The sequence below is a fragment of the Streptomyces arenae genome, from assembly GCF_022343545.1.
GTDB lineage: Bacteria > Actinomycetota > Actinomycetes > Streptomycetales > Streptomycetaceae > Streptomyces > Streptomyces humi.
On sequence record NZ_JAKQYH010000053.1, the window covers coordinates 57,182 to 114,852 of the forward strand.

Below are 57,671 nucleotides of genomic sequence, written 5' to 3' on the forward strand. Positions count from 1 at the left end.
TCGGTTTCCTCGCGCACGGCGCGCTGCCCGGCTCCGGCACGTTCGGGCTGGCCGACCAGCAGGCGGCGCTGCGCTGGGTCCGCGCCGGGATCGGGGCCTTCGGCGGCGACGCGCGCGATGTGACGCTGGCCGGTGAGTCGGCGGGCGGTTACGGCGTCTGCGCCCAGCTCGCCTCACCCGCCGCCGCGGGCCTGTTCGACCGGGCGATCATCGAGAGCGGCCCCTGCACGGGCCGTCCCGACCGGCCGTTCGCGCCCTTCGCCGTCCCACTGGCCACGGCCCGTGCCGCCGGCGCGGACCTGGCGGCGAAGGTCGGCTGCGGCTCCGCCCACGACGTGCCGGCCTGTCTGCGACGGGTGCCGGTCGCCCGGCTGCTCGCCGCCCAGGACACCGGCCAGCAGCCCGCGTACGGCACCCCGCTGCTGCCCCTCGACCCCGCCGCGGCGATCTCCGCCGGCCGTTTCCACCACGTCCCGGTGCTGCTCGGCGCCAACCACGACGAGGGCAACGGCTGGGCCGCCGGGATCATCGCGGCCGGGAACCCGGTGACCCCCGCCACCTGGCCCGACGTCGTGGCCGCGTTCTTCCCGGCGCCGGGGCAGGCGCGGGCGGTCGTCCAGGAGTACCCGGTGCACGCCGACGACGGCGGGCCGGTGTTCGGCGCGGTCGTCGGCGACGCGGACTTCGCCTGCCCGACGGCCGGCACCGGTCGCCTGCTCGCCGCCCGGGTGCCGGTCTGGCGCTACGAGTTCGCCGACGAGCACGCTCCGCCGCTCACCCCGGGCACCCCGCCGTTCCCGCTCGGCGCTCCGCACGCGAGCGAGCTGCCCTACCTGTTCGACCTGGGCGGCCGCCCCCGTGCCCTGACCGCGGCGCAGCACCGCCTGGCCGACACGATGATCGGCTACTGGACGCGCTTCGCCCGCACCGGCGACCCGAACGGCCCGGCGGCACCGCGCTGGCCGCGAGGGGCGGTCCTCTCCCTGGTCCCGGACCGGACCGCCCCGACCGGCACCACCGGAACGCGCCACCACTGCGCCTTCTGGGACGCCCTCGGCCGGCCGTCCGGGGCCGCTCAGTAGGCGACCGGCCAGCCGGTGCTCCAGTTCAGCAGGTTGATGCCGAGCTTGGGTGTGCCGCTGTCGTTGCCGTCGTAGTAGTGGTAGACGATCAGGTCGCCGTCCGTGTCGTTCATGACGGACTCGCCGCCGGGGCCGATGACCGCGCCGTGGGACTCCAGGACGGCCGTGCCGCCGTTGTCGGTCATCGCCACCCCGCTCTTGTCGTAGTAGGGACCGGTGACCGACGTGGCCCGTCCCACCTTCACCTTGTACGTCGAGCTGGTGCCCTGGCAGCACAGGTCGTACGAGGCGAAGAGGTAGTAGTAGCCGTTGCGCTTGACGATGTACGGCGCCTCCACCGCCTTGCTGCCGGTGGGCCGCGCGGCCAGGGAGCGGCGGGTGGTGTCGGCCGCGTACTGCTTGCCGGTCGACGGGTCGATGCGGATCATCTTGATCCCCGTCCACCAGCTCCCGAACGACAGCCACCACTTGCCGTCGTCGTCGACGAAGAGGTTGGGGTCGATGGCGTTGTAGTCGCTGGACGACGTCGAGGTGTAGACGATGCCGTAGTCCGACCAGGAGCCCGGCAGCCCTGTTGTGGAACCGGCCAATCCGATGGCCGAGGTGTTGGAGCCGAAGGTGGAGACGGCGTAGTACATCAGGTACTTGCCGCCGTGGTAGGAGATGTCCGGCGCCCACGCCTCGGTGGCGTACGACGACCACCAGCCCGGTTTGGTGGTGAACGCGTCGGCGCCCGCCGTGAAGACGGTCCGGTCGGTGGACGTCTTGTACGCGAGGCCGCCGCCGGTGGAGTACAGCAGGTAGCGGCCCGCGGAGGTGCGGATCACCGTCGGGTCGTGGACGACCACGTCGCCCGTGACCGTGCCCGGGTCGGGGTACGCCGACGCGGTCGTGGGGACCAGGGCGAGCAGGAGTGCGGCGGGGAGGGCGAGGAGTGCGGTTCGGGTGCGGCTCACGCGAAGCCTCCTTCTTCATTCGTCCGGCTTCTTCGTCCGGAATGTCGAACGGCGATCGCCAATTCGGACGGACCGTAGAATCGAATCGTTTTGCGGTCAACGGTTCGCACAGGGTTCACGTGTCAACCCGGCTGTCTCAACCGACGACTTGACTGTTGCCCACTTTGCAGAACTGACAGCCTGCGAACAGAAACGCTTCCTATGGTGCCGTGTCCATGACAGACACCTCAGATGCCGCCCGCTCCGTCGGGCGCCGTACCGTACTCGTCGCCACCGGGACGACCGCCGCTGCCCTGGCCGTAGGCGCAGCGGTCTCGACCGAGGCCCCCGCGGCAGTCGCCGCCCCCGATCTCAAGCCGGCCGCCGCCGCGGCGGTCTGCTCGCTCACGGAGGAGATGACCGAGGGCCCCTACTACCTCGACGGGGCGCTGGTCCGCAGCAACATCACCGAAGGCAAGCCGGGCATCACACTCGCCCTCGCCCTCACCGTCGTCAACTCCGCCTGCACCGTCATCCCGAACGCGCTGGTCGAGGTCTGGCACGCCGACGCGCTCGGCGAGTACTCGGGCTACGTCGGCGCCAACGGCCACAACGAGACCGACGACGGCACCTTCCTGCGCGGCGGGGTGCTCACCAACTCCAGCGGGGTCGCCAACATCACGACCATCTACCCGGGCTGGTACCGGGGCCGCTGCATCCACATCCACGTGAAGGTGCACACCGGCGTCACCCTGACCTCGGACGGCTCCTTCACCGGCGGCTCCACCGTGCACACCGGCCAGCTCTTCATCAACGAGACCATCACCACCGCGGTCGCCAAGGTCTCGCCGTACTCCACCAACACGGTCACCCGCACCACGCTCGCCCAGGACGGCATCTACGACGACGGAGGCGCCTCCTCGGGCCTCCTGACCGTCACCGGCTCCACCTCCGCCGGCTACACCGGCACGCTCACCCTCGGCGTCTCCAGCTGACGTCCGGGCCCCGGGGGACGACGGGTGCGCCCGTCCCCCGGGGCCCCTCACGCGGACTTCCCGGCCGCGGCCCGGCGCCGCCGCGCCTGCCAGAACCACTCGTTCCGCACGGCCGTGGAGTACCCGATCACCGAGCAGACCAGGGCCTGGACCACGGCCGTCGCGACGGAGACCGCCCACCAGAAACGAGGGGTCGCCGGCCGGGCACCCCGCCGCACCGCGAACCTGCCCTCGGGATCCACGGTCACGGTGAGCCGGTCGCCCACGGCGAGGCTTCCGGCGCCCACGGTCCCGGTCAGCGGACGACCGGACGGATCGGCCAGCCGGGCCACCCGCCCGCCGTCGCTCAGGCCGCCCGCGCCGTCGGCGTGGTACACCGAGGTCACGACCGCCCGCTCGACCCGGCCGCGGTCGTGCAGCGCCTGCTGCTCCAGCGTGTAGGTGAACGTGGCCGTCGTCAGCACGACGCACACCGCGGCCACGACGTCCAGTTTCCCGAACTCCCGGTGCGCGTCGAGGAGAAGACCGACCAGCCCGAGCAGGCAGCCGGTCGCGACGAGGGCGCCGACGAAGAGCAGGACGGTCGGCCACCGGTCGGGGGTGCTGTCCACGCCGTACGCGATACCGAACGAACCGGCCGTCATCAGGGCGCTCGCGGACACGGCCAGTACGGTCCACAGCCCCCGAACGGTCCACTTCCGCAGCCGTGCCGTCCCCCTGGCCTCTTCCATGTCGAGCACCACCCCCGGTCACGGTACCGCGCGGCGGTGCCGCCGGAACGGCAGGTCGACCTCGGCCCGTACGGTCTTGCCCGGCGCGTCGGCGCGGTCCAGCACCTCCCACCGGTCCGCCAGCGCGTCCACGAGCACGAGCCCGCGCCCGCCGTCGTCCAGCGGCCGAGCCGCCCGTACGGCCCCGGGTGCGGGCGGCCGCCGGTCTTCACGGGTGTCGGTCACCTCGACCCGCACGCTTCCCGTCACCCGTGACAGCCGCAACTCGAAGTCCCGGCCGGGCACACGGCCGTGCGTCACGGCGTTCGCGGCCAGTTCCGCGACGATCACGGACACCTTGTCGACGACCTCCTCCGCCGCGAACCCCCCTCCCCACACGTGAAGTTGAGCGACGGCGAGCTGACGGGCCAGACGTGCGCCGCGCGGGGTGGCACTGAGCCGCTGCGCGAGTGTTCGACTCACGGTGACCGTGGTGGGGGGAGCTTCCATGCGCCCAATCTGCCGCCTGGGGCAGGGGGTTCTCCAGGTCGTGCCCACGTACGCGGCGAGGGCGTACGTGGTGACTGACTGGACCGTACCGATCACCAGCTGTGACCATGGGGCCGGGAGGTGGCCTGCGTGGGCGATGGAGCGGAGCCGGAGTCGTCGGACAGTCTGCGGACGTTCGGGGCGGTGGTCCAGGCGTTGCGGGAGCATGCCGGGCTGAGCCGGGAGGGGTTCGCGGAACAGGTCCGGTTCTCGAAGCACACGGTGGCTTCGATCGAGCTGGGCCGCAGGATGCCGGACGAGTCCTTCGTGGAGGCGGCGGAGGGCGCCCTGGGCAACACGGGCGCGTTACGCCGGGCGGCGGCCCATCTGGCCCGCCAGCCGGGCCTGGCGGCCTGGTTCCGGCGGTGGGCGCGAATGGAGGCGACGGCGCTGACGCTGTACACCTACGAATGCCGCCTGATCCCGGGCCTGTTGCAGACGGAGGCGTACGCGCGGACGCTGTTCACCCAGCAGCTGCCGCCGCTGGACGACACGCAGATCGAGGCCCAGTGGACGGCCCGCGCGGAACGGCAACGGTTGCTGCGGGAGCGCCCCAACACGGCGTTCAGCTTCATCCTGGAGGAGGGGGTCTTCCTGCGCCGGACCGGCGGCACGGAGGTCACCCGGGAACTCATCGACCACGTACTCCGCCTCGCCGAGCTACGGAACGTGGAAGTCCAGGTCATGCCCCAGGTGCAGGAGACGCATGCGGGCCTGCACGGGCCAATGCGGCTGCTGGAAACCCCCGAGAACCGCTGCTTCGCCTACTGCGAAGGCCAGGAAAGCGGACAACTGATCGCCGATCCGAAAGTGGTCAGCGTCCTCCAGATGCGGTATGCCAGGATGCGCTCACAGGCTCACACTATGAGGGACTCAGTCGGCCTGTTGCAGCGGATGCGAGGGGACTTATGAGCACCATCAACCTGGCCTGGTTCAAGAGCAGTTACAGCAGCGGCTCGGGGGACGACTGCGTCGAAGTCGCCATGGCCTGGCGCAAGTCCAGCTACAGCAGCGGCGGCGACGGCGACTGCGTAGAAGTCGCCGCCTGCCCCACCACCATCCACGTCCGCGACTCGAAGGACACCACCGGCCCTCAACTCGCCCTCTCCCCCACGGTCTGGGCCGGGTTCCTCGCCTACGCCGGGCGGTGACCGTGGGGGAGGACGGGGATCAGCCGACGCCGATGTGGTAGACGGTGACGGTCACCTCCCCGTCCGGACCGGGGATGGTGTACACGCCGGGGCCGTGGAAGGGCTCGCAGCCCTGCGCGAGGACGTCGTCGGCGTTGATGCCGGTGTCGTCCTCGCCGACGAACGCACACACCTCGGTGATCAGGTGGTCGACGAACCTGTGCGTGGCGCCGGCCTCCGGGTAGCGCGGCAGGGTCGGGGTGTTGATGTCCAGGTCCGGGTGTTCCCACAGCGTGGTGTGCCGGAGGCCGTCGTCCTTCACGAAGACCCGTCCGTAGGGTTCGGGCAGGTCGTTGTCGTCCTTCTCCTGCGGGTTGGAGAACTCGATCGAGTAGGTGACGAGCCCCCCGGGGTACCCGGCGCGGGCAGCGGACTGCGCCTGGGCCGATCCGGCACTCACCACGCCGGCCAGCAGCAGGCCCGTCGAGACGACGGCCGCCACGCGACCCATGGACGTCGGACGCATCCCTGATCTCCTCTCACTCACCGTAGCCATGCGACTACTCTTCGAAGGTAAGTGAGGTCACGGGGCCGATCGCGGGGAGCCGCGGCCAAACCACCCCGCCGGATGGCGCCGACGCTCTCCGGCCGCGGCCGAGTACGCCGGAGTCTCCCCCGGGGCGCCGAGGTCCCACCGTGGATGACGGCCGCTCCGGGCCGCCATCCACGGAACGCGCCCTGCGTCCGGGCTACTTGCCGGGGCAGTGCTTCCAGGCCAGGTGGTAGACGGTGCTGATGTCACCGTCGGTGGAGTCCATGGTCATGAAGCTGACCTTGCCGGGGTTCGCGCTGCCGGCGTTGACCCGCAGCTCCGTGTTGATGTTGAAGTTGCGCTGGACCCCGCAGGGCGCCCAGACCAGCTGCGCCCAGTCGGTGGTGTCGGTGGCCTGCCAGTTGTCGTTGTAGGGGCCGCTGAAGGGATGGCTGGCGGCGGCCGTGTTCGACGAGCCCTGGAAGTAGTACGAGGCCCGCTGGGTGCCGGTGGCGCCCTGCTGGAGGGAGGCGAAACCGCGGTAGTCGGCGCTGGCGATGGCGTAGGTGAAGCCGCCCGGCACGTGGACGACCAGGTTGAGCTGGCAGTTGCGCCGGAAGACGGTGGGGTCGGAGTTGCCGCCCGCCTGCGCGAGGTAGGCGCTGTAGGTGACGGTGAAGGCCTCGTTGTCCTCGGAGACCGCGACGGCGGTGGTGCCCGCCGGACAGCCGGAGCCGTTGACGGTGGCCACGTTGATGACGATCTTGTCCGGCGGCGGGTCGTCGAACACGGGCGACGACGAGGCCTTGGCCTGCGCGGGCAACCCGGCGGTGAGCAGCGCGGCGAGCGCTCCGCCGAGCAGGAGGCGGTGTCTCCTGGTTCCCATGGTTTCTCCAGTCCGGGTGATTCGAGTGGGGGGTTGCACCCGCGGCCTGAGCGGTTCAACTTTGAAGAAACTGTGCGTTTCCTGTGAAGACCGGGGCGCTCGAATCGTAGGAACCATGGCATGAACCGGTCAGGTCGAACTCCGGCCATTCACAACGCCGGATTTCACAGCCCCGCCCGGGACAGACGAGGAGGAGCCGGGGAGGAGCAGCCTCCGTAGCGAAGCACCCGACAGGAGCCCGATGTTCACGTACGCCGCAGCCCTGGTCTTCCTGGTCTTCTGCGTCCGCGTGGTGCTGGACCCGCGCCGCTTCAGCAACGCCGTCCTCCTCGGGATCACCGTCGCCCTGGTGTCGGTCTCCGCGTTCGTACGGCCCGAACGGCCCCCGGTGTCGCTGCGGACGACGGCCCTGGCCGCCTGCGCGCTGCTCGTCCTGGGCGCCCTCGCCCTCGCGTTCGCCCTGTTGGCGAACGGCGTGAAAATGGTCCGCAAGGAGGGCAGACGCCCCGGCAACCTGCTCACGCTGCTCACCGGGCTCGCGATCCTCGGCTTCCTCGCCCTGCTCGGCACGGCCGTCGCCGGCCGCTCCACCACCCTGGTCCGCGTCGCGGCCTTCTCGGCACCCCCGGTCGGCTACGTCTCCTTCCTCTTCCTCTGTTTCCTGGGCTACGCGCTCCTCTACGGCCGGCTGCCGACGCGGCGCAACGTGGACTTCGTCGTCGTCCTCGGCTGCGGACTGGTCGGCGGCTCCCGGGTGGGGCGGCTGCTGGCGAACCGGCTGGACCGGGCCCGGGGGCTGTACGAGGCACAGGCCGCCCGCGGCAACCCGCCGCTGCTGGTCACCTCCGGCGGACAGGGCGGCGACGAGAAGCTGCCCGAGGCCGACGCGATGGCCGCCCACCTGGTCGCCGCCGGAATCCCGGAGGACCGGATCCTTCGCGAGGACCGCTCCCGCAGCACCGAGGAGAACCTGCGATTCAGCAAGGCGATCATGCAGGAGCTGAAACCGGAGTACCGGTGCCTCGTGGTCACCAACAACTTCCACGTCCTGCGGGCCGCGCTCACCGCCCGCCGTACCGGCGTCCGGGGGCAGGTCGTCGGCGCGCCCACCGCCCGGTACTTCTGGCCCGGCGCGACGATCCGCGAGTTCGTCGCGGTCTTCCTGCACTACGCGAAGACCAACCTGGGCATCTGCCTGGTCCTCGGCCTGCTGGGACTGGTCGCCTTCCGGTGACCTGCGGTCACGGGTTCTCCCAGGCCGCCGGTTCCGCCGCCAGCGCCCGTACCGGCTCCGGCAGGGCGTCCGCCGCGATGTCCGCCACCGTCACGCCCTCCAGGATCTTGCGGACGTTGGCGCGCAGCGCGATCCACAGCGGCAGCAGGGGCTCGGCGGTGCCCGTGTACGCGAGGCCCGTCGGGCGCTCCCCGCGCACCGAGACGATCGGGCCGTCCACCGCGCGGATCAGGTCCGCCACGGTGATCGCGGACGCCTCCCTGGCCAGCCGGTAGCCACCGCCCCCGCCGCGCCGGCTGTCGACCACCCCGGCGCGCCGGAGGTCACCGAGGATGCCCTCCAGGAACTTGTGCGGGATGTCCTGCGCGCGGGCGATCTCCTCCGCCTTCACCGGGCCGTCGCCCTGCCGCACGGCGAGCTCCAGAACCGCCCGTACCGCGTAATCCGCCCGTGCCGAGATCCTCATGCGTCCATTGTGGGGCGTGCTCCCGTGCAGAATGGCCGGACCCGCGCCCCGTAAGATCGCCCGGGAGGATCCCTTGGCGCTCAGCAGACGTACCTTCAGTGCACTCGCCGGCTCGGCCGCGCTCGGCTTCGCCCTGGGCGGCAGCGGCGGCCCCGGGGCGCCCTCGGCGTACGCGGCCCGCAGTGTGCCCACCGGCCCGCCGCCGGCCCCGCCCGCGGCCGACGGACAGCCGCACACCATCGGCTACGACCACCACTCCCTGATCGTCGACCGCCGGCGGCTGGTGGTGTGGTCCGGCGAGATGCACCCCTTCCGCCTGCCGAGCCCGTCCCTGTGGCGGGACGTGCTGGAGAAGATGCGGGCGCACGGCTACAACACGGTCAGCATCTACGTGGCGTGGAACTACCACTCCCCCGCGCCCGGCCGGTACGACTTCACCGGCGTACGCGACCTCGACCTGTTCCTGCGCACCGCCGCCGAGACCGGGCTGTACGTCATCCTGCGCCCCGGCCCCTACATCAACGCCGAGGTGGACGCCGGCGGCTTCCCCGGCTGGCTGACCGCCACCGGGGGCACGGCCCGCACCACCGACCCGACCTACCTGGGCCATGTCGACGAGTGGCTGACGGCCGTCAACCGCATCGTGCGCCGCCACCAGTTCACGGACGGCGGCGGGAGCGTCCTGCTCTACCAGATCGAGAACGAGTACGACGGACACGTCACCGACCCGGCCGGCCCCGCCTACATGTCCCACCTGTACCGGAAGGTGCGGGCCGACGGCATCGACGTCCCGCTCTTCCACAACGACAAGGGGCGCAACGGCTACTGGATCCCCGGCTCCTTCGACACCGGCGGCGAGAGCGGGAAGTGGCTGTACGGCTTCGACGGCTACCCCGCCCCCGACCGGACCCCGCCCGACTGGGGGGACTTCGGGATCGGCGGCCTCAAGGGCGGCGCGACCGCCAGCCCCCGCACCCCCGGGTTCGTACCCGAGTTCGGCGGCGGCTGGTTCGACCCGTGGGGCGGGGCCGAGTTCGGCGGGAAGGGCTACGCGGGGTCCCGGGAGACCCGGGACGCGGCCTACGAACGCCGCTTCTACCTCACCAACCTCGCCAACGGCATCACGCTCCACAACGTCTACATGACCTACGGCGGCACCACCTGGGGCTGGCTGCCCGCACCGGTCGTCTACACGTCGTACGACTACGGCGCGGCCATCGACGAGGCCCGCAACGTCACGCCGAAGATCGCCCCGATGCACCAGCTCGGCCATCTCCTGCGCCGGGTTCCGGACTTCGCGAAACTGGAACGCGCGGCGGACGTCCACGTGAAGGGGCTGAGGACGTACCACCTCACCAACCCGGACACCCAGGCGCACGTCTACGTCCTGCGCAACGACGGCACCGACGAGGTGACGTCCACCCTGCGGACGGCCGGCGGCGACGACATCGAGGTCACCGTCCCGGCCCACGACGCCCGGCTCCTCACCACCGGGCTCGCCCTCGGCGAGCGGAAGCTGCGCTACGCCACCGCCCAGCCGATGTTCGTCCTCACCGCGGGCCGCCAGGACATCGCCCTGTTCACCGGCCGCTACGGCGAGATGGCGCACCTGGTCCTGGAGTGCCCGGCCGAGCCGTTCGTGCAGCGCCTCGACCCGGAGGCGGCCTGGGTCTACAACCAGGGCGTCCTGCACGTCACCGTCCCGCTCGGCAAGGGCGGGCTCACCCGGGTGCTGGTCCAGCGCGGCGACACCGACACCCCGCTGCTGCTGCTCTTCGCCGACGACGCCACCTCGGTACGGCTGTTCCCGTACGACACCCCGTCCGGGACCGTGCTGGTCTACGGCCCGGCGCTGCTGCGCCACGTGAAACTGGACGGGGAGACCGCACGGCTCACCGGCGACACGGTCGAGGAGACCGGCCTCGAGGTCTGGGGTCCCCGCGGGATCACCGCGGTCACCTGGAACGGACGGCCGGTGCCGAACCGGGTGGGCCTGTCGGGGAGCCTGGTCGCCACGTCGCTCCTCGCGGGGGCGCCGAAGCCGGCGCTGCCCCAGCTCGGCGGCTGGCGCCGGAAGGCCGAGAACCCCGAGTCGGCGGTGGCCTTCGACGACTCGAAGTGGACGGTCGCCGACCACCGGACGTCGTTCAGCACGACCCCCGTGCCGGACGGCCGGCCGGTGCTCTTCGCCGACGACTACGGCTTCCACTACGGGGACGTCTGGTACCGGGGGCGGATCGAGGGCGACTCGCTCGCGGACCTGGAGTCCGTCTCCCTCGCCTACAGCACCGGTACCCAGGGCATGCTGATGGCCTGGCTGGACGGGGAGCCGCTGGGCTCGCACCGGATGCCGGTGCCCGACGCGAAGACGGTCCGGCAGGGCAGCTGGACGGCCACGGCGACCTTCGAGGTGGCCGGGGTCCCCGAGAAGACCCTGAGGAAGCGGCGGCACGTGCTGTCCGTGCTGGTGCGGCGGATGCAGCACGACATGGACGGGAAGTCCCTGGACACCCACAAGGCGGCCCGCGGGCTGACCGCCGTGACCTTCAAGGGTGCCTCCCCGAAGGTGAGCTGGCGGATCCAGGGGGCGGCTGCGCCGGATCCGATGCGGGGGCCGCAGAACAACGGCGGACTGTACGGGGAGCGGGAGGGGTGGCACCTGCCCGGGTTCGCGGACGGCGCGTGGGAGGCGGCCGAACTCCCGCGTGCCGACAAGGGCATGGGCGTCACCTGGTACCGGACGGGGTTCCGGCTGGCCGTACCGGACGGGGTCGACGCGTCGGTGGGGCTGGTGCTTGAGGACGATCCGGCGCGGGCGTACCGGGTGCAGATCTTCCTGAACGGGTGGAATCTCGGGCAGTACGTCAATGACGTGGGGCCGCAGCACACGTTCGTGCTGCCGAACGGGATTCTGCGGACCCGGGGTGCGAACACGTTGGCGTTGGCTGTGCTCGGGGACGGGACGAGTGAGGTCGGGCCGGGGGTTGTGCGGCTCGAGTTGCTGGGGAGCGCGGCCGGAGGAGTGCCGGTCGTGGGGGTGGACTCCCCCGGCCGTTGAGTGCGGGTTGTCTGTGGCTGGTCGCGCAGTTCCCCGCGCCCCTGGCGGGGCGCTTTCCCTTACGCCAGTCGGATCGTGTTCCAGGACATCGGCTCCAGGACGGTCGTCAGAATGCCCTCCTCGAGGGTTGTGCCCTTGGCCTGGTGCGGGGTGACGCGGTCCGGGTCGTCCAGGGTGTTGCGGGCTTCGGGGTCCTGGTCGGCCAGGACGCTGTGCTCGGTGACCTGGGTCAGGTCGAGGCCGCTCAGGGCAATTTCGAGGGGCAGGGCCTCGGTCCGGCTGCGGTTGACGGCGAAGACCGTGACCGTGCCGTCGTCGGCCCGCACCGCCGTCGCGTGCAGGAGAGCCGTCTCGCCGTACTTCTTCGTCTCGTGCGTCGGTGAGTCGACCCGGACGTCCAGGACCTGGCCCCGGCCGTGGCGCGACGCCTGGGCGAACGGGAAGAAGGTGGTCTGGCGCCAGGCCGGGCCGCCCGGTTCCGTCATGATCGGTGCGATCACGTTGACCAGCTGGGCCAGGCAGGCGACCGTGACGCGGTCGGCGTGCCGGAGCAGGGCGATGAGCAGGGAGCCGAAGACCACCGCGTCCAGGACGCTGTAGTTGTCCTCCAGGAGGCGGGGGGCCTCGGGCCAGTCCCGCGCGTCCGAGTTCTCGATCTCGTGCCACTTCGACGTGTACCAGACGTTCCACTCGTCGAAGGAGAGGTTGATCTTCTTCTGGGACTTCAGCCTGGCGCCGACGTGGTCGCAGGTGGCGACCACGTTCTCGATGAAGGACTCCATGTCGACGGCGGAGGCCAGGAAGGAGTCGAGATCGCCGTCCTGGGGCTCGTAGTAGGCGTGCAGGGAGATGTAGTCGACCAGGTCGTACGTCTCGGCGAGGACCGTCGCCTCCCACTCGGCGAAGGTCGGCATGGACTGGCTGGAGGAACCGCAGGCGACCAGTTCCACGGTCGGGTCCAGCTGGCGCATGGCACGGGCCGTCTCGGCGGCGACGCGGCCGTACTCCTCGGCCGTCTTGTGGCCGGTCTGCCAGGGGCCGTCCATCTCGTTGCCCAGGCACCAGACCTTGATGCCGAAGGGGTCCTTGTCGCCGTGCGCGGCCCGGAGGTCGGAGAGGGCGGTGCCGGCGGGGTGGTTGGCGTACTCCTGGAGTTCCAGGGCCTCCGCCACGCCCCGGGTGCCGAGGTTGATCGCCATCATGGGCTCGGCCTGCGGGCCGACCTTCTTCAGGAACGCGATGTACTCGGCGAGTCCGAAACGGTTGGTCTCCGTCGACCGCCAGGCGAGGTCGAGGCGGCGGGGGCGGTCCTCGACCGGGCCGACGGAGTCCTCCCAGCGGTAGCCGGAGACGAAGTTGCCGCCGGGGTAGCGGATGGTGGTGACGCCGAGTTCGCGGACGAGGTCGAGGACGTCCTGGCGGAGGCCTTCGGCGTCGGCCGTGGGGTGGGCCGGCTCGAAGATGCCGGTGTAGACACAGCGGCCCAGGTGCTCGACGAAGGAGCCGAAGAGGCGGGGGTTGACTTCGCCGACGGTGAAGGCGGGGTCGAGGGTGAAGCGGGCGGTGCGCAATGTTCGCCTTTCGGGGAGGGTGTTTTTGGTTCGTGGGCGGGTGCGGGTGCGTTGTGGCTGGTCGCGCAGTTCCCCGCGCCCCTAAGGGGCGCGCTGCCCCTAGCTCGGTTTCGGCCAGCCGTCTTTTGTCCAGCCCAAGGGGTTCAGGCCCAGCTTCGGGGTGCCGTTGTCGTCGGCGTCGTAGTAGTGGTACGCCAGCCAGGTCTTGCCGTGGGTGCGGAAGGTGGACTCTCCGCCCGTACCGATGTAACGGCCGTGGCCTGCCAGGAACAGGTCTCCGCCGCCTTCCAGCATCGGTTGGCCCGTGCTGTCGGTGTACGGGCCCGTCACCTTTGTCGAGCGGCCCACCCTGATCTTGTACGTCGAGTTCACGCCCGCGCAACAGGCGTCGTACGAGGCGAAGAGGTAGTAGTAGCGGCCGTGGTGGAGGATCGACGCGCCCTCGACCGCGTAGGGGGCGTCCGGGCGGGTGGCCAGGTGGGCGACGGGGGCGCCCTGGATCGCCTTGCCGGTCCCGCGGTCGAGTTCGACCATGCGGATGCCGGTCCAGTAGGAGCCGAACGCCATCCACAGTCTCCCGTCGGCGCGGACGATCGCCGGGTCGATGGCGTTCCAGGAGTCCGTGGTCGCGGAGGTGAAGGCGGGGCCGTGGTCGGTCCAGGTGCCGGGGAGACCGGACGGGGAGGTCGCCACGCCGATCGCGGAGTGGTTGGTGCCCCAGGAGGAGACGGCGTAGTAGAGCCAGTAGCGGCCGTCACGGTAGGAGAGGTCGGGTGCCCAGGGGTCGGCGGTGGAGTTGTAGTCGTACCACCAACTCGGCGGGGTGGTGAACGCGTTGCCCGCGTCGGTCCAGTCGCGGAGGTTCCTGGAGAGGCGGGCGCCGATGATGCCGCCGGTGGAGTAGGCGACGTACTGGCCGTTCCCGAGCCGGTGGACCGTGGGGTCGTGGATGATCTGCTGGCCGGTGAGGGGGAGGGGGTCAGGGTAGGTGGCGTCGGCGGAGGCGGTGGTGGGGAGGAGGGCGATCGTTGCCGCCGCGAGGAGTGCGGCGAGTCTGGGGAAGCGCTTCAACTCTCGGCTCCTCACTGGCCGGCCAGGCCCGTGTGGGCCACGCCCGCCACGATCTGGCGCTGGAAGAAGACGAACACGATGATCAGCGGGAGGCCCGCCATCAGGCCGCCGGCCATGAGCTGCGCCCACTGGATGCCGTAGGAGTTCATGACCGTCGCGATGCCGTTCGGCATGGTCATCAGATCGGGGTTGTTGGTCACCATGTAGGGCCACAGGAAGTTGTTCCACGAGGCGATGAAGGTGAAGATGCCGACCGCGGCCAGGGAGGGCCGGGACAGCGGCAGGACGATCGTGAAGAAGACCCGCCAGCGGCCCGCGCCGTCGATGAAGGCGGCCTCCTCCAGTTCGCGCGGGATGCCCTGGAAGAACTTGTAGAGGATGTAGACCATCGCGGCCGGGGCGCACTGCGGGAGGATCATCCCCCAGTAGGTGTCGACCATGCCCATCTGCTGCACGGTGGTGAACAGGGGCACGCCGAGGACGGCCGGGGAGACCATCAGACCGGACATGACCAGGCCCATGAGCGCGCCCTTGCCGCGGAACTCGGTGCGGGCGAAGCCGTATCCGGCGAGGGCGCTGACCAGCAGCACGATCGATGTCACGCAGACGGAGACGACGAGCGAGTTCACGAACCAGTTCGTGATGTTGCCGGTGTCGAAGAGGGCCTTCCAGGCCTGGCCCGTCCAGTGCTCCGGCAGCCAGTGCGTCGGTACGTCGACGGCCTCCGTCTCCGACTTGAGGGAGGTGAACAGGCCCCAGAGGAGAGGGGCTAGGAAGACCACGGAGACGGCCGTGCCGAGGAGGGTGAGGACGATCTGGCTGGGGGTCCATGTCTTACGGGGCTTCACGGGCACTGCGGTCGTCATCGGGTGGCCTCCTCGGTGCGGTTGCGCAGCAGCCACATCCTCGCGAGGGCGACGGCGGCGATGATCACGAAGAAGATGATGGAGATCGCGGAGGCGTAGCCCACGCGGTAGCTGGTGAAGCCCTCCTCCAGGGTGTACTGGACGAAGGTGCGGGTGGAACTCTCGGGGCCGGGCCCGAAGTCCATCATGACCACCGCCTGGTCGAAGACCTGGAGCGAGGCGAGAATCTGGAGGGCGATCACCAGTCCTGTGATGTTGCGGAGCATCGGCAGGGTGATGTGGACCATGCGGTGCCAGGCGTTCGCGCCGTCCAGTTTCGCGGCCTCGTAGAGGTGCGCGGGGATGGACTGGAGGGCGGCGAGGTACAGCAGGAAGCTGAAGCCGACGGTCCACCACAGGGTCTCGATGACGATGGCGAGCATCGCGTACGACTTGTCGGTCAGCCAGGGCGTGTCGCCGCCGAACACGTGGTTGATCATTCCGGTGCCGGGGTTGAACAGCCACTGCCAGAGGTTGCCTGCGACGGTGGAGGGCAGCAGGAAGGGCGCGAAGAAGCACAGGCGCCACAGCCACTTCCCGCGCTCGATGTGGTGGGCGAGCATCGCGAGGAGGAAGGCGAGGACCGTGATGCAGGGCACGACCAGCAGCGTGAAGTACGCGCTGTGGCCGAGGGCGTCCCACATCAGGGGGTCCTTCAGGGCCTCGCGGTAGTTGTCCAGGCCGATGAAGTTCGCGCCCGCGCCGGTGATGTTGGCGTCCGTGAGGCTGAGGTAGACGCCGCGCAGCAGCGGCCAGATCACGAACAGGGCGAACAGGAGCAGGAAGGGCGCCACGAACCAGCCGCCGTGCTGGAAGCCCTGCCTGCGGCGGAGGGTGGCGCTCGCGGCCGCGGTCCTGGCGCGGGCCGGGGCGAGGACTGTCTCGGCGGTCGTCATGCGGCCGTACCTCCCTGCGCGGCGGTCCTGCCATCCATGGGGTTCTTCATCGCGAGCAGCGTGGCGAGTTCCTTCTTCATCCGGCCGGCCGCGGCGTCGGGTTTCGCCGAGCCCACGGTCGAGGAGACGACGATCGGGCCGACCCGCTGGGCGAGGATGCCGGTGGAGCCCGCGAACCACACCTTGGGCTCGTTGGCCTGGTGGTTCATGGCCGAGACGTACTCGTTCTGCGGGGAGAGCTTCTGGTAAGCGGGGGTGGAGAGGGTCGGCAGATAGGCGGGGATGTGGCCGCCGGCCGCCCACTGCCGGGCGTGCGTGACGACGTACGCGGCGAGTTGGTGGGCGGCCTCGTCGGTGGCGCCGCCGCGGTCGGACTGGTGCGGCAGGACGAAGGCGTGCGACTCGGCGTGGGTGGCCGGGGTGCCGAAGACGGGCGGCAGCGGGATCGCGCCGTACTCCAGCTTCGCGCCGGAGTAGACCGGCACCGACCAGTTGCCCTCCCAGGCGAACGGGGCGCCGTTGATGAACTGTTCGGCGTTGACGGAGCCCATGGCCGGGTTCGCGTAGCCGTCGGTGACGTGCCGGCGCAGGAACTCCAGGACCTGGGTGGCCTTGTCGGTGTCGAAGGTGACCTCGGTCTTCGCGTCGTCGAACCAGGTGCCGCCGAGCTGGGTGTAGAAGGCGACGAAGAACCACCACTGGAAGTTCTGGTCGTTGATCCACAGGCCGATGGTCTGGAGGCCCTTCTTGGTGGCCTTCCTGGCCTCCTTGAGGACGCCGAACCAGTCGTCCACCGAGGTGACCGGCACGATCCGGTCGTCGGCGCCGAGCAGGCCGGCCTTCCTCAGCACGTCCTTGCGGTAGAAGCAGAGCTGGACGTGGACGTCGAGCGGGAGGGCGTAGAGCTTGCCGTCGACGACGCCGCGCTGCCAGAGCTTCGGGTTGTAGTCCGACTCCCGCAGGCCGTACTTGGCGAGCAGGCCGGTGTCCCAGGCGTCCAGCAGGCGGCCGGGGGCGAAGCCGGCGACCCGGCCGATGTGCATGACACCGAGGTCCGGTGCGCGGTTGCCGGCGGCCGCCATGGCGAGCTTGGTGTAGAAGGGGTTGCCCCACTGGAGCGTGGAGTCCTTCACCGCGATGTCCGGGTGCGCCTTACGGAAGGCGTCCAGCATGGCGATCATGTTGGAGCCGTCGCCGCCGCTGAAGAGGTTCCAGTAGCGCACCCGGGTGCGCGCGGTGGAGGCCAGCGCGTCGGCGCCGCTGCCGAGGGCCGCGAAGCCGAAGCTCCCCGCCACCGCCAGCCCTCCCGCCGTGCTGAGTAGTTGCCTGCGAGTGAGGCCAGGTCGTCCCATTGCCCGCCCTTACCTTCGGGGATCTGTCGTGCGTGCGGTCCTGCGTGTCGTGCTCCGTGGGGGGTTGCTCGAGACGGTCGTTCGAGATATCGACTTGCGCCCGTAACTTCGAACGGGACCGTAAAATCGAAGCGCTTCCGCGTCAATGGGTACGGCGCAACTTTCCGGTGTCCGGCACCTGTTCCCTGGTGAACCGCCCACGTCGGAAGGCATGACGCGGACACACCGGGACGCGTAACCTCGGGGGGCCGACGCGGCGGCGGCGGCCGTCCGCGGGGCGGCGCGAAGGGGGAGCGATGGACTTGTCCGGCGCGCGGCACCGGTGGGCCCGGATCGTCGCGCGGCTGCCGCGCCCCCGGCCGGACGGGCGATTACGGCGCCCTCGGGCGAACCGGCGGATGCGAGCCCTCGCCGCTGGTCTCACCGCCGCCGTGCGGGCCCGGCCGCGGCCGCCCGCGGGGGCGCGCGAGGTGTGCCGGGCGCTGTGCGAGGAGATGACCGCGCTGCGCGCCGGGCGGCCGGTGGAGCTGCGCTTCGAGCGGTTCCCGGACGAGCTCGAGGTCACCGGAGTGTGGGTGGAGTTCCAGGACTTCGACCTGGTCATCGTCGAGGAGCGGGCCGAGGCCGTGCAGCAACTGGTCATCCTCGGCCATGAACTGTGGCACCTGCACGCCGGCCACCGGCATCCGCACGGCGCCGACGCGGCGGCCGCCCGCGCGCTGGCCGGCCGGCCCGGCTGGCGGGAGCGGGCGCTGACGGTGGCCGCGCGCAACGGCTCCCGGGCCGCCGACGAGGCCGCGGCCGACGACTTCGGGCACCGGCTGGCAACCGCGTTACGGCCGTACGTCGAGCGGGCCCGGCACAGCGCCCCCGACCCCGTCCAGCGGTCGCTCGGCTACCGCGGGCGCGGTGGAGCGGCACGGTGACCTCCCTGCCGGCGCCCGCCCCCGCGGGGCTGCTCCAGGGGCTCCACGTCTCCTTGTGGATCCCCGCCTCGGTCCTGACCGGCGCCCTGGCCGTCAAGCTGCCGACCATCGTCCGGCTCCGGCGCGATCCGCTGCTGCGCGCGGTCGGCGGACTGCTCCTGCTCGGCTGCGCGGTGTTCGTGTTCTGCGCGCCGTCGACGGTCGCCGCGGTGAACCGCTGGACCGGCACGCCCAACTTCTCGGCGCCCTGGTGCTATTCGCTGCTCACCGCACTCGGCGCCTGCTGTCTGCTGCTGATCATGACCTGGCGCGACGGCATGGACGACCGCTCCGCGGCCGCCCGGCGCCCGGTCCGCTGGGTGATCCGCGGCTACTCCGCGGTGGTCGCCGCCCTGTGGATCCTGTTCGCCCTCGCCGACGCCCCCGTGGAACGGCCGCGGGACCTGGACACGTACTACGCCACCACCCCGTTCATGGCCGAGGAGGTGCTGCTGTACCTGCTCGCCCACACGGTCGCCTGCGTCATCACCTCGTGGCTGATCTGGACCTGGGTACGCACCGAGGGCCTCGACGCCTGGCTGCGCCGGGGGCTCGGACTGCTCGGCGTCGGCTACCTGCTCAGCCTGGTCTTCGACGCGGCCAAGCTGACCGCCGTCGGCGCCCGGTGGAGCGGCCACGACCTGGACTGGCTCAGTACCGACCTGGCCCCGGCGGCCGCCGCGCTCGCCGCCGTCACCATCGCCGCCGGCTTCGTCCTCCCGCACGCCGGCCAGTATCTGCACGCCCGGAGGCGGGTGCGGCGCGCCCACCGCGAACTGGGCCCGCTGTACCGGGTGACCCGGTCCGTGCACGGCGACGGGGTGCCGTTCGCGTTCCGCGCCACGCCGGAGCTGCGGCTGACCCGGCGCGAGACGTTCATCCGGGACGTGCTGCTGCCGCTGTCCCGGCGCATCGACACGGACCTCGGCCGCCGCTCCTACGACGCGGCACTCGGCCTCGGCCATCCCCCGGAGCGGGCCCGGGCACTGGCGTCCGCGGTGACGGTCCTGGACGCGGTGACCGTCCCGGGCGGGGTTCCCATTCCGGGCGCGGTGACCGTTCCGGGCGGGGTTTTCGTTCCGGGCGCGGCGGGCGTCCGGGGGTGCGGCGCCGTCCCGGCCGGTGCGGGCGAGCCGGACACCGCGTACCTCCTCAGGGAGATCGGCGCCGTGTCCCGTGCCCTCGGGCGTCCCCAGGAGGTGGCGGAGGTGCGGGACCGGGCGGCGCTGCTGGTCCGCGGCTTCTCGGGGTGGGATCCCGGGGGCGGCTCCGGTTAACCTGCGACGAACGCAGCCGCCGTCCGTCAAGGGAGCCCCGCCGTGCCCCGCATAGCCCTCGCCACCTACGACCCCGGCGCGCAGCCCAGCAAGGACCAGGACCTGCCGGTGCTGCTGCGGGCCCTGACCGAGGCGGGCGCCGAGGCCGTCGCCCGCCCGTGGGACGACCCGGAGACCGAGTGGGGCGACCACGACCTGGTCGTCATCCGCTCCACCTGGGACTACAGCTGGCGCGCCGAGGAGTTCGTGGCGTGGGTGGAGCGGGTGGGCAAGGCGACCCGGATCGCCAACCCGGCGGACGTGGTGCGGTGGAACACCGACAAGCGGTACCTCGGTGACCTCGCGGCGGCCGGCGTGCCGGTGGTGCCGACGCGGTACCTGGCCCCCGGCGACCCGGCCGGCCCCGCCCTCCCCACCGACCGCGACTTCGTGGTCAAGCCGACCTTCGGCGCCGGCGCCCGGTTCGCCGCCCGCTACACACCCGACGAACACGGGACGGCCGTACGGCACCTCACGCGGATGCACGAGGAGGGGCTGACCGCGATGGTCCAGCCGTACGTCTCCGGCATCGACGTCAGCGGGGAACGGGCGCTCCAGTTCTTCGGCGGGCGGCTGCTGCACGCCAGCCGCAAGCGGGCCGTCCTCACCCCGGGCACGGCCTACGACGCCGACAAGATCGCCCACCCGGACCTCGCGGCGTGGACCCCGACCCCGGCCGAAGTCGCCGTCGCCGAGGCCGCGTTGGCCGCCGTACCGGAGGCGCCCGAGCTGCTGTACGCGCGGGTGGACCTGGTCGACGGGGCGGACGGGCGGCCACGGGTGATGGAGCTGGAGCTGGTCGAGCCCAACCTGTTCCTCTTCCTGCACCCCGGTTCGGTGGCCGGGGTGGTCCAGGCGCTCCTCACCGCGGCCCGTCGATGAGGGCGGTGCGCTGGAGCAGGCCCCAGGTGAACTCGGCGACCGCCTGACGTCCGTCGGGCAGGGTGAGGGCCAGGCCCCACCGCGTCGGGGCGGTGCCCTCCAGGGGGCGGGCGGGGGCGAAGGCGCGGGCGGCCTCGTCGATCGTGCAGGACCAGGGGGTCAGGTCGGCGTAGGTCCCCAGGACGGGGGCGGGCGCGTCCGGGGCGCGGACCAGCCACTCGTTCCAGACCGCGCCGCCGGACCCGACCAGCACCTCGAAGCGCAGGGTCGGCCAGAGGGCGAGCGGCCACTGCCAGACCGCGCACTCCAGGTCGCCGACCGTGCGCTCGGTCTCCCACTCGGGCGGGCCGAGCACCGAGCGGTAGCGGGCCGCGGCGGAGCGGGACCGGGGCGAGCGGACCATCGCCTGCCAGCGCTTGTTGGTCTCCCTCATGTCCGCGAGCGACGCGCCGAGTTCACGGCGGGCGTCGTCCACCAGGTCCGGATTGTGGTCGGCCATCCGACGCAGCAGCACCAGCTGGAAGTCCAGTCGCATAGGACCCATGGTGCACACGTGTGTGCCCGGCTCGTTCCCGGCCATTGCCCGGGCAATCCCCGATGGCTAGCCTGTGTTCGTCATGCCGATCGCCTGTTGATATCTCGAACGGCTCCGCCGCTCCGACGAGATCTGGCGCTTATACCCAAGGGAGGGGGCCGGACGTGGGACGCCTTGTGCCTGCCGTGACCCGGGCTCTCGACATTCTTGAGCTCTTCCTGGACGGGGACGGGACTCTCTCCGCCCCCGACATAGTGCGCAAACTCCAGCTGCCGCGGACCACCGTGCACGAGCTGGTGACCACGCTCGCCGCCCGCTCGTACATCGTGCCCGTACCCGGGCAGCCCGGACGTTACCGGCTCGGTGTCCGCCCGTACCAGCTCGGCAGCCGATACGCCGAGCAGCTCGACCTCGCCGCCGAGGGCCAGCAGGTCGCCCGGTCCGTCGCCGAGACCTGCGACGAGACCGTCCACGTGGCGATCCTCGAGGGCACCGACGTCATCTACATCGCCAAGGTCGACTCCACGCACGCGGTCCGCATGGTCTCCGCCGCGGGCCGCCGGCTGCCCGCGCACTGCACCTCGGTCGGCAAGATGCTGCTGGCGTCGCTGCCGGAGCCGGAGCTGTCCGCGCGCATCCCGGACGACGCCGACCTGGTCCGGATGACGCCGAACAGCATCACCGAGCCGGACGCGCTGCGCGCCGCACTCACCGAGATCCGGGCCCGCGGCATCGCCGTGGAGAGCCGGGAGTCCAACCCCGACGTCTCCTGTGTCGCGGCGCCGGTCCGGGACCGCACCGGCCAGGTCGTCGCGGCGCTCTCCATCTCCGTCCCGATGATCCGCTGGAGCGACGAGCGCCGGGGCGAGCTGGAGCAGCTCGCCGCGAAGGGCGCCGCGGAACTCTCCGAGCGGCTCGGCCACCGGAGCGTGGCATGACGACGACGGCGCACACGAGGTACGAGGTCGCGGTGGCGGCGGAGGCGACGCTCGGCGAGGGCCCGACGTGGGACCCGGCGGCCGGCCGCCTGATATGGATCGACGTGCTCGGCTCGCGCGTGCACACGTACGACCCGGCGACGGGCCGCCGCACCGTCCGCACGACGGACCAGCACGTGGGCGCGGTGAAGCCGCGCGCGAACGGTGGGCTTGTCCTCAACCTCCGTGACGGCGTGGCCCTCCTGGACCCCGACGACACGTTCCGCTGGCTGCACCACGAGCCGGTCGCCGGCCGCCGCGCCAACGACGCGGCCGTGGCCCCCGACGGCTCACTGTGGGCCGGGACGATGCGGTACGACGAGGCGACGGGCGGCGGCACGTGGGCCCGCGTGGCGGGCGACGGGACGGTGACGACGCTGCTGGGGGACGTCACCGTCAGCAACGGGGCGGGCTGGAGCCCGGACGGCAGCCGCGTCTACTACGTCGACACGCCGACCCGCCGGGTGGACGTCTTCGACTACGACGGTGAACTCCCGCACAACCGGCGCCCGTTGGTGACGATCGAGGAGGGTGCCGGTTTCCCCGACGGTCTGACGGTCGACGCGGACGGCTGTGTGTGGGTGGCGTTGTGGGACGGGGGTGCGGTGCGCCGCTACACGCCGACGGGTGAGCTGGACCGGGTCGTCACCCTGCCGACGCCGCGTACGACGGCGTGCGCGTTCGGCGGCGCCGGGCTGACCGACCTGTACGTCACCACCGCACGCGTGGGGTTGACCGCGCCGCATCCGACGGCCGGTTCCCTGCTGGTGATCCCGGGAGCGGGCCAGGGCGTCGCCCAACCGGCCTTCACGGGATAGCCAGTCACGACGGAGACTGCACGGTCGACTTTCGGGTGCGGGTGCGCGGGGGCTGGGCGCGCAGTTCCCCGCGCCCCTGACGGGGCGCCCCAGCACGGCCGAGTCTCAGGTGCGGGTGCGCGGGGGGTGGGCGCGCAGTTCCCCGCGCCCCTGACGGGGCGCCCCGGCACGGCCGAGTCTCGGGTGCGGGTGCGCGGGGGCTGGGCGCGCAGTTCCCCGCGCCCCTGACGGGGCGCCCCGGCACGGCCGAGTCTCGGGTGCGGGTGCGTGGGGGGTGGGCGCGCAGGTCCGCGCGCCTCTGACGGGGCGCTCCAGGTGGCGGGGGCTTCTGGGTAGGTGGTTGTGCCGTCAGTGGTCATTCGTGGAAGGGTGGGGTTCGGGCTTTCTAGTGGTGAGGGGTCTTGGCGTGTCGGGTCTGTTTCCGGTGCTGGTGGGTGAGCGGGGCGCGCTGCGGTTCGGGGGGCGGGAGCTGACGTACGGGCAGCTCGGCGGCGCGGCGGGGGCGCTCGCCGCGCGGGTGCGGGATGCCGGGCGGGTCGCCGTGTGGGCGACGCCCGAACTGGAGACGGCGGTCGCCGTCGTCGGCACCCTGCTCGCCGGCCGGGCCGCCGTACCGCTCAACCCCAGGTCGGGCGAGAAGGAACTCGCGCACATCCTTGCCGACAGCGCGCCGACGACGGTGCTGGCCGCGCCCGGCGCCGAACTCCCCGCCACCCTCGCCGGCCTGCCCCGGATCGACGTCGACGCGGGGGCCGTGGGTCCGGTACCGGAGGACGACACCACCGGGTCCGACCCCGCCCTCGTCGTCTACACCTCCGGCACCACCGGCCCGCCCAAGGGCGCCGTCATCCCCCGCCGGGCCCTCGCCGCCACCCTGGACGCACTCGCCGACGCCTGGCAGTGGACCGGGGAGGACATCCTCGTCCACGGCTTGCCGCTCTTCCATGTGCACGGGCTCGTGCTCGGGATCCTCGGGCCGCTGCGGCGCGGTGGTTCCGTCCGGCACCTGGGGCGGTTCGACACCTCCGGCGTCACCCGCGAGCTGAACGACGGCGCGACCATGCTGTTCGGCGTCCCCACCATGTACCACCGCATCGCCGAGGCGCTGCCCGCCGACCCCGAACTGGCGAAGGCGCTCGGCCGGGCCCGGCTGCTGGTCTCCGGGTCGGCCGCGCTGCCCGTCCACGACCACGAGCGGATCGCGGCCGCGACCGGGCGCCGGGTCGTCGAGCGGTACGGCATGACGGAGACCCTGATGAACACCAGTGTCCGGGCCGACGGGGAGGCCCGGGCGGGGACCGTCGGCGTGCCCCTGCCGGGGGTGGAGCTGCGGCTGGTGGAGGAGGACGGGACGGCGATCGCGGAGTACGACGGGGAGACCGTCGGCGAGATCCAGGTACGCGGCCCGAACCTGTTCACCGAGTACCTGAACCGGCCCGACGCCACCGCCGCCGCCTTCACCGCCGACGGCTGGTTCCGCACCGGCGACATGGCCGTACGGGAGCCGGACGGATATGTGCGGATCGTCGGCCGCAAGGCCACCGACCTGATCAAGAGCGGTGGTTACAAGATCGGGGCCGGTGAGATCGAGAACGCGCTCCTCGAACACCCCGGGGTGCGGGAGGCCGCCGTCACCGGGGAACCGGACGCCGACCTGGGCGAGCGGATCGTCGCCTGGATCGTCCCGGCGGATCCCCAGTCGCCGCCCGCGGCCGGGGAGTTGGCGGACCACGTCGCCGGCCGGCTCGCCCCGCACAAGCGCCCCCGCGTCGTCCGCTACCTCGACGCCCTCCCCCGCAACGACATGGGGAAGATCATGAAGCGGGCCCTCGGTGAACATGCCTGAGCGGCTCTCCGCCCGGCAGTTCCTCGACCTCGTCACCGACCCGGGCACCTTCACCGGGATCCCGCACCCCGAGCGGGAGTCCGGGCCCGACGGCCCGCTCGGCTGGCAGGGCTACGACGCCTCGCGCGCCCGCGCCGCCGAGCGCACCGGCGAGCGGGAGTCGGTCGTCGTCGGCACCGCGCGCGTCGAGGGCACGGCGGCCGTGCTGATCGCCTTCGAGTTCGGGTTCCTCGGCGGCTCGTTGGGCGAGCGGACCGGAGACCGGCTGGCGGCGGCCTACGCGCACGCCCGCGCACACCGGCTGCCGGTCGTGCCGTTGATCGCGACCGGCGGCAGCCGGATGCAGGAGGGCATGCTCGCCCTGTCCCAACTCCAGCGGGTGGCACGGCAGTCGGCGCTCACCCGCGAGGCGCGGCTGCCCCAGATCGCGGTCCTGCGGGACCCGACGACCGGCGGCGGCTGGGCCACCCTGGGCGCGGGCGCCGATGTGATCCTGGCCCTGCCCGGCGCCCAGGTCGGCTTCGCGGGCTCCCGGGTCCGCCCGCCGGACGCGGACCCGGCCGCGTACACGGCGGAGGCCCAGCTCGCGGCGGGCGCGGCGGACGCGGTGGTGCCGGCCGCCGAGCTGAAGACCTGCCTGGGGCTGTGGCTGCGGCTGCTGACCAGGCCGGCGCCGGAACCGGCCGACCCGCCCGCCGCCCTCGGCGGTGCCGGGCTGCCCGGCACCGGCTGGGAGGCCGTTCAGCGGGCCCGGGATCCGCGGCGGCCGCGGGCCGGGGCCTACCTGGACGCCTATTTCACCCGCCGGGCCGCTCTCGTCGGCGACCGGTGCGGGGGTGCCGATCCGGACGGGATGCTGTGCGGGTTCGGCGAGCGGGACGGCCGTACCGTCGCCTTCGCCGCAGGGACCGGCACCGCGACCCGGCCCGCCGGGTTCCGGACCGCCGCCCGCCTGATACGGCTCGCGGACCGGCTGGGGATCCCGGTGCTGACCCTCGTCGACACCCCGGGCGCCGCCAACGACGCGGCGGCGGAACGGCAGGGCGCGGGCGCCGCGATCGCGGAACTGTTCGGCGCGGTGGCCGCCGCCCGTACGCCGGTCACCACGCTCGTCATCGGCGAGGGCGGCTCCGGCGGCGCGCTGGCGCTGGCCGCCCCCGGCAACACCTGGGCCACGCCCGACAGCTACTTCTCCGTCATCGCCCCGGAGCAGGCGGCGGCGATCCTGAAACGCCCCCCGGCCGCGGCCGGGGCCACCGCGGACCACCTCCGCATCAGACCCCAGGACCTGGTGGAACTCGGCGTGATCCGAGGCATCGTGCCCACCGCTCCCTGACCGCCGCACCCTGACGGGCGAGGGCGTCCGGGGACCGCAGGCCGGGGGCGCCGACCCGGCCCGGCCTGCGGGCGCCCCCTGTTTCCGTGCTTCTGCCGTCTTCTGCCGTCTTCTGCCGTGCCGCCGGTGCCCCCGCCTGCGGCTCCTTCTCGACGCCGGCGCGCGGCCGCGGCCGAACCCCCCGTTCAGCGGCGCCCCGCCCGGCCCCCTCCCGCAGGCGCGCCGCGGTGATCCCCCAGAGGATGCGAAGGAAGCCGTCATCCGCCGTCGCCCACGGCCCGCGCACTCGGGAGGATCGCCGTGACCGTCAGTCTGGAGCAGTTGCGCCGCTGCCATTTCGCCGTCGATCTCGGGGCCGCGCGCACCCGGGTGTACGTGAAGGGCCTGGGCCTCGTCGTCGACCAGCCGTCCGTCGCCGCCATGAACACGCGCAGCGGTGCGCTGATCGCCGTGGGCGAGTTCGCGGAGAAGATGACGGGCCGGACGCCCGACTACATCCGCGTGGTGCGCCCGATCTCCGGCGGAACCGTCGTCGACATCGAGATGGCCCAGCGGATGCTGCGGCACCTGCTCGGCGACAAGACCCGCCGTATGCTGCGCCGCAAGCCCCGGCTGCGGGCGGCGGCCTGCACCCCGCACGACGCCGACCCGCTGGCGCAGCGGGCGACCATCGAGACGCTGGTGGGGCTCGGAGCGCGGCGGGTGGAGCTGGTCGACACGCTGATCGCCGCGGCCGTCGGGTGCGGACTGCCCGTGGAGCGGCCGGAGGCGACCATGATCCTCGTCTGCGGGGCCGCCGCGACCCAGGTCGCCGTGCTGTCCCTCGGCTCCATCGTGCGCGCGGAGCGGATGCCCGTGGGCGGCGAGTCCGTGGACCACGCGATCGTCCAGCACCTGCGGCTCGAACACGAGCTGATGCTGCCGAGCCAGGCGGTACGGCCGTTGCAGCTGGCCCTGTCGGAGAACGGGCTCACCCCGCAGGGGCCGGCGTCCACGGAGATCCACGGGCGGGACGTCTCCACCGGCCTGGCCCGGAGTGTGCGGGTCGACACGGCCGCCGTCCGGGACGCCATCCAGACACCGCTCACCGCCGTCCTGGACGGCATCGGCAAGGTGCTGCGGGACTGCCCGCCCGACCTGGTCGCCGATCTCGCCGAGCGCGGGATGGTCCTGGTCGGCGGATCGGCGCTGCTGCCCGGTTTCGACCAGCTGCTGCGGCAGGCGACGGGCATGCCGGTGCACATCGCGGAGCGGCCGGACGTGTGCGCCGTACAGGGCATCGGGGCGATGCTGGAGGGCCGGATCGAGCCGCTGGTGCTCGGCCCCCGGTCCTGCTGAGGCCGAGCGCCGGTCCGTGTGAACCGATGCGCCCCCTGCCCGCCCGGTCCCCCCTCGATTAGGCTGTACTCACCTGTGGTGACGGAAGGGGACGCTCCGTGACAGCCGATATCACCGACCGCCTGGCCGGTGCGCCCGTGGTCCCCCGTCTCACCGTCACCCGGATCGGTGTCACCGGACACCGGGTGATCCCGCCGCCCGTCCTGCCCTTCGTGCGTGCCGCCCTGCGCGAGCAACTCAGCCGCACCGGAGTGGCGTTGGAGGCGCTGAGCTGTCTCGCGGCCGGCGCGGACCAGTTGTTCGCCGACCTCGCGCTGGCCCACGGCGTACCCGTGACGGCCGTGATCCCGGGCATGGACTACGAGGCCCACCTGGGCGACGACGCGGCGCGGGCGTCGTACCGCAGGATCCTGCGGAGCTGCGCGGACCGGGTCGAGCTGCCCGTCCAGCCCACCCACGAACAGGCCTATTACGCGGCCGGCCAGTGGGTCGCGGAGCACTCCGACGAACTGGTCGCCGTGTGGGACGGCCGGCCGGCACGCGGTCTGGGCGGCACCGGTGACGTGGTGGCCTACGCACGGCACATCGGGGTGCCGGTGACCGTGCTGTGGCCGGACGGGCAGACCCGGGACTGACGGACCCGGGACCGGCCGCCCGCGGCGGGGCCGCTCAGGTGCCGAAGCGCACCAGCCACTCCGTGTGCGCCGGCGACATCAGCCGCTCCGCCTCCTCCACCGCCTCGGCCCAGCCCGCCTCCGTGACGGTGGTGGACATGGCGATCCGGGCGGTCTCCAGGTCCTGTTCGATGATCGAGTGGGCGTGTGTCAGCGGGCCGTGCCGCTGTACCTCCTGCCAGGCGACGCCCGCCGCGGCGGCCGCGCTGAGCAGGCCCGCGAGGTCGGCGCCGCCGAGCATGCCGACGGTCCGCAGCAGGGCGGCGGCCAGGGCGAACAGGGTCAGCGCGGCGGTGACGGTGGACCAGCGGGCGGCCGCGCGGTGGGCACGGGAGGCCCGGTTCTTGTACCAGACCGTCTGCTCCAGGAGCCGGTCGCGCAGGTAGAGGTCCCGGCGCGCCGCGTACGACTTGGCGCGTTCCGCGCGCATCCGCGGGGTGATCTGCCCCCGGCCGCGCTCCCGCACCCCGTCGCGGGAGTCCTCCCAGCCGCAGGCGCGCAGCTCGCGCAGCCGCTCCTCCAGGCGTTCCGCGAACACCGCGTCCGGGTCGACGACGTCCGAGCGGAACGGGCCGCCGTGCACCATGTACTGCCAGGCCAGCGACTTCAGCAGCTCGGCTGCGGCCCGGTGCGCCTGCCAGTGCGCCCGGGACCGGCGCCGCGAGGTGCTCAGTCCGAGGACTATCGTCAGCGCGTAGAGCAACGCGGCGCACACCGCCATGACATGCCCGGACGCCTGCTCGGTGAACACGGCCGCGGTGGTGGCCAGCAGCAGGACCAGCAGATGCGTACGGACGGCACGGAACGAGTCACTCTGGTGGCGTAACGCCCATCTGTCACTCACCTGGAACAGCGGTGGGAGATCCCGTTCGTCCAGCGTGGTGCTAGGCACCGGCGTGGTTGCGGCCCCCATGAAGCCCCCCGAATTCAATGCGCGCCCCCGAAGGCTTTCGCGCGCCCCCGATAAACCGGCTTGAGAATTCAATGAGTACGGAAACCGGGCCCGGACACAAGAGGTTCGCGCGGCATTCCTGGTATAGGGTCCGCACCATCGGGACCAGTCTCGGTTCCGCGAGCCCGAACCGGAGCGACGAAACAATCATGACGACCACCTCGACGCAGTTGCGCAGCCCCGCGCCGGCCGACCGGCACACCCGCCTGGCGGACATCGACCCGTACGCGACCTCCACGGCGCGCGACACGGGCCGCGTGACCGACGCCCCCGACCACCGTTCGAGTCGGACGGTCACGTTCAACTCGGGGGTTTGACCGGGGGGCCGGACAACAGCGTCACCCGGACGTGGGTGCGCCCGGCAGGGCGGTGTGCGCCGCTCGTACCCACGTCAGTGCGCTGACAGTGCGTCAATGTTTCTCGCAGTAATGCCGTTTGCGGCCCGTCGGGGGTGGGAAGTCTGACAGACTGCCTCCGGTGACGAGCCAGTCGCCCGACAACCCACCCCTGAGACAGCTGGTCCTCAAGATCCACAGCAGGTGCGATCTGCTCTGCGACCACTGTTACGTGTACCAGCACGCCGACCAGAGCTGGCGGGGCCGCCCCACCTTCATCCGCCCGGAGACCGTCCGGGCCGTCGCCGGCCGGCTGGCCGAGCACACCCGGGCGCGGGCCCTGGAATCCGTCTCGGTGATCCTGCACGGCGGGGAACCACTGCTCGTCGGGCCCGCCCGGCTGCGTGACATCTGCGCCGAGCTCACCCGCACCCTCGCCCCGCTGACCACCCTCGACCTGCGGATGCACACCAACGCGGTCACCCTGAACCGACGCCACCTGGACGTCTGCCGGGAGTTCGGGGTCCGGGTCAGCGTGTCGCTCGACGGCGACCGCGCGGCCAACGACCGGCACCGCCTCGACCGCAGGGGACGCAGCAGCCACGACCGGGTGCTCCGCGGCATCCGGCTGCTCCAGGAACCCGAGTACCGTCACCTGTTCAGCGGCATCCTGTGCACCGTGGACGTGGCGAACGACCCCGTCGCCGTGCACGACGCCCTCACCGAACTCGCCCCGCCGCGGATCGACTACCTCCTCCCGCACTCGACCTGGGACAGCCCGCCGCCCAACCCGGCCGGGGCCGCGACCCCGTACGCCGACTGGCTGCTCGCGGTCTTCGACCGCTGGGAGGAACAGGGCCGCCCGATGCCGGTGCGGACCTTCGACTCGGTGCTCAGCACCCTGCGCGGCGGGCCGCCCCTGACCGAGGCGCTGGGGCTGGCGCCCAGCGACCTCGCCGTGATCGAGACGGACGGCACCTTCGAGCAGGCCGACTGGCTGAAGACCGCCTACGCGGGCGCGCCCGAGACGGGGTACGACGTCTTCCGGCACGGCTTCGCGGAGTTCGCCTCGCATCCGGGCGTACTGGCCCGGCAGACGGGGGCCGACGGGATCAGCGACACCTGCCGCCGCTGCCCGGTCCTGCGGTCCTGCGGCGGCGGCCTGTACGGGCACCGGTACCGCGCGGAGAACGGCTTCGACAACCCCAGCGTCTTCTGCGCCGACCTGCGCTCCCTCGTGGAGGGGATCGCCGACCGGGTGACCGACCGCACCTTCGCCCCGGCCGTGCTCAGCCTGCCCCGGCTCAGCTGGGCGCAGCTGGAGCTGACCCGGCTGCTGGTGCGCCGGACCCGGCAGCAGCTGACGGCCGAGCCGGACACGGCGGACGCCTGGCGGCTGCTGCTGGCCCTGGACGCCGGCTCCGGGACCGCACCGCACCTGGACGAGGTGCTGGCCCACCCCTACGTGCGCACCGGTCTCCAGCGCTCCCTGCGCGGCCCCGCGGACGCGGCCCGGTTCATGGCGCTGGCCGCCGCCGCGGCCCTGCGGGCGGGGGCGCCCGCCACGCTGTCCTGGGACCAGCCCGGCACCCGGCTGCACCTGCCCACCTGGGGCACCTACCGGCTGGACGCCCCCGGCCGCATCGAGGTCACGGTGGCACCCGGCGCCTTCCGGGTGCGCGGCGTCGACGAGCACCGGACGGACACCGCGGGGACCTGGGTCCGGCCGGACGAGATCCCGGCGTCCACCCGCTGGCGCCCGCTCGGCCGGCTGCTGGCCCAGGACGGGCCGCTCGTCGACGACGCCGACCCCTACCGCGACTGCTATCCCGCCCCGGTCGCCCCGCCGCTCGAGTCCGGCGACTTCGCGGAGCGGCTGGGCCGGGCCTACGAACTGCTGGCGAAGGACGCCTCCGACCGGCGCACCGCCGCGGAGGCCTTCCGGCCCACCGTGCTCACCCCGCTGGAGGCGGGCAGCGGGCTGCTGCTCGGCGCGCACGGGTTCGGGGCGCTGGGCGTGGCGGTGGACGTGACGCCGGAGGAGTTCGCCCGGGAACTCCCGCGCATCGGCCGCCGGGCCAGGCTCACGGCCCTGCGCGAGACGGCCGACCTGCACCGGCCGGGCAGCCCCGCGGGCGCCCTGCTGGACCTGGCGGACACGGAACTCGGCCGGGGGGCCCGCCCGGAGGCGGCCCGCGCCCTCACCGGGCTCACCTTGCTGCCGGAGGCCGAACTGACGCTGACAGGAGCCGTGCTGGTGTCCCAGCTGTGGTCGCAGTGGGCGGATCTCCATGACTGAACGGGCCCCCGCCACCACGGCGGACACCGCGCACCGGACGGAACTGGCGGACCTGTTCCGGACGTTGGGCGTGCGACGCGGCGGGGTGCTGATGGCGCACGCCTCGCTGAGCGGCACCAAGGCCGCTCCGGAGCTGGTCCGGGACGCGTTGCTGGCCGCGCTCGGACCGGAGGGGACGCTGGTCGTGCCCGCTTTCACGCCGGAGAACTCCGACACCTCCCGGGCCTACCGGGAGGCCGTCGCCGGCATGGACGAACGCGAGGCGGCCGAGTACCGGGCCGCGATGCCGCCGTTCGACCCGGACGCCACCGAGTGCCCGACGATGGGGGCGCTCGCCGAATGCGTACGGTCGACGTCCGGTGCCGTGCGCAGCGCGCATCCGCAGACCTCGCTGGCCGGACTCGGGCCACGGGCAGCGGAGTTGCTGCGGAAACACCCGCTCCGCAGCCACCTCGGCAGGCTCTCCCCGATGGCGCGGCTGTACCGCGCCGACGCCCAGGTCCTGCTGCTGCGGGTCGGGTTCGAGGTGTGCAGCTCCTTCCACTACGCCGAGTACCTGACCCGCCCCAGGCCGCCCCGGCGCACCTACCGGTGCGTGGTGGGGCACAAGGGGAACTGGGTGTCGTACCGGGATCTCTCCCTGAACGACGGGGACTTCGGCGCGATCGGTGCCCGGCTGCCGCAGGGGCTGCGCGCCGAGGCCGACTGGGCCTCGAAGCCGGTCGTCCTGTGCTCCATGCGGGACCTGGTCAGACACGCCAAGGGGCAGATGTCTGGATATCGACGCGCTTTGGCCTGAAAACAGTGAACCGGAACCGGGGTCCGTCGGGCACATTGTTGAGTCCGACGACGGCGTCGACGACGGGGGCGGTCCAGCGGCTTGCCGGTGGCCAGGAAGACGTACGGACATGGGGGAACGGGTGCAGAATCGGGCTCCGGACAACCGGCCCTATTTCTTCCTGTCGTACGCGCACACTCCGCAGTGGAGCCCGGACAGCGGAGACCCCGACCACTGGGTGCGGGTGCTGTTCAACGACCTGTGCAGCCACATCATGACACTCACCGACCTGCCCGCCGGCTCCCCGGCCGGCTTCATGGACCGGGAGATGCGCTCCGGGGACGGCTGGCCCGAGAAGCTGAGCGAGAACCTGGCCGCCTGCCGGGTGTTCGTGCCGCTGTTCTCACCGCGCTACTTCTCCAGCGAGATGTGCGGCCGCGAGTGGTACGCGTTCCACGAGCGGATGCTGAACGCCAGGACCACCGGGGCGGCCAACGCGTCCGCCATCGTGCCCGCGCTGTGGACCCGCTTCGACATGCGTGAACTCCCGGACTCCGTACGGCACATCCATGTGGAACCCCTCTCGGAGGGCGGGCGGTACCTCAGCAACGGCATCTACGGGCTGATCAAACTCAGCCGGCTGCGCGACGAGTACGACGACATCGTGTACGGCCTCGCCGAACGCATCGTCCAGGCGGCCGACGAGTCCCGGCTGCCGCCCGGCCGCCCCCGCGACTACGAGAGCACGCCCAGCGCCTTCAAACCGCGCGGCTCCGGGCCCCGGCACATCCGGCTGACCGTGGCCGCGCCCACCGAGGACGCCGTCCAGCAGCACCGCGACACCGGACCCTACGGGGACGACGCACTGGACTGGAACCCGTACCAGACCGAGTCGACCCGGGCGCTGTCCACGCACGCCGAGGAACTGATCCGCTCCCTGGACTACCGGGTGACCGTCGTCGCCTTCGACGACGAGAACCCCGGGGAGGAACCGCACGCGTCCGAGGACCGCCAGCCCGGCATCCTGCTCGTCGACCAGTGGGCGCTCACCGACGAGGAACGCCGTGGCCGGCTGAAGACGTTCGACGCCTACGCCCGCCCGTGGGTGAGCGCGATCGTGCCGCGCTGCCGCACCGACCTGCAGAACCACAGCGAGCAGGGGCGCCGGCTCGCCGAGGAACTGGAGCGGGTCATGCCGACCATCCTGGAGCGGGCCCGGCGCGGCGACGCCCGGACCGCCGTGAACGGCGTACCCACGCTCAAGGCCTTCACCAGGGTGCTGCCCGAGGTGGTGGCCTACACGACCAGGCAGTACCTGAAGAACGCCGAGGTCCGACTGCCGCCGGGCCCTGACATCCCCAGACCCCGTCTGGCGGACCCCTACCAACCGTCGGACCCGGACGCGGGCGACGACCCCGGAGGAGAGGCATGACGGCCGCAGTGGACGGACGCATCATCACCTTCTACTCGTACAAGGGCGGCACCGGACGGACGATGGCGCTCGCCAACACGGCGTGGATCCTCGCCGCCAACGGCAAACGCGTCCTCGCCGTCGACTGGGACCTGGAGGCCCCGGGCCTGGACCGCTTCTTCCACCCGTTCCTGGACCCCAACGTGCTCGCCGCCACCGGAGGTGTCCTCAACATCCTCCAGGACTACGCCTGGGCGGCCACGGACGGCATCACCCGCACGGGACCCTGGCACCTGGAGTTCGCGGACGTCGAGCAGCACGCCGTCTCGCTCTCCCCCGAGCGGCAGGGCCTCTCCTTCGAGAACGGCGGCTCGCTCGACTTCCTCTCCGCCGGAAAGCAGTTCCGCGCCTACTCGGGCACGGCGTCCTCCCTGGAGTGGGACAACTTCTACGACCGGCTGCGCGGCGGCATGTTCCTGGAGGCGCTGCGCGACAGCATGAAGCGGTCCTACGACTACGTGCTGATCGACTCCCGCACCGGGCGGTCGGACACCGCGGACATCTGCACGCTCCAGATGCCCGACGTCCTGGTGGACTGCTTCACCTTCAGCGACCAGGCCCTGGACGGCGCCGCCGACGTGGCCTACAGCGTCGGCGACGAGCACCGCAGCCGGCGGATCCGGGTGCTGCCCGTCCCGATGCGCGTGGACGACGGCGAGAAGGAGAAGGTCGAGGCGGGCCGCGCGGTGGCGCGGACGAAGTTCGCCGGACTGCCGAAGGGACCGGACGGGGAGCGGCTGAGCGCCGACGAGGTCACCGCCTACTGGGGCAGCGTCGAAATCCCGTACAAGCCGTACTACGCGTACGAGGAGACCCTCGCCGTCGTCGGGGACAAGAAGGGCGACCCCAAGTCGCTGCTGTCCGCCTTCGAACGGCTCACCGCGTTCGTGACCGACAACGAGGTCACCGCGCTGCCGCCGATCCCGGACCAGGTACGGCTGCGCTGCCGGGACGCCTTCATCCGGCGGCGGCCGCAGACCACCGCGCTCCAGGTGACCATCGTGTACGCGGCGGAGAACCGGATGTGGGCCGACTGGGCCGAGTCGCTGCTGAAGCGGGCCGGCTGCACCGTCGTACTGCACGACCTGGCCGCCGGACCGCTGGACCGGCCCGCACCCGGTGCCCGCGTCCTGGTCCTGTGGTCCAAGGCGCTGTTCGGCTCCCGGCACACCGCGTTGCTGCTGAACTCGGCCACCGGCGGCGACGGCCCCACGGGCGTGCTGATACCGGTACAGGTCGACGAGGTCCAGCCACCGGACTCGTACCAGCACCAGGCCGACCCGGTCGACCTGCACGGCCGTGACGAGTCGAGCTGCGAGAACGCGCTGCTCGGCGCGCTCGAACTGCCCGGGCAACTGCCCAAGGGCGGCCCCGCGGCACCCCGGTTCCCCGGCCACGTCCCCGACCACTGGAACGTCCCGCAGCGCAACAGCACCTTCACCGGCCGGGGTTACATCCTGGAGAAGGTCCGGGAGCAGCTGCGCAGCGGTATGACCGCCGTACTGCCGCAGCACCAGGCGCTGTTCGGGATGGGCGGGGTCGGCAAGACCCAGATCGCCCTGGAGTACGTGCACCGGTTCAGCGCCGACTACGACCTGGTGTGGTGGGTGCCGTCCGAGAACGTCGACAACGTGGTGGCCTCGCTCGCCGAACTCGGGGCCCGCATCGGCGCGCCCGGCGGCGAGGACATGGCGCTCGCCAGCAAGGAAACCGTCCGCATGCTCTCCCGGGGCAACCCGACCAAGCGGTGGATCCTCGTCTTCGACAACGCCGACAACCCGGACGACCTGGCCGGTTACCTGCCCACCACCGGCGGCGGGCACATCCTGGTCACCTCCCGCAACCAGGCCTGGTCGGACAAGGGGGAGACGCTGCCGGTCGACGTCTTCCAGCGGCAGGAGAGCGTCGAGCACCTGTCGCGGCGCGCCCCCGGCCTGTCCGCCACGGAGGCCGACCAGGTCGCGGAGGCCGTCGGCGACCTGCCGCTCGCGGTGGAGCAGGCCGGGGCCTGGCTGGCCGAGACCGCCATGCCGACCGCCGAGTACCTGCGCCGCCTCACCGAGGAGACCGCCGCGGTGATGGGGCTCAACCAGCCCTCCGACTACCCCGACACGGTGGCCGCGACCTGGAACATCTCCATCGAGCGGCTGAGGGAACGCTCACCCGCCTCGGTGCGGCTGCTGCAACTGTGCGCGTTCCTGGCCGCCGAACCGATCTCCTCGGAACTGCTCTACGACAGCGACGAGATGCTCACCGCCCTGCGGCTGACGGAGAGTCTGCTGATCGGCCAGCTGGTGCGGGAGATCAGCCAGCTCGCCCTCGCCAAGGTCGACCAGATCTCCCGCACGATCCAGGTGCACCGTCTCGTGCAGGCGGTGATCCGCTCCCAGATGTCGGAGGAGGAGCGGCGCGAGGCCCGGCACACGGTGCACGAGATCCTCAGAGGGGCCCGCCCCAAGGGCGACGAACCCACCGACAACCGGGAGAACTGGCCGCAGTTCGACATCATCTGGCCGCACCTCACCGCCTCCGACATCCGCAACTGCACCGAGGCGGAACCCCGCCGGCTGCTCATCGACCGCGTCCGCTACCTCTGGAAGCGCGGCGAGTTCCTCCGGGCGCAGCGGCTCGCCGAGGAACTCCTCGCGCACTGGAAGGAACCCCTCGGCGAGGACGACGAGCAGTACCTGTACCTGCGCTGCCAGCTCGCCAACGTGCTGCGCTCCCAGGGGCTGTACGTCGAGGCCCGGGAGATGGACGACGACGTGCTCGGGCGGCAGCGCCGGCTGCTCGGCGACCGGCACCCGCACACGTTCATCACCACCTCCGGCCTCTCCAGCGACCTCGCGGCGCTGGGCGAGTACACCAAGGCGGTGGAGCTGGCGAGGGAGGCGCACGACGGCTTCAGCGACCTCTTCTACGAGGCCCACCCGCGCACCCTGAACGCGGCCAACAACCTCGCCCTGGCGCTGCGCATGGTCGGCAGGTACAAGGACGCCCGGGGGATCGACGAGGTCACCCTCACCCGCCGTACCCAGGTCCACGGCGTCGACCACATCTACACGCTGTCGTCCGCGGAGAACCTGGGCCGCGACCTGCGCGAGGTCGGCGAGTACACCGCGTCGGTCGCGGTGCTGTCCCGGGCGTACGAGCAGTACAAGCGCGTACGCGACCTCGGCAAGCAGTTCCCGGGCACCCTGCGGTGCGCGAAGTCGCTCGCGGTGTCGCTGCGCCGGGCCGGCGAACTGGAGGACGCGCGGCGGCTGACGGCCGCGACGATGGAGCAGTACCGGTCCCAGTACACGGCGCCCACCCCGGACTCGCTGGCCTGCGAACTGAACCTGGCCGCCGACCTGTTCGCGGCGGAGGACCCGGAGGCGGCGCGCGACGTCGCCCAGAAGGTGCTCGCCGAGTACGTGAAGAAGCCGGGCGAGGCCCATCCCTACACCCAGACCGCGATGAACAACCTCGGTGTCTTCCACTGGGGCTGCGGTGACGCGGAGCAAGCCGAGGAGGTGTTCCAGAAGACACTGGAGCGCATGACCGAGGTCCTGGGCGCCCACCATCCGCACACCCAGTTCTGCTCCGCCAACTACGCCATCGTGCTCGCCGAGAGCGGCCGTCTCGAAGAGGCCTGGGAGCGGGAGCAGCACAGCATCGAAGCGCTGCGCGCCGACCTCGGCGCACAGCATCCCGAAGTCCTGGCGGTGGTCAGCAACGGCGCCCTCACTTTGAGCGCCCTCAGCCGCACGGACGAGGCCCGCGTCCTGCGCGAGGAGGCCACCAGGAAGCTGAAGGGGCTGCGCCAGCAACTCGGCGACAACAACGGCATCACCCGCTTCGCGCTGGCGGAGCGCCGGGTGTACCGGGACCTGGAGCCGCTGGCGGTGTGAACGGAGGGCGGGCGGGGCCGGACGGGCGGCGGCGCGCCGTCAGTCGTCCGGGGTGTCCGCCAGCAGCCAGTCCAGGACGTCGGGCAGGGCGCGCAACGACCCGAAGTGGGCCGCCTTCGGTTCGAGGACGGCCTTGGCGCGCGGGATGCGGTCGGCCAGCCAGGAGAAGTGGGAGGCGGGCGAGAACACGTCCTTCGCGCCGTGCCACAGCAGCACCGGCACGCCGATGTGCGCCGGGTCGAAGCCCCAGGGGCTGGTGAGGGCGAGCGCGTCGTCGATCCAGCCGTACGGCGAGGTGCGCAGCGCCTCGTGGTAGGTGCGCAGCAGCATCGAGCGGATGCTGCTGTCGGAGACGATCAGCCGGTCCTCGTCGGTCAGGTCGGAGCGCAGGTCCTCCAGCAGCCGGGCCGGGTTGCTGCGGATGTCGGCCGAGCGCGGGATGATCCCGGCCGCGTACCCCTCGGGGTCGGTGACGGCCGTGCGGAACTCGCGGACGTTGAACGGTGTCATCCCGGCGAACCAGTCGAGCCCCTCGGCGTCCCGCGGCGCGAGCGCGACCAGGGCCGCGGCGCGGGTCACCCGGCCCGGCAGCAGGGCGGCGCAGGCGAGGGCGTGCGGTCCGCCGCCGGAGCGGCCGGCCACCGCGAACCGGTCGAGACCGAGGGCGTCCGCCACGGCCGCCACGTCCTCGACGACGTCCACGACCCGCCGTCCGGGCCGGCGGTCCGAGCCGCCGTACCCGGGCCGGTCGAAGCTGATGAGCCGGGTGCCGTGCTGGTACAGGAACATCGGCCGGGGCCGCGGCCCCACCCGGCTGCCGGGCATGCCGTGCAGCAGGAACACCGGGCGCCCCCGGGGATCCCCCGACACCTCCACCCGCAGCCGCCGCCCACCTGTCGTGCGCACCAGATCAGGCACCGCCGTGTCCCCCTCCCCCGCCGTGGCCGGGACCACGATGCCCCACCATTGCCCGCCCGGCCACCCCGCGAAACGAACGTGCGGGTCGACCGGATTGAAACGACGCACGCCCCCGGCCCGCCACGAAAACACCCGCTCCGGCACGATCAGAGCCCGCTCCGGCACGATCAGAGCCCGGGCCGGCACGACCAGAGCCGGTGCCGGCACGACAAGACCCCGGCCCGGCACAATCAGAGCCCGGGCCGGCACGACAAGAGCCGGTGCCGGCACGACAAGACCCCGGCCCGACGCGATCAGAGCCCGGCACGACCAGAGCCGGGTCCGACACGATCAGAGCCCGGGCCGGCACGATCAGAGCCGGGCCAGGCACGACAAGAGCCGGTGCCGGCACGACAAGACCCCGGCCCGGCGGGCCAAGAGCCCGGGCCGGCAGCGTGGCCCGGCGCGATCAGAGCCTCGCCCGGCGTGGAGGTAGCTGGGTGCGGCGCTCCGGGGGTCGGTTCGCGTGAGGGTGTCGCTCAGGCCGCTCCCGCCACTCAGACCGCGAACCAGCACCTGATCGTCGTGCCGGACGGTGCCGTGTGGACGCGGACCAGGTCGGCGACGAGGTTGACCAGGAGGAGGCCGCGGCCGCCGCTCCGGTCGCGAAGGGCGGGGCGGCGGCCGGCCAGCGGGTCGGTGAGGCAGCCCTTGTCGCGCACCTCGCACAGCACCTGACCGTCCTCGGCCCACACCTCCACCGTGCCCGAACCCCCGCCGTGCACGACGCTGTTGGTGGTGAGTTCGGCGACGGCCAGGGCGAGGTCGTCCAGGCGGCTGCCGGTGAGGCCGAACCGGGCGGCCGCGTCGGTGGCCAGGTGGCGGGCGGCGGGGAGGGAGCCGGCGTCGAAGGCGACGGGCAGGCCGGGGCCAGGGGCAGGGGGCAGCGGCCGGTCGTAGTGGGCGAGGACCGCCTCCGGGGCGTAGGCGCTGCTGGTGCGCGGGGCGGACGAGCCCGCGGTGAGGTAGGTCGGGTGGGTGGCGTAGGCGTCGGCCACCGCCCGGGTGTCCAGCCGGGTGGTGTCGTAGGGGCACAGGACGGTGACCTCGCGGCCCCGGAACGCCGCGTTGATCAGGGCCTCGTGCTGGACGCAGGCCGGGTACTCGGCGGCCGTACGGCCGGCCCACACCGGTTCGCCGACGATGCGGACGCGGCGGCCGGGCGGCTGGGCGTCGGCGAAGGCGAGCAGCACGCCGGGGAGGATCCGGCCGGGGTTGCGGCCGGCCTCGCGCATGTCGAGGAGGCGTACGGATCCGGCGCCGGCGCCGAGCGCGGCCCGGATGAGGCGGAGGTTCTCACCGGGCACGGCGACCGCGACCGGCTCGCCGGCGTCCAGCGCCTCCTGCACGAAGGGCACCGTCCCGGCCAGGTACTCGTCCTCGTCGCCGTAGAAGAGGGCGGGATGGACGAACGGCCCGGACGGCACGCCGGTCATGACGGCGGCACCTCACGCGGTGCCGGCTCCCTGGTCGTCACGGTGCCTCCCTGCCGCCGGCGCGCCCGACGGTCTCCGCCGCCTGCGCACACAGCCCTACCTGCTGCCGGTGCACCTGATGCCCCGGATACCCCGCCGCAAACACCTCACCCGCCACAACGGCGACACCCGCCGACGGCCGCCGCGATGAATCCGGCGGGCGGATCTTGGCAGAACGGGCCCTGATCAGGCAAGTCCTAGTGAGGCGAGTCCTAGTTACGCGAGTCCTAGTGAGGCGAGTCCTAGTAGGGGAGGATCCGCCCCGAGGGCGTCCTGCGGTCGATCTCCTGCCCCCGGGGAGCGGGCCGACGAACGACGCGTACTCGGATCCGACCGTCCATGACGCCCTCCTCTTGCCGAGCCCTGATCCGCACCTGGTGTCCGGTAGGAGGGCTCTGCCCCGCACACGGCAGCTCCAAGCCTCGCGCGGGGCAGCAAAGTTGGCGGCGTCAGCTCAGACCGAGGTCGGAGAGGGCGGTCGTCCAGTCGGTGATGATGGCGTCCTGGGCGTCGGAGAGGCTCACGGTGCCCGCGCAGACGGCCTTCTTGAGCTTGTTCTCGACGGTGTCCTTGTTGGCGGCGGTCTTGGTGCCGTACTCCGGTTCGGGCCAGAGGTTCAGCTCGCTCTTGGGGGCACCGCCGAGTTCGAGCGGCACGAAGTGGTCCTCTTCGTAGTCGGAGGTGCTGGTGTCGGTGTACCCGTACTCGACGATCTGCTTCTTCTTCAGCGCGGTGGTGTAGGAACTGGACGGCCGTACGGTCGCGGTCCAGCCGGAGACGCAGATGGTGGAGTCGATGGTGCTCTGGGTGACGTCGGGGTTGAGGTCGCCGGGCTGGCAACTGGGGTCGGGGAGCGGGAGGTAGGCCTGGCTGCACGACTGTGCGTGAGCCGTACCGGTGGTGAGGGTGAGGCCCGCGACGGCGAGGGCGAACGCGGAGATCGAGGTCACGACGGGACGTCGGATTCGGGACATGTGGGGGTCTCCCGGTGAGGTGCCCGGCACGGTTCCGGGCAGTCGTGGGCATGACAGCACCGGAGAGCTCTATGCGGGTAGACGCCTTTGCCAGGGCAGGGGAATGCTTAGTTGAAGATTGGACGCGACCGGGGCAACGGGCGGTCAAGTCATGGCTGCGGCTTGGTTGTCGAGCACCTGCCGTTCACCTGGCCACCGGCTCCGGCCCGTCCTCACCCGGATCAGCCGTTCGGCTGGTCGGACATCGTTCGAAAACTCTTGACGCCCCCGTGTACATCGTTTGACACTCTCGCAACGCGATGTCATCTCCGGTTAACGGCACGTCACTTGGCAGGGAGCCGCACATGACCGACACCACACGTCCGTGCGGCCGCGCGAGACGCCGGGCGGGACGGCTGGCCGGACTGGCCGCCGCCGCGGCCCTCCTGGCCCTCCTCGGCTCCGCCCTCCCGGCCCGTGCCGTCACCGCGGCCGCCGGTGAAGCCACCGCCCCCACCGACGGCCTCGCCCTCTGGTACCCGCTGGACTCCGGTACCGGCACCACCGTCCCCGACGCCTCCGGCAACGGCCGTGACGGCACGCTGCACGGCACCGCCGACTGGTCCGCCACCGGCCAGGGCCTCGGCTTCAACGGCTCCGACACCTACGTCGAGGTCCCGGACGACATCATGAAGGGCATGGACTCCATCACGGTGTCCATGGACGTGCGGATCGACGCCACCCAGTCCACCCCGTACTTCCTCTACGGCTTCGGCAACTCCAGCGGCGGCAACGGCGACGGCTACCTCTTCGCCACCGGCAACTCCCTGCGCACCTCCCTCGCCACCGGCAACTGGTCCACCGAGCAGACGACCAAGCCGTCCGACTCCCACAACCTCACCCGCTCGGTGTGGAAGCACATCGCGTACACCCAGACCGGCACCACGGGTGTGCTCTACGAGGACGGCGTCGAGGCCGGCCGGAACACCTCCGTCACCATCACCCCCGGCGCCATCGGGTCCGGCAGCACCGTCGCCGACTACATCGGCAAGTCGGTCTACTCCGGCGACAAGCTCTTCAAGGGCCGCATCCGCGACTTCCGCGTATACGACCGGGCGTTGGACGGCTCCGAGGTCGGGCGACTCGCCCTCCCCGTCGACACCCAGGGCGTCGCCGACGACAAGGCGGCCCTGAGCCTCGGTGACACCGGTGCCGTGACCGCCGACCTGGACCTGCCGAAGACCGGCGCGGCGGGCGGCTCGGCCATCACCTGGTCCAGCGACGACCCCGGCGTCGTCTCGGACTCCGGCAAGGTGACCCGGCCCGCCGCCGGCTCCCCCGACGCGCACGCCACGCTCACCGCGACCCTCACCAAGGGCACCGTCACCGACACCAGGACCTTCGACGTCACCGTCCGCGCCGACTTCGACGACACCACCGCCACCGAACAGGCCGCCGACGCCCTCACCGTCCACGACGTCGACGACGTCCGCGGCAACCTCACCCTGCCCGCCACCGGCGCCTACGGCACGGCCGTCAGCTGGTCCTCCGCCGACCCGGACGTGCTCGCCGCCGACGGAGTCGTCCACCGCCCCGCGCACGGCGCCGGCGCCACCACCGTCGACCTGACCGCGACGGTCACCAAGGGGACGGCCACCGCCGCCCGCACCTTCACCGCGCACGTACCCGAACTCCCCGCCAGGGAAGCCCTCAAGGGCTACATGTTCAGCTACTTCACCGGCGAGGGCACCGCCGACGGCGAACAGCTCTACGCGGCCCTCAGCAAGGGGAACGACCCGTTGAACTGGCGGGAGTTGAACGACGGCAAGCCCGTCCTGACCTCCACGCTCGGCGAGAAGGGCCTGCGCGACCCGTTCATCATCCGCTCCCCCGAGGGCGACAAGTTCTACCAGATCGCCACCGACCTCAGGATCTACGGCAACGGCGACTGGGACGCCGCTCAGCGCACCGGCAGCAGGTCCATCATGGTCTGGGAGTCCACCGACCTCGTGCACTGGACGGACCAGCGCCTGGTGAAGGTCGCCCCGGACAGCGCCGGCAACACCTGGGCCCCCGAGGCGTTCTACGACGCGAAGCTCGGCGAGTACGTCGTCTTCTGGGCTTCGAAGCTGTACGACGACGCGGCGCACTCCGGCGACACGTACAACCGCATGATGTACGCCACCACCCGCGACTTCTACACCTTCAGCGAACCCAAGGTGTGGATCGACCGCGGCTGGTCGGTCATCGACTCCACGATGATCCAGAAGGACGGGACGTACTACCGGCTCTCCAAGGACGAGCGGAACAACACCTCCTCCACCCCCGACAGCAAGTTCATCTTCGAGGAGAAGAGCGACTCGATCCGCAGCACCGACTGGACCCCGGTCGCGGAGGGCATCGGCAAGGGTGCGATGAGCGCGGCCGAGGGGCCGCTGGTCTTCAAGTCGAACACCGAGGACAAGTGGTACGCGTTCCTCGACGAGTTCGGGGGCCGCGGGTACCTCCCGTTCGAGACCGACGACCTCGACTCCGGGGTCTGGACCCCGGTGACGGACTACAACCTGCCCGCCAGGCCTCGCCACGGCACCGTACTCCCGGTCACCCAGGCCGAGTACGACCGGCTCCTCCGCGCCTACCAGCCGGACCAGTTGGTGGAGAGCGTCGAGAGCGTGAAGGTGAAGACGAGGACCGGGCAGGCCCCGGTGCTCCCCGCCACCGTCATCGCCTCCTACGCCGACGGTGTCGACCGGCCGATCGCCGTCACCTGGGCCGACGTGCCGGCGTCCTCGTACGCGCAGCCCGGCGCCTTCACCGTCACCGGCAGCCTCCCGGACGGGACCGCCATCCCCGTCCAGGCCGAGGTCACCGTGTCGGACGAGGGCCCCGACGTCCCGGCCGACCTGCTGCTGCACTACGACTTCGACGAGACCGGCGGCAACATCGCCGTGGACAGCAGCGGGCACGGCTATCACGGCACGTACGTCCGCACGCCCGCCTTCGGTACGGGGGTGACGGGCGGCTCCTTCAAGATGTCGGGAGACGCCACGAGTTCGCCGTACGTGAAGATCCCGAACGGGGTGCTCAGGAACGCCGGCAGCGTGACCGTGTCGACGTACGCCAAGTGGCAGGGCGGCGACAGCTTCCAGTGGCTGTTCGGGCTGGGCCCCGACAGCACCAAGTACCTCTTCGCCACCCCGTCCAACGGCGGCTCCAGCCTCTACTCGGCTATCACCAAGGCGAGTTGGTCGGCGGAGTCGAAGCTGACGGCCGGCTCGCAGCTCACGCCCGGCCAGTGGCGGCACGTCACCGTCACCCTCGACGGCACGACCGGCACGATGGTCCTGTACGTCGACGGCATCCAGGTCGCCCGTACGACGACCACCATCAAGCCGTCCGAGCTGTACGACGCCAGCAAGGACTACACCGGCTACATCGGCCGCTCCCTGTACTCGGCCGACCCGTACTTCGGCGGCGAGGTCGACGACTTCCGCATCTACGACCGGGCCCTGTCGGCCGCCGAGGTGATGGAGCTCAGCGGCAACACGGCCGGCATCGCCAAGGCGACGCAGACCGGTCTGAAGGTCGACGCCATCGTCGACGACACGGACGGCAAAATCACGCTGCCGATGACCGAGGGATCCGATCTCACCGCCCTGGCACCGGAGTTCACCCTCGCCCACGGCGCCGCCATCAGCCCGGCCTCCGGGAGCGTGCGGGACTTCAGCAAGCCGGTGACGTACGAGGTGACGGGCTCCGACGGCAAGAAGCGCACCTGGACGGTCTCGGCCCTCATCATGAGGAGCCCGGTGCTGCCGGGGCTGAACGCCGACCCGAACATCGTCCGCTTCGGCGACACCTTCTACATCTATCCCACCACCGACGGCTACGACGGCTGGAGCGGGACGCAGTTCAAGGCGTACTCCTCCACCGACCTCGTCCACTGGACCGACCACGGCGTCATCCTCGACCTGGGCCCGGACATCAGCTGGGCGGACAGCAGGGCCTGGGCGCCGACGATCGCCGAGAAGGACGGCAAGTACTACTTCTACTTCTGCGCCGACGCGAACATCGGCGTGGCGGTGGCCGATTCACCGACCGGCCCCTTCAAGGACGCGCTCGGCAAACCGCTGCTCAAGTCCGGTGACTTCAGCGGCCAGATGATCGACCCGGCCGTCTTCACCGACGACGACGGGCAGTCGTACCTCTACTTCGGCAACGGCCACGCCTATGTGGTCCCGCTGAACGCCGACATGACGTCCATCGACACCTCGAAGGTCCAGGACATCACGCCGAGCGGGTACAACGAGGGCTCGTTCGTCATCAAGCGCAACGGCGTCTACTACTTCATGTGGTCCGAGAACGACACCCGCGACGAGAACTACCGCGTCGCCTACGCCACCGGGCCCTCCCCCACCGGTCCCTGGACCAAGCGGGGCGTGATCCTCTCCAAGGACCTCTCCCTGGGCATCAAGGGCACCGGCCACCACAGCGTCGTACACGTCCCGAACACCGACGACTGGTACATCGCCTACCACCGCTTCGCCATCCCCGGCGGCGACGGCACCCACCGCGAAACCACCATCGACAAGCTGGAGTTCGACGCGGACGGGTTGATCAAGCCGGTCGTCCCGACGCTGACGAGCATCGATCCGGTGACCGTCGTACACGCGGGACCGGACGTCAGCGGGACGGAAGGGGACGCGATCCCGCTCGTCGGCACGGTGTCGGGGGCCGGTCCCGGCGAGTGGACCCTCCCCGCCGGTGCCCCCTGCACGGTCGCGGACCCCGGGTCGGCCGCCACCACCGTCACCTGCACCGACAACGGCACCTTCACCCTCACCCTGACCGGTGGCCGCAGTACCGACACCACGACCGTGACCGTCTCCAACGCCCCGCCGACCATCACCGACGCGCACGGCCACGGCGACCGGCGGGTGACCGTCACCGTCCGCTTCACCGACCCGGGCGCCTCCGACACCCAGACCTGCGTCGTCGACTGGAAGGACGGCACCCGGCCGGCGCCGGGCCGGGTCCACGGCTCCGTCTGCCGTGCCGAGCACACGTACCGGAGGCCGGGCAGATACCGGCCGGTGGTCACCGTCAGCGACGACGACGGGGGGACGGCCACCGTCGCCGTACCCCTCCGGCCACGGGACTCCGGGAAACCACGGGCCGGTAACACGTGACTCACAGGCGGCGCCCGTAGGTTCCCGTGCCCATGACAGACAACACGTCTCACGGAAGGACACCCCTCCCGTCATGAGCAAGCACAGGAACCGCCGGGTCCCGCGCGTCCTGGCCTACGGAGTCGCCGGTGCCTTGACGGCCGCCGCGGGTGTCACGGCTGTCGCGTCGGCCGACGAGCCGGCCACGACGGCGGCCGCCACCTGCTCCTTCACCAGGTCCGCCACCACGGCGAGCACCGGCGACAACCCCCGGCACGTGGTGACCGGCGACCTCGACGGCGACGGGAACGCCGATGTGGTCGCCGCGGACAACGACGCCGACACGGTCTCCGTCCTGCTGGGCAACGGCGACGGCACCTTCGGCACGGCCACGGACTACGCCGTGGGCGACAAGCCGTACCAGTCCGTCATCGCGGACTTCAACGCCGACGGCAACCCGGACATCGCCACCGCCGACTTCGACGGCGGCACGGTGAGCGTCCTGCTCGGCACCGGTGACGGCGCGTTCGGGACCGCCACCCAGTACACGGTCGGTTCGGGCGCCCGTTCGCTGGTCGCCGGGGACGTCGACGGGGACGGCGACCTGGACATCGCGGTGGCCGAGGAGTCGGCGGGGCGGGTCAACCTGCTGCTGGGCGACGGTGAAGGTGCGTTCACCGTCTCCTCGCAGACGGTCACGGTGACCCGGCCGCACGGCCTGGTTCTCACCGACTTCGACGGCGACGGCAACCTGGACGTCGCCACCGCCGGCGTCGCCACCGCCGGGGGCGTGAGCGTGGCCCTCGGCAACGGCGACGGGACCTTCGGGGACGTGACGGAGTACGCGAGCGTCGCGCGGCTGTACTCCATCACCCAGGGCGACTTCGACGGAGACGGCAACACGGACCTGGCCACCATCAGCAACGGCTCCGACACCCTGGAGGTCTACGCCGGGAACGGCGACGGCACTTTCCAGGACCCCGTCGACTACGCCACCTCCGCGCTGCCCGTCGCCGTCAACTCGGCCGACGTCAACGGCGACGACATCCCGGACGTCCTGGTCTCGTCGCTGAACGGCAACTCGGTCTCGGTCTACACCGGCACCTCGGGCGGCTCCCTGAGCGAGCTGACCGAGCTGTCGGCGGACGGCGCCTACGAGGCGACCGCCGCCGACGTGACGTCCGACGGGACCAAGGACCTGCTGGTGGCGAGCAGCAGCGACGACGCGGTGGACGTGTTCACCGGCTCGTGCGGCTGACCCTCCCCGGCCATCGAGACCGTGGTCCCGACCGTGGTCCCGGCGGGCGCGGTCACCGTCGGGTCCGCCGAGAGGGCCGGCCGGCCTCGTCGCCGAGGTTGCCGGCGGGGCGGTTGATCGCGGTGGCCGAGGTGTTCGAGACGGGGTCGGTGGAGAAGGCGCCCCAGGTCTCGGAGGCGATGGCGGACCCGATGTGCCGACGGTCTAAGGTCGTCCGGTGACGAGCAGCAGCGCGACGCGTTCCCACGATCTCGACGGCATAGGTCCGACGGCTGCCCCGCAGGGCCGGCTGGACCGACTGCGCCGCTCCGGTCATCCCGCACCGCACACCGCACCTCCGCACACCGACGTCCGGGAACGTCTCGTCCCGCCCTTCCCCGAGCCCGCCACCCACCTCTGGCGGCTCCTGGGGCTCGGCCAGGACGCGGCGCACCGGCTCGCGCGCGCCATGGAGTGGCTGGGCCCGGTGCTCGTCGCCGTCCTGGCCGGAATCCTGCGGTTCTGGCGCCTCGGGCAGCCCCGGGCCCTCGTCTTCGACGAGACGTACTACGCGAAGGACGCCTGGGCGCTGCTGCACCTCGGCTACGAGGGCACCTGGCCGGACCGCAAGATCGCCGACCCGGAGATCCTGGCGCACCCCCAGGTGATCCCGCTCTCCGACACCGGTTCGTTCGTCGCGCACCCGCCGACCGGCAAGTGGGTGATCTCCGCCGGCGAGTGGCTGTTCGGACTCGACCCCGTCGGCTGGCGCTTCATGACGGCGCTCCTCGGCACCCTGTCGGTGCTGATGCTGTGCCGGATCGGCCGCCGCCTGTTCCGTTCGACGTTCCTGGGCTGTCTGGCCGGTGCGCTGCTGGCGATGGACGGTCTGCACCTGGTCATGAGCCGTACCGCCCTGCTGGACCTGATGGTCATGTTCTTCGCGCTGGCCGCGTTCGGCTGCCTGCTGCTGGACCGGGACCGGACCCGGGCCGCGCTGGCGGCGGCCCTGCCGGCCGGCGCGGACGGCCGCGTCCGCCCGGACGCGGACACCGGTGACCGCACCGCCCTGGGACTCCGGCCCTGGCGGCTCGCAGCCGGCGTCCTGCTGGGCCTCGCGGCCTCGACGAAGTGGAACGGCCTGTACGTGCTGGTCTTCTTCGTGGCGCTGACGGTGCTGTGGGACGTCGGCGCCCGCCGGGTCACCGGCGCCCGCCGCCCGTACTGGGCCGTACTGCGCCGGGACCTGGGCCCGTCGGTCCTCTCCCTGGTACCGACGGCCCTGCTGACGTACCTGCTGACCTGGACCGGCTGGTTCCTGTCCGACGACGGCTGGGGCCGCCACTGGGCGGACGGCCGCGGCGGCACCTGGTCGTGGATACCGGCGCCGCTGCGCAGCCTGTGGCACTACGAGTACCTCGTCTACCAGTTCAACGTGGGGCTGCACACGCCGCACAAGTACCAGTCGAACCCGTGGAGCTGGCTGGTGATGGGCCGGCCCGTGCTGTTCGCGTACGACTCCCCGAAGCCCGGCCAGGACGGCTGCGGCACGGCGTCCGCCTGTACCCGGACCGTCCTCGCCCTGGGCACCCCGGCCCTGTGGTGGGCGGCCTGCTGCGCCCTGGTGTACCTGCTGTTCCGCTGGGCCCTGCGCCGCGACTGGCGGGCGGGCGCGATCCTGTGCGCGACGGCCGCCGGGTACCTCCCCTGGTTCCTCTACCAGGACCGCACCGTCTTCTCCTTCTACGCCGTGGTCTTCGTGCCGTACCTGTGCCTGGCGGTGGCCATGATGGCCGGCGCCCTGATGGGCCCACCGGGCGCGAGCCGCCACCGCCGGATCCGCGGCACGATGGCCGCCGGCGCCCTCGTCCTCCTGATCGCCTGGAACTTCGTCTACTTCTTCCCGATCTACACCGGACAGACGATCCCGTACACCGGCTGGCAGTCCCGGATGTGGCTGGACACCTGGATCTGATCCCCGCTCAGCCGATCAAGCCCGTCGAACCCGTCAAAGGTCACCACGGCTGTCTGCATGACGCCTTCCGGGAGATGACTCGGAACACCGCCACTCCACGACGCGGCACATCGCAGACCGTGCATATATGCAAACCGCATCAATACCGCCATTCCCGATCGAATGGTGCCGCCCCGGCGCTATCGTCATTCTTCTGAATGATCGTCACTTCATGTCGACAGCAGACAGGGGTGACGTGTGCGAACAGGGGGACATCAGTGGCTTCGCTCAAGCATCTCGTCGTCGTCGTGCCCGGAATCGGCGGAAGCATCCTGCAGACATCTCGGGGGGCCGCCCGCTGGGACCAACGCCGTAGGCGGTTCCTCGGCGCCGCCACCCGACCCGAGCGGCTCGGGCTGGACGCCCATCCGGATCTGGTCCCGGTCGACCTGATGCCGGACATCACCCTGATCGGCCCGGTCGTGGCACCCGGTTACGACGGCCTGGTGCGCAAGCTCCGCAGCCGCTTCGACGACCTGCGCATCGACGTCGCACGGCCCGGCGGCGAACCGGACACCCGAGCGGACGTGCTGCTCTTCCCGTACGACTTCCGGCGCAGCGTCCGGCATGCCGCCGAACGTCTGCGCGACGAGGTCGAGGCCCGCCTGGGCGGCGAACACGCCTCGGCCCGGCGCCGGCGGGTGATCGTGGTGGCGCACTCCATGGGAGGACTGGTGGCCCGCTACTGGCTCGGTCCCCTCGGCGGTGCCACCGACTGCGCGGCCCTGCTGACCCTGGGCACTCCCCACCGGGGTGCGCCGAAGGCACTCGACGTCCTGGTGAACGGCCTGGCGGTGGGCCCAAAGCGGCTGGCCGGGCTCACGGAGGTGCTGCGGCAGTGGCCGTCGGCATACGAACTGCTGCCCCGCTACCCCGCGGTGGGGCGGTCCGGGAGCGGGTCGGCGCTGGCCCCGCACGAACTGGCGGAGGCCTCGGCGACCCTGCCGCCGGGATTCGCCGCGCACGCCAAGGCCGCCCGGAGCGTCCACGAGGACATCGAGTCGGTCTGGAACTACCTGTACGGAGAACCGGGGTGCCCCGAGGTCACGGCGCTGTTCGGCCGGGGGCACGGCACACTCCAGCAGGCCCTGCTCTCCCCCGCCGGGATCACGGTGACCAAACAGGCGGCGTCCTGGCTGCCGAACGCCGACTGGCACGGCGACGGCACGGTCCCGGCGATCTCGGCGATCCCCATCGAGCAGGAGGACATCCGCGCCCGCCGCGCGGTGACCGAACGCCACCTCGCCCTGGGATCCGTGTCCATGGTGACGGACATCCTGGCCGAGTACGCCGGCGCGTCGCTAGCGGCCGTACGAGGGGACCGCCCGGAACGCCCCTGGCTCGGGCTCGACCTGGACGAGACGGCTCCCGCCGACCGACCGGTCCCGCTCGGGGTGACCCTGTACGGAACCGGCGCCGACGAGTCCACCCGGGTGCAGGTCAGGGCCCGCGCCCGGGACGCCGCACCGGGAGCCGTAGCACCGTGGCTCACCTGCACCAGGCTGGCGGAGGACCGGTGGCGGGCCGAGATCCCGCCGCTGCCGCCGGGGACGTACACGGTGGAGGTGTCGGCCACCAAGGTGCCCGCCGTCAGCCGTCTCACCGCCCAGGACGTGCTGGGTGTCGTCGGCGCCAAGGACATCGAGGAGGCCGAGGCGATCGGAACCGGTGTGATCGACGGGGCCGGTGAGATCGGCGGGTTCGAGGGGGCACGCGCGTGAGCACCGCATGGCGGCGTTGGCCCAGCAACGACCCGAAGGCCTTGATCGAGTACGTCCAGCGCAAGCGCCAGGGCGAGAGCGGCGCCCCCGCCGCCATCCTCGCCGGCGCCCTGCCGCCGGTGGGCGACGCACCGCCCGCGGTCCGCGCCCGCGCCCTGTACGAGGCGTTCGCCGCACGGAACATCGTGTACGCCGACGAGCCGACGACCAGTGACTCCGGGCGCCAGACCATCCGGCCGCCCTACGAGGTGCTGGCCTCGCCCGGGCACGGCACCTGCCTCGACATCGCCGTCACCTTCGCCGGGGCCTGCCTGGACACCGGGCTGCACCCCCTCGTCCTCGTCACGGGCGGCGGTCATGGCGGCCCCGGACACGCGCTGGTCGCCGTATGGCTGGACGGCAACTGGTCCAACCACGCCCACCGCGAATACCGCTCTCACGACGAGACCGACGCCGACTGGCAGACCCTGCCCGAGGACTTCCTCGTCCAGCTCGCCGACGCCGAGGACGGCTCGGGAGCTTTCCTCGCCATCGACGTGACCGGCGTGGCCTCGTCCGCCGATGCCGCCGACCCGCGCCGCCGCAGCCGGCAGTCGTGGGCCGAGTCGGTCGCCCACGGCGCGGAACTCGTACGGCAGGCCGCGGACGACGGCCGGCTGGAGGTCACCCTCGACGTCGGCCTAGGGTACGAGCACTGCGAACCGCTGCCCCTGCCCGACCAGCCCCGCACCCAGATCCTCACCCCGCCCTATCTCGACATCAACGACAGCAAAGTCGGTACCGACAGCGACGACACCGGCCCACTGAAACTCCTCTGGGCCCGCTACGACACCATCCACTTCCACCCCCGCGACGAACTCGACTTCCTCCAGGACTGGTTCCGAGCCCCCGATCCGGACGGACCCCGCACCCGTATCGCTCTGGTGCACGGGGTCGGCGGTGCCGGAAAGACCCGGCTGGCCGCCGAACTGGCCGCGCGCATGGCCGACACCGGCTGGTTCACCGGGTTCCTGGTACGCGACCCGGACCTGCAGGACTGCGCCTGGCTAGCGCGCACCGCCTCCCCGCTGCTCGTCGTCGTGGATTACGCCGACGACCACAAGTCGGCCGACATCATCGCCCTGCTGCGCGTCCTGCGCGGCCGCCAGGAGCCGACCTGTCTGCTCCTGACCGCGCGCTCCGTCCGCGGCTGGTGGGAGGAGGAAATCGTCGACGCGCTCAAGGACAGCAGCCCACGGCCCCTGGTCCATTCGATGCCGCTGTCTCCCCGTCATCCCCGCCAGACCGGCGTCTACCGGGCGGCGCTCCGGTCCTTCGGCGCACGGGAGGCGACCGCCATGGGCAGCAGCCCGCCGCCGGACCCCCACTCCGGCCGCTGGACCACCCTGGACCTGGTCATGCTCGCCTGGCTCGACGCGCAGACGTCGGAGAGCGAGGACAAGGCGCCGGTGTCCGAGTCGGCCCTGTACGAGAGAATCCTGAAGCACGAACTGCTGTACTGGGTCCGCGTCTACCGGTCCCGGATCGGCGAGCCGTCGAACCGTGCCAAGGAGATGCTGCGCGAGGCCGGAGCCTGCGTCAGCCTGCTCGCCCCACGCGAGGACCGGCTCAACGAGGTTCTGGCCACGGTCAAGGAACTCGCCACCGACGCGAAATGGCGCGACGAGTTCACGGCCCTGCTGGAGAAGCTCCTCCCCACCACACCGGAGGACGGCACCGTCGCGGTCCGCCCCGACCCGGTGGGCACGCACCTGGCGGCCACGGTGTTCCGCGGCAACGACGCCTTGTTCGGCCGATGCCTGGAAACCGCGGACACGGACGAACGCCTGAACGCCTGCGTGGGCGTCTCCCGGCTCGCGACGGCGATCAACGGCAAGGAGGCCGCGCAGGCGATGGCCGGGACGGCACTGGAGAGGGTTCCCGAACTGTGGCCGATGGCACTATCGGTGGCGGCTTCCCAAGGAGGCCCGTTCGTCACAGCGCTGGAGCGCTTCGCCGAGGCCGAAGACACTCCGCTACCTCTGGCGGAGCTTTCCGTGACTCTGCCTACGGGGCACAGCACGCTGCGAGGTCTGGCACTGATTGCCACGGTCCGGTCCCGACCGGACGAACCGGCGGACCCCTCTGAGGAAGCTCGGGCTGCATCGGCCGCCTGGTTCAACAATCTTGCCGTCCGGCAGAGCGACACCGGCAACCATCAAGCCGCACTCACATCAATCACCAAAGCCGTCACCATCCGCCGGGCCCTGGTAGAAGGACCCAACGGCCCCGCCTTCCTCCCCAGCCTCGCCAGCTCCCTCAACAACCTCTCCGTCCAGCAAAGCAACACCGGCAACCATCAAGCCGCACTCACGTCAATCACCGAAGCCGTGACCATCCGCCGGGCCCTGGTAGAAGGACCCAACGGCGCMGCCTTCCTCCCCAACCTCGCCAGCTCCCTCAACAACCTCTCCAACCAACAAAGCGACACCGGAAACCATCAAGCCGCACTCACATCAATCACCGAAGCCGTCACCCACTACCGCACCCTGGTCCAAGGACCCAACGGCCCCGCCTTCCTCCCCAACCTCGCAGGATCCCTCAACAACCTCTCCAACCAACAAAGCAACACCGGAAACCATCAAGCCGCACTCACATCCATCACCGAAGCCGTCACCCACTACCGCACCCTSGYCCAAGGACCCAACGGCCCCGCCTYCCTCCCCGACCTCGCCAGCTCCCTCAACAACCATCACCGAAGCCGTCACCCACTACCGCACCCTGGTCCAAGGACCCAACGGCCCCGCCTTCCTCCCCAACCTCGCAGGATCCCTCAACAACCTCTCCAACCAACAAAGCGACACGGGCAACCATCAAGCCGCACTCACATCCATCACCGAAGCCGTCACCCACTACCGCACCCTGGTCCAAGGACCCAACGGCCCCGCCTTCCTCCCCGACCTCGCAATGTCCCTCAACAACCTCTCCAACCAACAAAGCAACACCGGCAAACATCAAGCCGCACTCACCTCAATCACCGAAGCCGTCACCATCCGCCGGGCCCTGGTAGAAGGACCCAACGGCGCAGCCTTCCTCCCCAACCTCGCCAGTTCCCTCAACAACCTGTCCGTCCAACAAAGCGACACCGGTAACCATCAAGCCGCACTCACATCAATCACCGAAGCCGTCACCCACTACCGCACCCTCACCCAAGGACCCAACGGCCCCGCCTCCCTCCCCAACCTCGCCAGCTGCCTCAACAACCTCTCCGTCCAACAAAGCAACACAGGTAACCATCAAGCCGCACTCACATCCATCACCGAAGCCGTCACCCACTACCGCACCCTGGTCCAAGGACCCAACGGCCCCGCCTTCCTCCCCGACCTCGCCAGCTGCCTCAACAACCTCTCCGTCCAGCAAAGCGACACCGGCGACCATCAAGCCGCACTCACATCAATCACCGAAGCCGTCACGTACTACCGCTCCCTGGTCCAAGGACCCAACGGCCCCGCCTTCCTCCCCGACCTCGCCAGCTGCCTCAACAACCTCTCCAACCAACAAAGCGACACCGGCGACCGCCAGGCCGCACTCACATCAATCACCGAAGCCGTCACCCACTACCGCACCCTGGTCCAAGGACCCAACGGCCCCGCCTTCCTCGCTAACCTCGCAGGGTCCCTCAACAACCTCTCAAACCAACAAAGCGACACCGGCGACCATCAAGCCGCACTCACATCAATCACCGAAGCCGTCACCCACTACCGCACCCTCGCCCAAGGACCCAACGGCCCCGCCTCCCTCCCCGACCTCGCAATGTCCCTCAACAACCTCTCAAACCAACAAAGCAACACCGGCGACCATCAAGCCGCACTCACATCAATCACCGAAGCCGTCACCCACTACCGCACCCTCGCCCAAGGACCCAACGGCCCCGCCTCCCTCCCCAACCTCGCAATGTCCCTCAACAACCTCTCAAACCAACAAAGCAACACCGGCGACCATCAAGCCGCACTCACATCAATCACCGAAGCCGTCACCCACTACCGCACCCTCGCCCAAGGACCCAACGGCCCCGCCTTCCTCCCCGACCTCGCCAGCTCCCTCAACAACCTCTACAACCAACAATGCGACACCGGGGGTCAGGAGGGCAGTCTCCTCACATCCGATGAGGTGATCTCGGGATTCGCCGCCGGCCCTCAGGCCGAACTCCTCATCTCTCGCGCTCACTGGCACATGACCCGCGGCAATCCCATGGGAGCGACCACGGATCTCATCTCGGCAATTCACCAAGCCAACGAAACAACAGATCCCACTTGGATCGGACGCGTCCGTCGCGCAGTCCGTGGTCTTGTTGACGATCTACAGCGAAATCCTGCAGCCCAGACTCTCCTCAGCGAAGTGACAACCCGTCTGCCCACCTGGGCTGTCGGCGCTCTTTCAGACCAGTCGGTGGAACTCTTCAACCGCTGGCTGTCCACTCGATCCTGGCCGGAGCGCGAGGACTTCTTGAGGCAGGAATACCCACACCTCATCACGGCGGATGAACAAACGGCTCTCGATATCGCGCGTGCCCTGTATCCCGAAGCGGCTGCGCTCAGTGAGCTCTCCACCCTCCTCACTGTTGCCTCAGAACATGGCCTCGACCAAGTACTGGACGAGGGGAGGTCCTTCCACACCGCTGCCGACCTGCTGAGGCAGTGGATCGCGGCCCCCTCGTGGCCCGAAGACCTGGAGTTCCTCCGAGACCACCCCCAGCTCACCTCCGACCCCATCGTCCCGAGCTTGCTGTCGGCCAACGCCCAGTCCCCAACGGCCCGCCAGCACTTGGGCATCCTGCTCCTCACCCAGCTGCTCTCGATCCCGGACATCTACGACGCCGTGGTCGACTCCACAACAGCGGTCGACACGGCCATGCGCTTTGTGGAGAAGGGCCAGCCAGAGGGCCTGCACCCACTCCTCTTGGCCGCCCCCGGCCTCGCCCGCATGCCGTTCGTGACGCCCTACCTCGTCGCCGTGCAGCACCTGTTCGCAACAACAGACGACGAGGAGCAGGAGAACAGCCCGAGCCTCAGCGAACTTATCGCATTGGCCGCTGAACAGGGCTCCGAAGTGCAGCGCGGCGCCGGCGCCGGCCGTCTTCGCTCCCTCGCACGGCACCGCCCCGAACACGCTGCCACGCTGCTCCAGCTCGCCGACGCCCTCGCCGCACCCGTACAGGCCAACTCGGCGGAAGCACCCACCGATGCCGGATGACCCTCCCGGTCACGGCACCGACGCCCCCGATCTGACGGCCGCGGAGATGACTCACCTCGCCAATCTCGGCGCGTGCGTCCGCTCCGCCCCCGGATACCGGGCCGTGCAGGAGGCGCTGGACGCCGCCCTGGCCGCGGCGTCCCGGCACCGGCAGGACGGCGTGAGCTGGGTCGCGATCACCCGCGCTCTCGGAGTTTCCGAGGCGGAGCTCCGGCATCGTATGGAGGAGACCGCGGGCAAGGCGCACGAGCGGCCACGCCCTCCGGTGTCACCGCCCAGCATCGACACCGGGCCAGCTCACGGCCGTCCACCATCCTCCGGCACGACCGTGTCCCTGAACCAGCTCTTCTCCCACTCTCGCGCCGCCCTGGCCTCCCAGCACGCCACGTTCTCGCCGCGCCTCCCCGTTCATGACGCCCTCGCCCCCCTCGGTGTAGCCGGCCGTGTGCTGTTCCTCTCCGGTGACCCGCGGCCCGGGCGCAACGACTTCGGGTCCGAAGCCGCTTGCATTCGTCAGTCCCTCGTCGGCAGCCTCGTCCGGGTGCGGGAGATGGCGGCGGTCGGGCTGCCGGAGATCTGTCCGGCACTGGACGAGCACACCCCCGCGATCCTCCACATCGCGGCGCACAGTTCCTTCGGCGGCGTTCACCTCACCCAGGACGGAGGCGGCCTCTGCAACGCCCATACGGACCTGTCCACGCAGATAGCCCGCGCCCGCTTCCCGCCCCGCCTGGTCGTCCTGAACCTGTGTGACTCGGCTCTGCTGGCCGCTCAATTGTCGAAGACGATCGCCACCGTCGTCGGCTGGGCCCACGCTCTTGACGATCGTCAGGCCCAGGTCTTCACGCGGCAGTTCTACCGCTCCCTCAGTGGCCGGCGTTCCGTCGGTGACAGTTGTGAGGACGCGGAGGCCGCGCTGTCCGGCCCGCACCCGGAGTGCCCACCACCCGAGTCGCACGGTGACACCGGGAGTTCGGTTCTCTGAGCGGGGCGCGGGTTGGAGATCAGCGGTGTGTCGTGGCTGTCGGCCTTGGTTCTGTGCCCTCCGCGCGGAGGGAGGCTCGGTCGGGGGTCGGGCTGGGGGTGGGGGTGGGGGTGGGTGTGGGGTGTTTCTTGGTGTGGTGGCG

At 71.5% G+C, this 57,671-nt stretch carries 43 protein-coding genes (2 of these 43 running past the window's edge); 26 read left to right on the forward strand and 17 right to left on the reverse strand.

Annotated elements, in window-relative coordinates:
- Positions 1-1,082: the 3' portion of a carboxylesterase/lipase family protein gene (locus tag MB828_RS23775; RefSeq protein WP_301649998.1), read on the forward strand. Its footprint begins 517 nt before the window's first position; the window shows 1,082 of its 1,599 coding nt (coding positions 518-1,599); its start codon lies off the left edge, out of view; it ends in the stop codon at positions 1,080-1,082.
- Here the strand turns inward: MB828_RS23775 and MB828_RS23780 are convergent.
- On the reverse strand, positions 1,076-2,038 hold the full coding sequence (locus MB828_RS23780) for an arabinan endo-1,5-alpha-L-arabinosidase (RefSeq protein ID WP_301649999.1): 963 nt from the start codon (positions 2,036-2,038) through the stop codon (positions 1,076-1,078). The genes MB828_RS23775 and MB828_RS23780 overlap by 7 nt on opposite strands.
- Positions 2,039-2,253: 215 nt before the next feature.
- Between MB828_RS23780 and MB828_RS23785 the strand changes: the two genes are divergently transcribed.
- The gene (locus MB828_RS23785; RefSeq protein ID WP_301650000.1) at positions 2,254-3,012 is read left to right on the forward strand and encodes an intradiol ring-cleavage dioxygenase; all 759 of its coding nucleotides are present in this window, start codon (positions 2,254-2,256) and stop codon (positions 3,010-3,012) included.
- A 47-nt stretch (positions 3,013-3,059) separates the two neighbouring features.
- On the opposite strand, the gene MB828_RS23790 is transcribed toward MB828_RS23785, so the two are convergent.
- Positions 3,060-3,743, reverse strand: coding sequence for a hypothetical protein (locus MB828_RS23790; RefSeq protein ID WP_301650001.1), 684 nt, complete (start codon positions 3,741-3,743; stop codon positions 3,060-3,062).
- Between the two features lie 18 nt (positions 3,744-3,761).
- Positions 3,762-4,232, reverse strand: coding sequence for an ATP-binding protein (locus MB828_RS23795; RefSeq protein ID WP_301650002.1), 471 nt, complete (start codon positions 4,230-4,232; stop codon positions 3,762-3,764).
- Positions 4,233-4,361: 129 nt separating this feature from the next.
- Between MB828_RS23795 and MB828_RS23800 the strand changes: the two genes are divergently transcribed.
- Both MB828_RS23800 and MB828_RS23805 read left to right on the forward strand, forming a co-directional pair.
- Complete coding sequence (locus tag MB828_RS23800; RefSeq protein WP_301650003.1) at positions 4,362-5,183, forward strand: helix-turn-helix domain-containing protein; 822 nt, start codon at positions 4,362-4,364, stop codon at positions 5,181-5,183.
- Positions 5,180-5,422, forward strand: coding sequence for a DUF397 domain-containing protein (locus MB828_RS23805; RefSeq protein ID WP_301650004.1), 243 nt, complete (start codon positions 5,180-5,182; stop codon positions 5,420-5,422). Before MB828_RS23800 ends, MB828_RS23805 begins: the two co-directional genes overlap by 4 nt.
- 19 nt (positions 5,423-5,441) lie before the next feature.
- Here MB828_RS23805 and MB828_RS23810 read toward each other — a convergent pair whose 3' ends face one another.
- Both MB828_RS23810 and MB828_RS23815 read right to left on the reverse strand, forming a co-directional pair.
- Positions 5,442-5,927: a hypothetical protein gene (locus tag MB828_RS23810; protein ID WP_301650005.1), complete on the reverse strand. Its 486-nt coding sequence runs from the start codon at positions 5,925-5,927 to the stop codon at positions 5,442-5,444.
- 223 nt (positions 5,928-6,150) lie between these two features.
- Positions 6,151-6,819 (reverse strand): DUF4360 domain-containing protein, encoded by a 669-nt coding sequence (locus MB828_RS23815; RefSeq protein WP_301650006.1) that lies wholly within the window; start codon positions 6,817-6,819, stop codon positions 6,151-6,153.
- A gap of 241 nt (positions 6,820-7,060) precedes the next feature.
- Here MB828_RS23815 and MB828_RS23820 point away from each other — a divergent pair, with 241 nt between their 5' ends.
- On the forward strand, positions 7,061-8,053 hold the full coding sequence (locus tag MB828_RS23820; RefSeq protein ID WP_301650007.1) for a YdcF family protein: 993 nt from the start codon (positions 7,061-7,063) through the stop codon (positions 8,051-8,053).
- Positions 8,054-8,060: 7 nt separating this feature from the next.
- On the opposite strand, the gene MB828_RS23825 is transcribed toward MB828_RS23820, so the two are convergent.
- A complete protein-coding gene (locus MB828_RS23825) occupies positions 8,061-8,519 on the reverse strand; it encodes an RrF2 family transcriptional regulator (protein WP_133022089.1) in 459 nt (152 codons plus the stop codon).
- 73 nt (positions 8,520-8,592) lie between these two features.
- Here MB828_RS23825 and MB828_RS23830 point away from each other — a divergent pair, with 73 nt between their 5' ends.
- Positions 8,593-11,577, forward strand: coding sequence for a beta-galactosidase (locus MB828_RS23830; protein WP_301650008.1), 2,985 nt, complete (start codon positions 8,593-8,595; stop codon positions 11,575-11,577).
- Between the two features lie 59 nt (positions 11,578-11,636).
- Here the strand turns inward: MB828_RS23830 and MB828_RS23835 are convergent, their stop codons facing one another.
- From MB828_RS23835 to MB828_RS23855, 5 genes are all read right to left on the reverse strand, one after another.
- On the reverse strand, positions 11,637-13,148 hold the full coding sequence (locus MB828_RS23835) for an alpha-N-arabinofuranosidase (protein ID WP_301650009.1): 1,512 nt from the start codon (positions 13,146-13,148) through the stop codon (positions 11,637-11,639).
- A 99-nt stretch (positions 13,149-13,247) separates the two neighbouring features.
- On the reverse strand, positions 13,248-14,219 hold the full coding sequence (locus MB828_RS23840; RefSeq protein ID WP_301650010.1) for an arabinan endo-1,5-alpha-L-arabinosidase: 972 nt from the start codon (positions 14,217-14,219) through the stop codon (positions 13,248-13,250).
- 11 nt (positions 14,220-14,230) lie between these two features.
- A complete protein-coding gene (locus MB828_RS23845; RefSeq protein WP_133022085.1) occupies positions 14,231-15,085 on the reverse strand; it encodes a carbohydrate ABC transporter permease in 855 nt (284 codons plus the stop codon).
- Positions 15,082-16,020, reverse strand: coding sequence for a carbohydrate ABC transporter permease (locus MB828_RS23850; protein WP_301650011.1), 939 nt, complete (start codon positions 16,018-16,020; stop codon positions 15,082-15,084). The genes MB828_RS23845 and MB828_RS23850 overlap by 4 nt, the downstream gene beginning before the upstream one ends.
- Positions 16,017-17,372, reverse strand: a complete 1,356-nt coding sequence (locus MB828_RS23855; protein WP_301650012.1) for an extracellular solute-binding protein — start codon at positions 17,370-17,372, stop codon at positions 16,017-16,019. The genes MB828_RS23850 and MB828_RS23855 overlap by 4 nt, the downstream gene beginning before the upstream one ends.
- Positions 17,373-17,668: 296 nt before the next feature.
- Here MB828_RS23855 and MB828_RS23860 point away from each other — a divergent pair, with 296 nt between their 5' ends.
- From MB828_RS23860 to MB828_RS23870, 3 genes are read left to right on the forward strand one after another with little or no spacing between them, the layout of a single operon-like run.
- Entirely contained in the window at positions 17,669-18,298 is a 630-nt protein-coding gene (locus tag MB828_RS23860) for a toxin-antitoxin system, toxin component family protein (RefSeq protein ID WP_301650013.1), read from the forward strand.
- The gene (locus MB828_RS23865) at positions 18,295-19,614 is read left to right on the forward strand and encodes an MAB_1171c family putative transporter (protein ID WP_301650014.1); all 1,320 of its coding nucleotides are present in this window, start codon (positions 18,295-18,297) and stop codon (positions 19,612-19,614) included. The genes MB828_RS23860 and MB828_RS23865 overlap by 4 nt, the downstream gene beginning before the upstream one ends.
- A 42-nt stretch (positions 19,615-19,656) precedes the next feature.
- Positions 19,657-20,535 (forward strand): ATP-grasp domain-containing protein, encoded by an 879-nt coding sequence (locus MB828_RS23870; RefSeq protein WP_301650015.1) that lies wholly within the window; start codon positions 19,657-19,659, stop codon positions 20,533-20,535.
- Here the strand turns inward: MB828_RS23870 and MB828_RS23875 are convergent.
- Positions 20,516-21,115: a hypothetical protein gene (locus MB828_RS23875; protein ID WP_301650016.1), complete on the reverse strand. Its 600-nt coding sequence runs from the start codon at positions 21,113-21,115 to the stop codon at positions 20,516-20,518. The two genes, MB828_RS23870 and MB828_RS23875, sit on opposite strands and share 20 nt — an antisense overlap.
- Positions 21,116-21,234: 119 nt before the next feature.
- Between MB828_RS23875 and MB828_RS23880 the strand changes: the two genes are divergently transcribed.
- The 6 genes from MB828_RS23880 (at position 21,235) to MB828_RS23905 (ending at position 28,020) form a co-directional block, all read left to right on the forward strand.
- Positions 21,235-22,008, forward strand: a complete 774-nt coding sequence (locus MB828_RS23880) for an IclR family transcriptional regulator (protein WP_133022079.1) — start codon at positions 21,235-21,237, stop codon at positions 22,006-22,008.
- Positions 22,005-22,865 (forward strand): SMP-30/gluconolactonase/LRE family protein, encoded by an 861-nt coding sequence (locus MB828_RS23885; protein ID WP_133022078.1) that lies wholly within the window; start codon positions 22,005-22,007, stop codon positions 22,863-22,865. The genes MB828_RS23880 and MB828_RS23885 overlap by 4 nt, the downstream gene beginning before the upstream one ends.
- Before the next feature lie 406 nt (positions 22,866-23,271).
- Positions 23,272-24,711, forward strand: coding sequence for an acyl-CoA synthetase (locus tag MB828_RS23890; protein ID WP_301650017.1), 1,440 nt, complete (start codon positions 23,272-23,274; stop codon positions 24,709-24,711).
- Positions 24,704-26,047 (forward strand): carboxyl transferase domain-containing protein, encoded by a 1,344-nt coding sequence (locus MB828_RS23895; protein ID WP_301650038.1) that lies wholly within the window; start codon positions 24,704-24,706, stop codon positions 26,045-26,047. The genes MB828_RS23890 and MB828_RS23895 overlap by 8 nt, the downstream gene beginning before the upstream one ends.
- 300 nt (positions 26,048-26,347) lie before the next feature.
- Positions 26,348-27,385, forward strand: coding sequence for a rod shape-determining protein (locus MB828_RS23900; protein WP_301650018.1), 1,038 nt, complete (start codon positions 26,348-26,350; stop codon positions 27,383-27,385).
- A 98-nt stretch (positions 27,386-27,483) separates the two neighbouring features.
- Positions 27,484-28,020 (forward strand): hypothetical protein, encoded by a 537-nt coding sequence (locus tag MB828_RS23905; RefSeq protein WP_301650019.1) that lies wholly within the window; start codon positions 27,484-27,486, stop codon positions 28,018-28,020.
- A gap of 34 nt (positions 28,021-28,054) precedes the next feature.
- On the opposite strand, the gene MB828_RS23910 is transcribed toward MB828_RS23905, so the two are convergent.
- A complete protein-coding gene (locus MB828_RS23910) occupies positions 28,055-28,972 on the reverse strand; it encodes a DUF4231 domain-containing protein (RefSeq protein WP_133022075.1) in 918 nt (305 codons plus the stop codon).
- A 188-nt stretch (positions 28,973-29,160) separates the two neighbouring features.
- Between MB828_RS23910 and MB828_RS23915 the strand changes: the two genes are divergently transcribed.
- The 5 genes from MB828_RS23915 to fxsT all read left to right on the forward strand — a co-directional run bounded on the left by MB828_RS23915 (position 29,161) and on the right by fxsT (position 37,787).
- Positions 29,161-29,328 carry a hypothetical protein gene (locus tag MB828_RS23915; protein WP_165941403.1) on the forward strand — a complete coding sequence of 56 codons (168 nt, stop codon included), beginning with the start codon at positions 29,161-29,163 and terminating at the stop codon, positions 29,326-29,328.
- A gap of 160 nt (positions 29,329-29,488) precedes the next feature.
- On the forward strand, positions 29,489-31,645 hold the full coding sequence (fxsBH, locus tag MB828_RS23920; RefSeq protein ID WP_430381417.1) for a radical SAM/SPASM protein FxsBH, inactivated beta-hydroxylase extension form: 2,157 nt from the start codon (positions 29,489-29,491) through the stop codon (positions 31,643-31,645).
- Positions 31,638-32,444: an aminoglycoside N(3)-acetyltransferase gene (locus MB828_RS23925; protein ID WP_430381418.1), complete on the forward strand. Its 807-nt coding sequence runs from the start codon at positions 31,638-31,640 to the stop codon at positions 32,442-32,444. Before fxsBH ends, MB828_RS23925 begins: the two co-directional genes overlap by 8 nt.
- A gap of 121 nt (positions 32,445-32,565) precedes the next feature.
- On the forward strand, positions 32,566-33,855 hold the full coding sequence (locus tag MB828_RS23930) for a TIR-like protein FxsC (protein ID WP_301650020.1): 1,290 nt from the start codon (positions 32,566-32,568) through the stop codon (positions 33,853-33,855).
- Positions 33,852-37,787: an FxSxx-COOH system tetratricopeptide repeat protein gene (fxsT, locus tag MB828_RS23935; protein WP_301650021.1), complete on the forward strand. Its 3,936-nt coding sequence runs from the start codon at positions 33,852-33,854 to the stop codon at positions 37,785-37,787. The genes MB828_RS23930 and fxsT overlap by 4 nt, the downstream gene beginning before the upstream one ends.
- A gap of 39 nt (positions 37,788-37,826) precedes the next feature.
- On the opposite strand, the gene MB828_RS23940 is transcribed toward fxsT, so the two are convergent.
- From MB828_RS23940 to MB828_RS23950, 3 genes are all read right to left on the reverse strand, one after another.
- Positions 37,827-38,705 (reverse strand): alpha/beta fold hydrolase, encoded by an 879-nt coding sequence (locus MB828_RS23940; protein ID WP_133022072.1) that lies wholly within the window; start codon positions 38,703-38,705, stop codon positions 37,827-37,829.
- A 536-nt stretch (positions 38,706-39,241) separates the two neighbouring features.
- A complete protein-coding gene (locus MB828_RS23945; protein ID WP_301650022.1) occupies positions 39,242-40,180 on the reverse strand; it encodes an anti-sigma factor RsbA family regulatory protein in 939 nt (312 codons plus the stop codon).
- Positions 40,181-40,668: 488 nt separating this feature from the next.
- Positions 40,669-41,193 (reverse strand): hypothetical protein, encoded by a 525-nt coding sequence (locus MB828_RS23950; protein WP_133022070.1) that lies wholly within the window; start codon positions 41,191-41,193, stop codon positions 40,669-40,671.
- A gap of 344 nt (positions 41,194-41,537) precedes the next feature.
- On the opposite strand from MB828_RS23950, the gene MB828_RS23955 reads away from it, so the two are divergent.
- The 6 genes from MB828_RS23955 to MB828_RS23985 all read left to right on the forward strand — a co-directional run bounded on the left by MB828_RS23955 (position 41,538) and on the right by MB828_RS23985 (position 57,529).
- Positions 41,538-46,361, forward strand: coding sequence for a family 43 glycosylhydrolase (locus MB828_RS23955; RefSeq protein WP_301650023.1), 4,824 nt, complete (start codon positions 41,538-41,540; stop codon positions 46,359-46,361).
- A 73-nt stretch (positions 46,362-46,434) separates the two neighbouring features.
- Positions 46,435-47,598 carry an FG-GAP repeat domain-containing protein gene (locus tag MB828_RS23960; protein ID WP_301650024.1) on the forward strand — a complete coding sequence of 388 codons (1,164 nt, stop codon included), beginning with the start codon at positions 46,435-46,437 and terminating at the stop codon, positions 47,596-47,598.
- Positions 47,599-47,815: 217 nt separating this feature from the next.
- Positions 47,816-49,552: a dolichyl-phosphate-mannose--protein mannosyltransferase gene (locus MB828_RS23965; RefSeq protein WP_301650025.1), complete on the forward strand. Its 1,737-nt coding sequence runs from the start codon at positions 47,816-47,818 to the stop codon at positions 49,550-49,552.
- A gap of 257 nt (positions 49,553-49,809) precedes the next feature.
- Positions 49,810-51,312 (forward strand): lipase/acyltransferase domain-containing protein, encoded by a 1,503-nt coding sequence (locus MB828_RS23970; RefSeq protein ID WP_301650026.1) that lies wholly within the window; start codon positions 49,810-49,812, stop codon positions 51,310-51,312.
- Entirely contained in the window at positions 51,309-54,443 is a 3,135-nt protein-coding gene (locus MB828_RS46685; RefSeq protein ID WP_343236189.1) for a tetratricopeptide repeat protein, read from the forward strand. Before MB828_RS23970 ends, MB828_RS46685 begins: the two co-directional genes overlap by 4 nt.
- 2,090 nt (positions 54,444-56,533) lie before the next feature.
- Positions 56,534-57,529, forward strand: a complete 996-nt coding sequence (locus MB828_RS23985; RefSeq protein ID WP_301650028.1) for a CHAT domain-containing protein — start codon at positions 56,534-56,536, stop codon at positions 57,527-57,529.
- Positions 57,530-57,548: 19 nt separating this feature from the next.
- Here the strand turns inward: MB828_RS23985 and MB828_RS23990 are convergent, their stop codons facing one another.
- Positions 57,549-57,671: the 3' end of an alpha/beta hydrolase gene (locus MB828_RS23990; RefSeq protein WP_301650029.1), read on the reverse strand. Its footprint extends 1,188 nt past the window's final position; the window shows 123 of its 1,311 coding nt (coding positions 1,189-1,311); its start codon lies off the right edge, out of view — the gene reads right to left on this strand; its stop codon occupies positions 57,549-57,551.

Coding starts and splice junctions, on each gene's coding strand:
- MB828_RS23885 (WP_133022078.1), top strand. CDS start 22,005: ATGACGACGACGGCGCACACGAGGTACGAGGTCGCGGTGGCGGCGGAG.
- MB828_RS23895 (WP_301650038.1), top strand. CDS start 24,704: ATGCCTGAGCGGCTCTCCGCCCGGCAGTTCCTCGACCTCGTCACCGAC.
- MB828_RS23825 (WP_133022089.1), bottom strand. CDS start 8,519: ATGAGGATCTCGGCACGGGCGGATTACGCGGTACGGGCGGTTCTGGAG.
- MB828_RS23850 (WP_301650011.1), bottom strand. CDS start 16,020: ATGACGACCGCCGAGACAGTCCTCGCCCCGGCCCGCGCCAGGACCGCG.
- MB828_RS23950 (WP_133022070.1), bottom strand. CDS start 41,193: ATGTCCCGAATCCGACGTCCCGTCGTGACCTCGATCTCCGCGTTCGCC.
- MB828_RS23820 (WP_301650007.1), top strand. CDS start 7,061: ATGTTCACGTACGCCGCAGCCCTGGTCTTCCTGGTCTTCTGCGTCCGC.
- MB828_RS23845 (WP_133022085.1), bottom strand. CDS start 15,085: ATGACGACCGCAGTGCCCGTGAAGCCCCGTAAGACATGGACCCCCAGC.
- MB828_RS23785 (WP_301650000.1), top strand. CDS start 2,254: ATGACAGACACCTCAGATGCCGCCCGCTCCGTCGGGCGCCGTACCGTA.
- MB828_RS23915 (WP_165941403.1), top strand. CDS start 29,161: ATGACGACCACCTCGACGCAGTTGCGCAGCCCCGCGCCGGCCGACCGG.
- MB828_RS23875 (WP_301650016.1), bottom strand. CDS start 21,115: ATGGCCGGGAACGAGCCGGGCACACACGTGTGCACCATGGGTCCTATG.
- MB828_RS23795 (WP_301650002.1), bottom strand. CDS start 4,232: ATGGAAGCTCCCCCCACCACGGTCACCGTGAGTCGAACACTCGCGCAG.
- MB828_RS23985 (WP_301650028.1), top strand. CDS start 56,534: ATGCCGGATGACCCTCCCGGTCACGGCACCGACGCCCCCGATCTGACG.
- MB828_RS23945 (WP_301650022.1), bottom strand. CDS start 40,180: ATGACCGGCGTGCCGTCCGGGCCGTTCGTCCATCCCGCCCTCTTCTAC.
- MB828_RS23960 (WP_301650024.1), top strand. CDS start 46,435: ATGAGCAAGCACAGGAACCGCCGGGTCCCGCGCGTCCTGGCCTACGGA.
- MB828_RS23815 (WP_301650006.1), bottom strand. CDS start 6,819: ATGGGAACCAGGAGACACCGCCTCCTGCTCGGCGGAGCGCTCGCCGCG.
- MB828_RS23955 (WP_301650023.1), top strand. CDS start 41,538: ATGACCGACACCACACGTCCGTGCGGCCGCGCGAGACGCCGGGCGGGA.
- MB828_RS23810 (WP_301650005.1), bottom strand. CDS start 5,927: ATGCGTCCGACGTCCATGGGTCGCGTGGCGGCCGTCGTCTCGACGGGC.
- fxsT (WP_301650021.1), top strand. CDS start 33,852: ATGACGGCCGCAGTGGACGGACGCATCATCACCTTCTACTCGTACAAG.
- MB828_RS23860 (WP_301650013.1), top strand. CDS start 17,669: ATGGACTTGTCCGGCGCGCGGCACCGGTGGGCCCGGATCGTCGCGCGG.
- MB828_RS23910 (WP_133022075.1), bottom strand. CDS start 28,972: ATGGGGGCCGCAACCACGCCGGTGCCTAGCACCACGCTGGACGAACGG.
- MB828_RS23805 (WP_301650004.1), top strand. CDS start 5,180: ATGAGCACCATCAACCTGGCCTGGTTCAAGAGCAGTTACAGCAGCGGC.
- MB828_RS23790 (WP_301650001.1), bottom strand. CDS start 3,743: ATGGAAGAGGCCAGGGGGACGGCACGGCTGCGGAAGTGGACCGTTCGG.
- MB828_RS23925 (WP_430381418.1), top strand. CDS start 31,638: ATGACTGAACGGGCCCCCGCCACCACGGCGGACACCGCGCACCGGACG.
- MB828_RS23855 (WP_301650012.1), bottom strand. CDS start 17,372: ATGGGACGACCTGGCCTCACTCGCAGGCAACTACTCAGCACGGCGGGA.